Source organism: Loktanella gaetbuli (assembly GCF_020531945.1).
Taxonomy (GTDB): Bacteria; Pseudomonadota; Alphaproteobacteria; order Rhodobacterales; family Rhodobacteraceae; genus Loktanella; species Loktanella gaetbuli.
The window spans coordinates 57,672-114,225 of record NZ_JAJATZ010000006.1; the positions used below are offsets into that span (position 1 = coordinate 57,672).

The following is a 56,554-nucleotide window of genomic DNA, read 5'->3' on the forward strand; positions in this document are numbered from 1 at the left end:
GGCGCATCGTCTGGATGGGGCGGGTGCCGCACCGTGATCGGGCGGAAATCGCAGGCCAGCCCGTCACAACCATGGATCTGGATTTTTCGGGTGCCGTGGGAGAGGTACACGCCGGTCTGACCCGGCCAAGCTGCGTGCGCGTGACGACGCAGTATCCCAAGGGCACCGAAATCCGCAACGTGCGGCAGGTTTCCATCGTCAGTGCCGAAGAACTTGCGTTGATTGCGGATGATCTGGGGCTGGAACAGGTCGATCCGGCCTGGCTGGGCGCATCGCTTGTCATCGAGGGGATCGCCGATTTCAGCCATATCCCGCCTTCTGCCCGCCTTCAGTCACAAGACGGCACAACGCTGACCGTCGATATGCAGAATGCGCCGTGTACGCTGGTGGCCAAAACCATCGAAGAGGCGCGCCCCGGCCACGGCAAGGGGTTCAAGGCCGCCGCAAAAGGACGGCGCGGTGTAACCGCATGGGTCGAACGCCCCGGCCGTCTGGCCATGGGCGATGTCATCACGCTCCATGTCCCGAACCAGCGGGCATGGCGACCCTGAACCGACGCTTTTTCAGGCGGATCTGTCGGAAAACAGACGCTTTTGCTGTGCACCCTGCTTAGGCTGCAAGGAACGCAGTTCAGTGAAAGGCCCGCCATGACCGATATGTCCGACATTGCCATCGCCCGCGCCGCTCGGAAATTGCCGATCCAGCAGATTGGCGCAAAGCTTGGGATCGGCCCGGACGATCTGGTGCCCTACGGCCATGACAAGGCAAAGGTCGGCCAAACCTTTATCGACAGCGTGCAGGACAGACCCGATGGCAAACTGATCCTTGTCACCGCGATCAACCCGACCCCCGCAGGCGAAGGCAAGACGACGACGACCGTGGGGCTGGGTGACGGCCTGTGCGCCATCGGCAAACGGGCTGCGATCTGCATCCGCGAGGCGTCATTGGGCCCCTGTTTCGGAATGAAGGGTGGTGCCGCAGGTGGCGGCTATGCGCAGGTCATCCCGATGGAGGACATGAACCTGCATTTCACGGGGGATTTCCACGCCATCACCAGCGCCCACAACCTGTTGGCGGCAATGATCGACAACCACATCTACTGGGGCAATGCGCTGGATATCGACATCCGCCGTATCGTCTGGCGCAGGGTGATGGACATGAACGACCGGGCGCTGCGGCAGGTCAACGTATCGCTGGGCGGTGTGTCGAATGGGTTTCCGCGCGAAACCGGGTTCGACATCACCGTGGCGTCCGAGGTCATGGCGATCCTCTGTCTGGCGCGCAATCTGGACGATCTGCAACGACGTCTGGGCGACATCATCGTGGCCTATACCCGCGACCGGACCCCCATCACCTGCCGCCAGATCAAGGCGGATGGTGCAATGACGGTGCTGCTGAGAGACGCGATGCAGCCAAACCTGGTGCAGACCCTCGAAAATAACCCGGCCTTTGTTCACGGTGGTCCCTTTGCCAACATCGCACATGGCTGCAATTCTGTGACCGCGACCACGACCGCGCTCAAGCTTGCGGATTATGTCGTGACAGAGGCCGGTTTCGGGGCCGATCTGGGGGCGGAAAAGTTTCTGAACATCAAATGCCGCAAAGCTGGGTTGTCGCCCGCAGTCGTCGTGCTGGTCGCCACGGTGCGTGCCATGAAAATGAACGGCGGTGTCGCCAAGGGTGAACTGGGTCTTGAAAACGTCGCCGCCGTGCAGGCGGGCTGCGCGAACCTTGGCCAGCATATCGCCAATGTGCAGGGTTTCGGGGTGCCGGTCGTGGTGGCGATCAACCATTTCAGCGGCGACACGCAGGCCGAAATCGACGCGGTCACGGCCTATGTTGCGGGTCAGGGATCAGAGGCGATCCTGTGTCGCCACTGGGCCGAGGGATCAGATGGAACCCGCGATCTGGCCACCCGCGTGGCCGCCATCGCGGATGCCGGGACGGCGCGTTTCCAGACGCTCTATCCTGACGATATGCCCTTGCTGGACAAGATCGAGACAATTGCGACCCGCATCTACCGCGCCGATGGCGTCGCAGCGGACGCCAAAATCCGCGCGCAGCTGACACAATGGGAGGCGCAGGGATTCGGCCACCTGCCGATCTGCATGGCGAAAACACAATATTCGTTCAGCACGGACCCCGACCTGCGCGGCGCGCCACGCGGACACACCGTCCCCATCCGCGAGGTGCGCCTGTCCGCCGGGGCCGGTTTCATCGTTGCGATCTGCGGTGATATCATGACAATGCCCGGCCTGCCGCGCGTTCCCGCGGCTGAATCCATCGGATTGAACGCCAGAGGCGAAATCGAGGGTTTGTTCTGACGCCGTCCGGCGCTATTGCCCCCGTAAAGGGGACAAGGCGCCCCGCCCACCGTCCCAAGCAGAGGTGATGACATGACGGCGACCGTGATTGATGGAAAGGCATTTGCCGCAAAGGTGCGCGCAAAGGTCGGCACCCATGTGGCGCGACTGAAGGACGAACACGGGATCACCCCCGGCCTCGCGGTGGTGCTGGTCGGTGAAGACCCTGCCAGTCAGGTCTACGTCAAGATGAAGGGCAAGATGACCAAGGAGGTCGGCATGCTGTCGCTGGAATACCGCCTGAATGCGGATGCAGCCGAGGATGACGTGTTGCGTCTGGTCGCGGACCTGAACGCCAATCCAGAGGTGCACGGCATCCTCGTGCAACTGCCACTGCCAAAACACATGGAAGAGGCCAAGGTTCTGGCAGCGATCGACCCCGCCAAGGATGTCGACGGCTTTCACATCTCGAATGTCGGTCTGCTGGCCACCGGGCAAAAGGCGATGATCCCATGCACGCCGCTGGGGTGTCTCATGATGCTGCGTGACCATCACGGTGATCTGTCGGGCATGAATGCTGTGGTTATTGGCCGGTCCAACATCGTGGGCAAGCCGATGGCGCAACTGCTGCTGGGCGACAGCTGCACCGTGACCATCGCCCATTCGCGGACCCGTGATCTGGCCGAGGTGGTGCGCCGTGCCGATATCGTCGTGGCCGCCGTCGGACGGCCCAGGATGGTTGGGGCCGGTTGGATCAAACCGGGGGCCACGGTCATCGACGTGGGCATCAACCGCACGGACGATGGTCTGGTTGGGGACGTGGATTATGCGCCCGTGGCAGAGGTCGCAGGGGCGATCACGCCCGTGCCCGGTGGTGTCGGCCCGATGACCATCGCCTGCCTGCTTGCCAACACGGTTACGGCCTGCTGCCGCGCAAACGACCTGGCGGAACCGGACGGGTTGACGGCGTAACCGGGACGGCAATCGCGCGCTTGCCGGTCAGCACCGCGCAGGGCCGATCGAACAACGCTGCCAACACGGGATCGGTCGCACGCAGACCGCCCGTGTAGGCCCCAAACGCCGGCAAGATCAGCCGGTTGCGGTCGAACAGGAAACAGGGTCGCGCGGACCCCGCGCCGGGGATTGCGTATTTCGGGTGGTAGTGGCCTGATACCTCGCCCGGCTGTGCCGTGGCGATGTGCCGAAAGACCAGTGGGCCGCAGTGATAGGCGGCCAGATGTGTGCCACCGAATTCCACCGGGCCGGGGTCGTGGTTGCCTTCGATCCAGATCCACTGGCGACCCGCCTGCATCGCTGTCAGGCTGCCCGCATCCTCGGCTGACAGGGTTTCTGCCGCCAGCAAGTCATCGAAACTGTCGCCCAGGCAGATGACCGTCGTCGGATCACAGGCGGTGATATCAGCGGCCAGACGCGCAAGCGTCTCGCGCGTCTCGTAGGGGGGCAGCATCTGGCCAGAGCGTCGCGCCACCCGGTCGGATTTGCACAGATGCAGGTCCGACACGCACAACAGACGCTGATCCGGCCACCACAGCGCACCCGATGGCAGGGCGCGCAGCGTGGTGTCGCAAAAGGTCAAGGTGTAGGCGTTCATGGTCCGTTCCTGCCGCGCTTTGTCGGGCGATGCAAGCGCTAGAGATCGGCCAGACCGGCGTCCCGCATCAGTTGTGCCGCGGTGTCTTCCATCAGGCGTTCGGCACCCGCGCCCTTGATCGGGATGCGGCCCATTTCCAGCAACATCGGCGCTGCCAGCGGGGTCGGGCGGTTCAGCGTGACGTGATCGACACGGCCTGCGGTACGCGTCAGCATTTCCTCGATCCGGCCAAAATCCACGAGGCCGCGCAGCGCCTCTTCGCGGGTGATCTGCAACATCAGGTGGTCGGGATCGTATTTTGCCAGCGTGTCATATAGGATGTCGGACGAAAATGTCGCCTGCCGCCCTGATTTGCGGGCCTGCGGCAGATTGCGCTGGATCAGCCCCGCAATGGTGGCCGAGGCGCGAAAGGTGCGTTTCATCACCGCATTGCCGCCCAGCCAGTCATTGAACCCGTCCAGCATCGCATCGCGGTCGAACAGCGGCGCAGGATCGGTCACGGGATTCAGGCCCCAAACCAGCGTTGCGTAGTCGGTCGCGACAAACCCGAGAGGATCGAGACCTTCTTCTTCCATGCGTTTGGTCAGCAGCAGACCCAGCGTTTGTTGCGCGTTGCGTCCGGCAAAGCCGTAGAAACAGGTATGTGCGCGATCGTTGTGTGGAAAGGATTCGACCAGAATGCGATCGGCCTCGGGCAGTTTGGACACCCGACGCTGCATGTGCAGCCAATCGGACGTGTGGCCGGGCAGTTGCGGCCAGTCGTCCTGCTGGAACATGCGCAGCACGCGCTGTGACAATTGCGTGGATGTGGCGAATTTGGTGCCCATGAATGTCGCGATCTTGGGCGGCTTGTCGGCGCGGCGCGTCACCTCGACACTGACCTCGCGGAGGCCTTCGTAACGGACGATTTCGCCGCCGATCAGGAATGTGTCGCCCTTGGTCAGCTGCGCGGCAAAGGCCTCTTCGACCTCGCCCAATGGCTTGAACCCGCCCTTCAGCCGCACCTTGAGCCGGTCGGCGTCCTGAATGGTGCCGATGTTCATGCGGATATCGCGGGCGGCACGCGGGTCGCGCAGATACCATAACCCATCGCGCAGCAGCAGCCGTTTCCAGCGGTCGTAGGCGCGCAGGGCGTAACCGCCAGTTGCGCAGAAATCGAGGCAATCATCGAATTCCGCTCGTGTCAGACTGGCGAATGCGCCGACCGTCCGCACCTCGGCAAACAGGTCGTCGGCGTCAAAGGGGCCGGCGCAGGCGCGGATCAGAATGTGCTGACACAGAACGTCGCGCGGACCCGCCCCTTTGGGGTCGCCGTCCAGATCATGCGCCCGCGCGGCCTCGAGTGCGGCCACACATTCCACGACCTCGAACCGGTTCGCGGGCACCAGCAGCGCCTTTGATGGGGCGTTGTAGCGATGGTTTGCACGTCCGATCCGCTGGATCAGGCGTTTGACGTTTTTCGGCGCGCCAATCTGGATCACCAGATCCACGTCGCCCCAGTCGATGCCCAGATCCAGACTGCCCGTGCAGACAATCGCTCGCAAATCGCCGCGCTCCATCGCAGATTCGACCTTTTCCCGCTGGGCACGGTCCAGACTGCCGTGGTGGATGCCGATGGGCAGATCGGTGTCGTTGGCCAGCCAGAGGTTGTGAAAAAACAGCTCTGCCTGCGCGCGGGTATTGTGAAAAATCAGTGTCGTCTTGTGCTGTTTGACCTGTTCCAGCACCGCCGGGATCGCATGGCGGGCGTTGCCGCCGGACCAGGGCGGACGTTCCTGGGTCACCAGCATCGCGATATCGGGGTCGGGGCCGGGATCAGCATAAAGGATTTCGCAAGGATCAGGATGACAGGCGAGGCCATGAGCGATGGCGGCGGGGTCCTCGACCGTGGCGGACAGTCCGACGCGTCGCAGGTTCGGGCACATTGCCTGCAAGCGCGACAGCGCCAGCATCAGCTGATCGCCGCGTTTGGATTCCGCCAGTGCGTGAATTTCGTCCACCACGATACGTTGCAGCCCCGCGAACATACGCGGCGCGTCCTCGTAGGATGTCAGCAAGGCCAGGCTTTCCGGTGTGGTCAGCAGGATGTGCGGAGGGTCGGCACGCTGGCGTTTCTTGGCGGTGGCGGTCGTGTCGCCCGTGCGGTCCTCCACCCGGATCGGCAGGCCCATCTCATCGATCGGGGTGCGCAGGTTGCGCTTGATATTCGCGGCCAGCGCCTTCAACGGCGAGACATAGAGCGTATGCAATCCATCGTGTCCGCCGTCCGCCAGTTCCGCCAATGTGGGCAGAAACCCCGCGAGGGTCTTGCCGCCACCGGTCGGCGCGATCAGCAGCAGCGACGGGGCATCGGCGCGGTCCAGCATATCCTGCTGGTGCGGATGCACGGACCAGCCGCGCGCTGCAAACCAATCATGAAAGACAGGGGGGAGGTTCATCCACCCTAGGTGTAGCGCAGGCGGCCCGTCGTCAAGTCAGCGGACGATATCCTCGTCCTTGACGAACATATTGGCCCAGGCGCGGTCCATCAGTTCAGGCGTCATCTGATAGGGGATGCCCTCGAATTCGCAGATCGCGATCATCTGGTCGATCAGGAATACGGGCTGATAGTTCGCATAGACGTTGTCGATCGTCGGGTAGAGGTTGTTCAGCAGATGCAGCAGCGTGCCCTCATCCAGCGGCATCTTTTTCTTGCGCGCGACAAGCGAGAAGATCTTTAGGAAATCAGACTGGCTGGGGCCGTCGATCTTGATCTTGTAGAAAATCCGGCGCAACGCGGCTTGGTCGAAAATCGCGTTGGGGTGAAAGTTGGTGGAAAAGATCACCAGCGTATCGAACGGCACCTCGAATTTTTCGCCCGATTGCAGTGCCAGGATATCCTTGTTTTCCTCCAGCGGGACGATCCAGCGGTTGACCAGCGCCTGCGGCGGTTCGGCCTGACGGCCAAGGTCGTCGACGATGAAGATGCCGCCCGTCGATTTCATCTGCAGCGGTGCCTGATACGTTCGCGCGACGGGGTTGTAGACCAGATCCAGCATGTCCAGCGACAATTCACCCCCCGTGATGACCGTGGGACGTTCGCACCGCACATAGCGCGTGTCGAACATGCCCGTCGTGCGGCGCAAGGAATTAGGATCCTGTTCATCGGCCTCGGCCTGCGAATGCACGATGGGGTCATAGACCGAAATGATCTGGCCCGAATATTCCACGGCACGCGGGACATAGATCTTGTCCCCCATGGCGTCGCGAATCCCGTTCGAGATGGATGATTTCCCGTTGCCCGGCGGGCCATACATCAGGATCGACCGGCCGGAACTGACGGCAGGACCCAGGTTCCCGATCAGCGCGGGCGGCAGGATCAGGTGGCCCATCGCGCCGGTCAACTGGTCGCGGGTGACCTGGATATTGCGGATCGACTGGCGTTTGATCTGTTCGTGATAGACCGACAGCGGCACCGGCATCGCACCGTAGTATTCTGACTGGGACAGCGCCTCGTTCGCGCGGTTGCGGCCTGCGTCGGTCAGTTGGTAGCCCATCTCAGACCCCGATGACGCCGACAGCGTGCCGGTCGCCTCGAGAAGCAGCTGGCTGCGGGCGATGTCGATCAGTTCCTGTGTGACGTTGATCGGCAGGCAGATGACCTTGGCGATGGCGGCCGCCTCGGTCAGGTTGGTGCGGAACATCGACTTGATCAGGATGTCGCGCATCATCGGCAGCGCCAGCTTCATCTCGCTCAGCGTTTTGGGGCGGGGTGGCGCGACGACGCCGGAAACTTGCATGTTCATTGGATGACCCTGGCTGCTGGCAGGGTCGCATCCCCGCCTATGGGTCAATGCATGGCGAGGCTTTATGGCCGAATGATGGACAAATTCGTGTCAGGCTGGGGCAGATCAGCCGCCAAAGGCCGCCAGTCCCAGATACAGCGTCAGCGCCATCGCCAACGGCAAGCCCATCGGGAAACGATTGCCAGATGTCCAGCTTTCCCAATGGGGATAGCGGGCGCGCAAGGGGGTCAGACGCAGCAGACGGTGCAGGATGATCCCGATGATCATGCAGGCCGACAGCATCAGCATCATCGCGCTGATATCGCCGGCCGCGACCATCGGCGCAACGGCGGCCATGAATTTCGCGTCACCCGCCCCCAGCCAGCCTGTCATGTTCAGCAAGATGCCGATCACCAGCATCACGACCAGATGCAGGTAGTTCCACAGATAGACGTCCAGTGGCAATGCGACCAATCCCAGCACGGCATAGGCCGCGAACAGGGCCAGCACGGCCTTGTTCGGGATTTTCATGGTCGAGACGTCCCTGAACGCGACCCAGATCGAAATCGGGATGGCGGGTATCAGGAACAGCAGCGCGGCGGTCGTAGGCAGGGCCAACATGATCACGCCTCAAGCGCGCGCAGCGAACGGGCGGCTTCCTCAAAGTGCTGGGGATGTGTGTCGATCGCTTCGGTCAACAGACCCTTGCCGATGGTCAGATCGTTCTGTTTGATCGCCGTCAGGGCCATCGTGTACAGCAATTGCGCGCGTTCCACCTGCGTCATCGGAATGACGGGCAGGTCATAGCGGCGCTGCGCCCCGCGGGCCAGCACCAGATTGTTTTTCGCGGTGAACATCGTGCTGTCCTGACGCAACGCGTCGGTGAACAGGCGTTCGGCACCCGCGTAATCGCCGCGCGTCAGCTTGGAAAAGCCCCAGTTGTTGATCACGCCGGCGGGTGTCGTCGTCAGACCGGCAGCGGTCTGATAGAATGAATCGGCCTTGTCCCACTGTTTCTTGCTGTCGGCGACCATGGCCTCCAGCTTGTAGCGGTCGAATGTTTCGTGGGTGGGCGGGATCGCATTCAGCGTGGCAGCGGCGGCGTCCCACTGGTTGGCGCGGATCTGCGCATCTGCGAGGTTCACGCGGTCATCGCTGTTGGATTGGGGATGGGCAATCACGTTGTTCCATGCGGTGATCGCCTCGGTGGCGCGACCGGCCCGGACCAGCGATTTCGCCAGTCCCCGCATCAGGTCGACCCGGCCCGGATCATTGGCATTGGCCCCGGCAAAATAACGGACGGCCTCTTCGGGATCACCGACGGTCAGCATCACGTCATTCAGATTGGTTTCGTCGACGACGTTCAGATCCTGGAGGGCGCGTTGCACTTCGGCATCGCCGTTCTTGGCGCAAGCCGACAGGACAAGTGTCCCGGCCAGGGCGATCAGAATAGGGTGGCGCATTTTTTGCGTCCTTTGCTGCTACTGCCTCAGAGCGGTTCGACGGTCACACCATCGTCCCTGACGACCAGTTGAAACTGGTTCTGTTGGCTGTCAGCGTAAATCGCGCCATCGCGTTTGGCGAGCGCCAAGGCCAAGTTCTGGCGAATAGCGTCCGAATTCCCGTTATCCGTGGCAAAAGCGCGACGGAAAACCTCGGCGGCTTCGGCGAATTTGCCCTGTTCCATCAGCAGAACGCCCAGATTGTTCCAGGCCGGTGGGAAATCTGGGGCATCTTCTGCGGCGCGGCGCAACAGGTCTTCGGCCTGACCCAGGCGGCCCAATCGCAGGTTGGCGGACCCCAGTGCCGACAATGTATCGACGTTCAGGCCATCGCGTGCGGCGGCGCGGGTATAGGCGCGCAGGGCCAATTCGTATTCCCCGGCGGCCATCAGGCGGTGGCCGACCACCAGCCCGTCGGTTTCCGCCTCACCGGCAATACCGGGCGCGAAAACCGGCTGTTCGGGTTCATCGAAAAATCCGCAACCGGTCATCAGGAAACACAGACCCGCCAGTGCCAAACTGCGCCAACCGATCATGTGTCCTGTTCCTCTTAGCCGCCAGCAGATCCCAGAATGTCACCCATGGCGTAAACCGAGGGTCCGATCAAGATGAGCAGTAGCGGCGGCACCGTCAACATCATCGTGGCCAGCGTCATCTTGGTCGGCAGCTTGTTTGCCTTTTCCTCGGCCCGCATCACACGTTTGTCGCGCATTTCACCGGCATAGACGCGCAAGGCGTCGGCGATGGATGTACCGAATTGCTGGCTCTGGATCAGGACGGTCACGAAACTGGTGATGTCCGGCGTGCCGCAGCGTTCGGCCATGTCGCGCATGACCGCTTCCTTGTCCTTACCGGCCTTCAGTTCCTGCGACACCATTTCGTATTCGCCAGCCAGATCGGGAAAACCCGATTTCATTTCGCGGGCGACGCGCATGATCGACTGATCCAGCGATTGACCGGCCTCGACGCAGACCAGCATCAGGTCGAGACTATCGGGAAACCCGTCTTCGATGTTCTGCTGTCGCGTCGCCTGACGGCGGGTGATCCAGTACATCGGGAACATGTAGCCGGCAAAACCGGGGATCACGATCATGAATGCCACGGCCTGACCAGTCAGCTCTTCGTTGGTGAGCGAGTCGAGATAGGCATAGATACAGCCCAAGATCAGACCGATAATCCCCAGGGCAAACTTTGCAAAATGAAAATTGCGCACCGCGTTGCGGCTCTTGTAGCCCGCCTGAAGCAGCTTCAACTTCATCGCGGAATAGGCTTCCTCGTCTTGGGGTTCGAGGAAGGTCGCGTATTTCTCCAGCTGATCCTTTTTCTTTTCCTCGCGCAGACGCTGTCTTTTGTTGTCTGACTTGTCGGGCTTGGGTGGCTGGTTCGCTGCCTTGAGTCGATCCAGCGGGTCCTCTTCCTTTTTCAACAGGACCGGCAACGTTGCGACGATCATGGTAAAACCAATGGCCCCGACCAGCATCACCAGACCAAAGGGGCCCAGCATTTCGGTGATCATGGTATTCGCGTATTCCAGAAAACTCATGTCAGGCCTCAGACTTTAATGTTCACAAGGGCTTTCATCACGAACAGGTTCACGATGAGAAACGCGGCAACGACCAGACAGGCCGGGATAAAGATCGGTTTATCCATGACCTCGTCATAATAGCCCGGTTGCACAAGGTTGATGCCCACCAGTGCCAGGATCGGGAAACCCGACAGCAGTTTGCCGGACCATTTGGCTTCTGCCGTAATCGCCTTGACCCGGCGAAACAGGCGGAACCGCGCACGGATCACCTTGCCCAGACCGTCCAGCACCTCGGCCAGGTTGCCGCCCGATGTGGCCTGAATGGTCACGGCCACGGCCAAAAACCGCATGTCCTGCATGTCCAGCCGTTCGGCGAGCGTTTTCAGACATTCGCCCATGTCCCGGCCATAGGCGGCCTCGTCCGACACGATCCCCATTTCAGTGCCCAGCGGGTCGGGCACCTCGCGCGCGACGATCGCCACGGCAGACGCAAAGGGGTGGCCGACGCGCAGCGACCGCACCATCAGTTCGACTGCCTCGGGCAGCTGTTCTTCCAGCATGGCCGTGCGCTTGGTCGCCTTGCCGTTGATCCAGGTATAGACCGCGCCGATCCCCATCGCGACCGCGACGACCGCGCGGGTGGGGGCCTCGACACTGGTGGCCACCGACAGACCGATGAAGGCCATGACGCTGACGCCAGCCATCAGCATGATGATCTGCGACGGGGTGAATGCGATATTGGCCTTTTGCGCCTTGGTCGCGAGGATCGAATACAGCGGAATGCGCTGCGATCGCATGTGCTGGGTCATCTCCTTGCGGAGTTGTTCCAGCACCTTTTCGCGGTTGCCACCTTTTTCCAGCATGTCCAGACGGCGGTTGACCTTGCCGTCCATCGAAATGGATTTGCCGAAAATGACCAGATACACGCCCTGAACCGTCGCCAGAACGGCGGCAAAGATCACGGCATAGATGACGGGTTCCATTGAAATCATGATGATTACTCCGCGGCCATGGGTTCAAAGATCTGCGGTGGCAGGTCGTAGCCCCACAGCTTGAAACGATCGGAAAAGTGACTGCGCACGCCAGTCGCCGTGAAATGACCGATGATCTTGTTTTCCGGTGTCAGGCCGACGCGCTGATACTTGAAAATTTCCTGCATCGAGATGACGTCGCCCTCCATTCCGGTGATTTCGGTGATGGATGTCATGCGACGCGAACCGTCCTGCAGACGGGATGCCTGCACGATCAAGTTCACAGCCGATGAAATCTGGCTGCGCATCGCCTTGATCGGCATCTCGATACCCGCCATCGCGATCATGTTTTCCAGACGGCTGACACCGTCGCGGGCGCTGTTGGCGTGGATCGTGGTCATCGACCCGTCGTGGCCGGTGTTCATGGCCTGCAACATGTCGATGACTTCCTCGCCGCGGGTTTCACCCACGATGATCCGGTCGGGGCGCATCCGCAGCGCGTTTTTCAGACAGTCCCTCTGGCTGACGCCACCCTTGCCCTCGACGTTGGGCGGGCGGCTTTCCATACGGCCCACATGGGTCTGTTGCAGCTGAAGTTCGGCCGTATCCTCGATCGTCAGAATACGTTCGCTGTTGTCGATAAAGGACGACAGCGCGTTCAGCGTCGTGGTCTTACCCGAACCCGTACCGCCCGACACGATGACGTTCAGACGGGTCGCGACAGCGGCCTGCAGGTAGGCGGCCATTTCCTCGGAGAATGCGCCAAAGGCGACCAGATCGTCGATCCCCAGCTTGTCCTTCTTGAATTTACGGATGGACACGAGGCTGCCATCCACGGCCACGGGCGGCACCATCGCGTTGAAACGCGACCCATCGGCCAGGCGCGCGTCGACATAGGGGTTGGATTCGTCAACACGCCGGCCCACGGCGGACACGATCTTGTCGATGATCCGCAGCAGGTGCTTTTCGTCCTTGAACGTGATGTCGGTCAGTTCCAGCTTGCCCGCGCGTTCCACGAAAATCTGTTGCGGACCGTTGACCAGAATATCGTTGACGGTGTCGTCCTTGAGCAGGGTTTCCAGCGGCCCCAGACCCGTCACCTCGAAAAACAGATCCTGTGACAGGGTCACCCGTTCGTCGCGGGTCAGTACGATTCCCATTTCTTCGAGGGATTCGGTCGCGATCGCGTTGATCTCGTTGCGCAGATCGGTTTCGGATGCATTTTCCAGCGCGGCCAGGTTCAGGTTGTCCAGCAGCGCCTTGTGCAGTTCCAGCTTGATCTCGCCCAGACGCTCCTTGCGCTTTTTCTCGCGGTCGGCGGCGGGCACCTCTGCCGGACGCGCCGCGCGCGGTTTCATCAGGCTGACCTTTTCGACCGCAGCCGGTGTTGCGACGGGGACAGGCGCGGGTGCGGGCTTGGGGGCCGCTTTGCCAAGGACCGGCTTTTCGGTCCGTGCACCTGCGTCGCCTGGTTTCTTGTATTTGGAAAACATCAGTTCACCTTTCAGGCAGCGTCTGCTGCTTCGGATTTATTGACCGCATGGACGGATGCCGCGAGTTTCGCGAGTTCCTTGCGCAGGGCGTTCTTGGGGGCCGCGACGGCCAGCGGTGTGCCGTGATCGCAGCTTTGTGCGACCTGGCGGCCGCCGTCGGGCATCATGACCTCGATGGGGATGCCCAGTGAATCGGCCATGCGCTTGACCCGTGCCTTGCCTGACAGATCGGTAAATCCGGGGGCGCGGTTCATGACGAACCGCAGCTTTTCGAATGGCAGATCCTCGGATTGCAGCGTCCGTTTCAGGCGCAGCGTGTTTTGCGCCGACCGCATGTCCAGTTCCAGCATCGCGAAATAGACATGCGATGCCTCCAGCACAGTCTGCGACCATTCCACCATCGCCGTCGGCATGTCGATGATGACGTAGTCGAAATTCGTTCGGGCCATTTCCAGCAGGCGGCCCACGTCGTCCGTGTCGATCAGTTCCAGCGGGACCATGTCGCTGGGCGCTGTCAGCACGTGCAGTTTTTCGTCAAAGGACACCAGCGCCTGCATGAACGCTGTGCTGTCCATCATGTCCGTGGCAGACAACAGTTCCAGCACGGCCTCACGGCGCGGCAGGTCCAGATAGGTGGACATGCTGCCGTATTGCAGATCCAGGTCCAGCACGCAGACACGCGGCTGTTCGCCTTTTTTGTTCACGTTGGCCAGTTCCCACGCCAGGTTCAGACCGAATGTGGTCGCACCCGTTCCGCCGGCCATGCCGTGCACGGCGATCAACACAGCCTCGTGGGTGCCGGTCGGTTTCAGGGCCTTGGGCTCATCCACCAGCGCGGGGGGTGCGGCAGGCGTTTCGGGCGGCGGGGCCAGAACCCGGTCGATGGCCTGTGACAATTCGTTTTCGGGCAGAGGGTAGGGGACGAATTCATCGCCACCGTCGCGCAACAGCCGGTGCAACGTGGTCGGAGACACATCCTCGGTAATCAGGATCACCTTGATCCCCTGATCGCGGGCGGCGCGCACGACGTCGGAAATCTGGTCCAGATCCTCTTCGTCCTCGGCGTCCATCGCAACGGCGAGGAATTGCAGCTCCGCCGCTTCCGGTTGGCTCAGAAAGGCCAGCGCCTCGTCAAAACGCAGGTCGCCCCAACGTTCGCCCAGCGCAGTTTCCATGTCCTCGATCAGCAGGTCAAAGACCTGCACATCCCGGCTTACGGTGCATGCGATCAATTCGGTGCTGTCAATCAGTGCCGCTGCTGCTGCGTTATTCATTGCCTGCCGTCCTCATTACTGCGACGCGGTCCGGGCAGGCATGAAGCGGTGTTGATCCCGCACATCCGACCCGGATCGCATGTCCCCGCCCAACGGGGGGAACGATCCTAATGATCAGGATATGACGGGCAATCTGGGCAAGATTGGGTCAAATTCATCGTCATTGTGCGGTATTTGGCGACGATGGCAGACGGGGCGGAACACTGTTCCGCCCGGTAGTGGGTTTATTCGCCCCCGGCACCACCTTCGGTGGCCGATATTTCGGTCGTTGGCACGGCGCTCAGCACGTATTCACGGAACACGACCTGCGCGTATTTGCCGTTCAGCAGCATCGGTGACCCGGCAACAAAGCCGGACACCTCGGTCACGGTGCGCCGGTTGCGCATCTCTGGCTGCTGGGTGGCGACGACGGGTCGTGTTTCGCCGAATGACATCAGGGCCTCCAGCCGGTTACGGCTGATCCCCTGGGTCGCCAGATAGGCCACCACGGCATTGGCGCGGTCGCGTCCCAGACGTTCGTTATAGGCGGCCGAGCCGACCAGATCGGTGTGGCCATAGACACGGAACCGGATTTCGGGGAATTGCCGGATCCAGTTGGCCTGCTGTTGCAGTACGGCCTGCGCCTGCGCTGTCAACACACTGGAATTGAACGGAAAGGTGACGGTGCTTTCGACTTCGGTCGCGAAACGAACGGCCAGTGCATCAGTCGCCTGCTGCGGATTCGTCATGGCCTGAATATTCGCCGCCGTTGCGGCACCGAATTGCGCGTCGACCGCTTGGGCCGCTGCAATTTCATCGGGGAACATGCCGGCGGGTCTGTTGGAACAGCCCGCGACGGTCAAAACCGCCAGGCCCAGGATCAACGTCGTTTTCATGGCCACGGCTCCCATCAATCCATCACGTATCCGTAGGACCCGGAAAAGTCCTGACGGGCGACCTCGCCTGCACCGCCGCTCCGCGGGGCATTCGCGGCAGAAACACGGCCGAACAGGAACAAGTCCTTTTCCGACGGCGGCTGAATGCGATCCGTGGGCAGCGCCAGCGCCTCGCCGCGGGTCGGTGTGACCAGATGCGGTGTGACGATGATGACCAGCTCCGTTTGCTGGCGGGAATATTCGGCAGACCGGAACAATGCGCCCAGAACCGGGATGTCACCCAGCCACGGCACCTGACCGTTCAGATCCGTGAAATCGTCCGACAACAGACCCGCAATGGCAAAGCTCTCGCCGTCACGCATTTCCACCGTGGTGGATGTTTCACGCCGGCGGAATGCGTCGACGGTGAAACCGTTGGACGTAAACCCATTGGATGGATCGATCGAGGAGACGGCCGCGATCAGCTCCAGATTGATGATGTCGCCATCAACCACTCGTGGGGTAAAGTTCAGTTCCACACCAAAGGGTTTGAATTCGACGGCGATCTGGCCGCCTTCCTGCGCTACGGGAACGGGGTATTCGCCACCAGCGAGGAACTTTGCCTCTTGGCCGGACAATGCGGTCAGGTTGGGTTCGGCCAGCGTGCGCACGACGCCGCGACTCTCGAGTGCTTCGAGCAGGATGCCGACTTCGACTCCGCCAGCGTTGAACCCGAACAGAAACGCACCGTTGTTGGCATTGCTGGCGGGAGTGGACCCGGTGAACGTGTTCTGGACCGCTGCATTGCCGACCAGTGAACCGGTTCCGCCGGACAGACCCAGATCACCGCCCAGCGATGTGCCCTGTGCTGCGATAGAGGACGACAGCGACTTGGAAACCGACCGCTGCATCTCGGCGAAACGGACCTTCAGCATGACTTGCTGGGTGCCGCCGACGCTCATCAGGTTGGACACCCGCTCTGGCGCGTATCGCTCGGCCAGTTCCAGTGCGCGATCCAGACGCGCGATCGAGCTGACCGTGCCGGACAGCACGATGCCGTTGTTGGCGGTGCGCACTTCGATTGGCTCGCCCGGCAGGATCTGTTCCAGCCGTTCCTTGAATTCTGCAATATCCGGGGTGACCTGCACCTCGACGTTGCTGATCAGGCGTCCATCGACACCCAGGATCGTCATCGTCGTGCGGCCGGGCTCTTTGCCCAGCAAATAGATCGTGCGGTCCGACAGCGACAGGATGTCGGCGATGCCTGGGTTTGCAATAGAGAGTTCGGTAAAGGGCTCGTCGCTTTCGACCACGATGGCGCGGTTCATGGGGACGGCCAGCGCGCTGGACGGCGCACCACGCAAGACACGCAGGTTTTGCGCATCAGCCACGTCCGGAACGTGTACCAAAGATAGGGAAAGGCACGCAAAAACGGCCTTGATCGTCGTTTTGTAGCTCATTGTGACCTGCCTCTCGGATCACGACCAGCGGAAATTATTTTCCGTCATTACGACCATCTATGACGGACGGTCGCTAATATTGCAAGAATCAATGACTTGCCTTGCGAACCTGATGTGGGCTGTGGGCAACAGCGGGACAAACTGTCCTGCGGAAAAAGGCGTCTGGCCGCCCCGTGAGGGACGGCCAGACGACAAGGATCAGTTCGAGCAGGCGATTTCGGTCTGGACGGCTTCGGTGCCGCGGCGCACGGTCGTGAAACACCGTTCCGGGGCTGCAACGGGTGCCGGGGCTGCGACAGGTGCCTCGACGACCTGGACCTCTTCCTCTGGCGGTTCAGGCAGGAAAATGGCCTGATCGCCGATGGGGACTGACGATTCCTCGTTGCCCTTGCCAACCAATGCCAGGCTCAACCGGCCTTCGGATTGTGCCTGTGCCAGGCGGGCCACGTCCGAGGGGATGACTTCGACTGTCACCGTGCTTGGGATTGATGTCCGGGACCGGTTTCTGTCAGTGCTTTGGTCCACGGCGATCAGACGGATCGAGCTGCCGATCAGGTGGGTTTCCTCGGCACTGTTGCGGCCTGCCACGCGTCCTGTCCAATAGACATCAACGCGGTCGTTGGGGCGCAGGAAACCGGACACTGCGGTCGATGCGTCAACGCGGATCGTGAATGCACGCATCAGCGGGTTCAATTCCTGCGTGATGCTGGCAATCTGACCGGGCTCGGTGGTGTCGGTCATCAAAATGACCTCGTTGGCCTCGATCGGGCGGATCAGACTGCGGACGACCTCCGGGCCTTCGGGGAACAGGTCCGTGATTTCGGTGAATGTGCCTTCTGGTAGATACTCGGTCGCATATTTCACATAGACCACGTCATCCGCAGTCAGGGGATCACCGAACGAAAGCGACTTGTTTGCGGCCAGCACATTGACGGTCTCGATGACCTGTGCGGCGCGCGCTCGCTCTTCTTGCAGTGCGACCTGCTGGTCGCTCATGTATCCGCGGACCATAAAGACGGCAAAGCCTGCCAGTCCCATGCCCAGGATCAGAACCAATCCGAAAACTACACGCATTGCCTTGCCTCTCGTTTATTGGTGATCGAAAACAGTTCGATCGTTCTTGCCGTTATTCGGCGACCGTCAGGGAACTTGAGATTTCCGTCGTCAGGTCACCTGCGCCGCCTGCCACTGCCAACGCGGCAGCGATGGGCAGAAATACAATTGCGGCGGTCAATACGACCCAGTCGACTGTCACCGCACCGTCTTCGTCATTCAAAAAATTCATGTTGCCTACTCTCGCTTATATTGGACCTGCATGATGCGACAAAGTGGCATGAGCATGTCCTCGCGGGGGTATTGTTGTTTCAAACCGATGGGAGTGTGGTGAAACGCAGACCGCCAAGTAGACAAAGGGCCGCGCCGGAATGGCACGGCCCCGAATTATTCAGGCAGTAAATCTACCTTCAGGCTTGACTTAGCCACCTGTCGGCGCGGTTGCGCCAGAGCCGAACGTGATGTCGGGAACGGTGGTGGTGGACAGCTCGGTTGCGATGTTGTCGGCCATTGCGTTTGCACCGCCAGCGACCTTTGCGCCGACTGCCACACCCAGAACAACGATACCTGCGGTCAGAACGACCCAGTCAACCGTCACTGCACCGTCTTCGTCGTTGTAGAAAGCTTTGATAAAGTTCATCATTTTGTAGTCCCTCCTCAGGGGTTTAGCTGGTTTGCATCCCTTGCCGGATCTTAGCGCGCCGGCCTCTTCTTGGCCCGCTCCCCGTCTTGGATGAACACTTATAGCCGTCGGAATGCGTCATCATTTGGACCTGTCTGGTGCTTTTTCAGGCCGCCTAAAAAAACCGCACGAAAATTATCTAAGCTACTGATAATGTTGAAAATAAAAATGTATAATACCTTTATAAACTCTGACTTTACGTGGCATATTGCGACCAATTTGCCGCGCTCGTGGCGGACTGTTTCGCCACCGGTATCAATCAGCCGCAAAAAATGGTTCAGTTCGACAAAACAGATGCACCAAACGCATCGGCGGGCAGGACAATGTTATGATGAACGTGACGCGACTTTGCGGGGCGGCGGCCTTTGCGGCAGTTCTGTCGGCACCCGTGTGCGCGCAGGATCGACTGCAACCGGACTTTACCTTCAAACGTGTGGGCCTGCCCGAGGCAGGTGCACGGCGTCTGACCATTCAGATCGATCCCAGCGCACCCTCTGCGACAACATTCCCAAAATCGCAGGCCCAGCCAGAGGATATCGTAGCCGGGGTCGCGCTGCCGCGGCCGTCGGGGCTTGACTGGTTCTGGTCAACGGTGTCGCCTGATCGTGCGGATACGGGACCCGGCCGTCTGCAAGAAGCCCTGCGCGTGATGGCGGATCCACCCCAGGGTGCCGCAGTGCCCGAACCGCGGCTGGAAACGCTTAACGATATTGCCCGCGTGCACGGGATCGACATCATCCGTGCCACGGTCGGCACAAAGGTGTCGCCCGCCCTGGTGCTGGCCCTCATCTCGGTCGAGAGTGGTGGCCGCCCGGATGCCGTCAGCCGGGCAGGGGCCCAAGGTCTGATGCAGCTCATGCCGGACACTGCAGCCCGGTTCAACGTCTCCAACAGCCTGTCACCGGCGGACAATATCCGCGGCGGTGTGGCCTATCTGGATTGGTTGATGGGCCATTTCGACAGTGACCCCATTCTGGTACTCGCAGGCTACAACGCCGGCGAGGGGTCGGTCCGGGACGCCAATGGCGTCCCGCCCTTTCCTGAAACCCGTGGCTACGTGCCAAAGGTGCTGGCCGCGTTCAACGTTGCCCGCAACCTGTGCCTGACCCCGCCAGAGCTGGTCAGCGACGGTTGCGTGTTCGCGGTGAACACCTCTAGCTGATCAGTTGATGATCGTGGCCTCGGTTGCGGCGCGCAGCTCTTGCTCGGTCACGCCATCGGCACATTCGATGATCTTCAGGCCGCCCTCGACCACGTCGAACACGCCCAGGTTGGTGATCACCCGGTCCACGACACCCGCACCCGTCAGGGGCAGGGTGCAGGCCTTCAGCAATTTGGACTCACCCTTCTTGTTCTGGTGATCCATGACGACGACGACGCGTTTGACGCCCGCAACCAGGTCCATCGCGCCGCCCATGCCCTTGACCAGCTTGCCCGGGATCATCCAGTTCGCCAGATCGCCGTTTTCGGCCACTTCCATGGCACCCAGGATCGCACAGGCGATCTTGCCGCCCCGGATCATGCCGAAACTGGTAGCGCTGTCGAAATAGGACGTGCGGTCCAGTTCGGTGATCGTCTGCTTGCCCGCGTTGATGACGTCTGCGTCCTCTTCACCCTCGAACGGAAACGCCCCCATCCCCAGCATGCCGTTTTCGGATTGCAGGGTGATATCCTTGTCGCCGGTATAGTTTGCCACCAGCGTCGGAATCCCGATGCCAAGGTTCACATACATCCCGTCTTCCAGTTCCTCTGCCGCACGCGCGGCCATCTGATTGCGATCCCAGGGCATTATGCGGACTCCTTTTTGCGCGTGGTGCGCTGTTCGATACGCTTTTCGTGCGTGCCTTGCACAATACGGTGCACATAGACGCCGGGCAGATGGATGTGATCAGGGTCCAGCGATCCGCGCGGCACGATTTCCTCGACCTCTGCGACGCAGACCTTGCCGCACATCGCGGCGGGGACGTTGAAATTGCGCGCCGTCTTGCGGAAAATCAGGTTGCCCGTGTCATCGGCCTTCCATGCCTTGACGATGGCCAGATCGGCGACGATGCCGCGTTCCATAATATAGGTTTCGCCGTCGAAATCCTTGTGGTCCTTGCCTTCGGCAATCTGGGTGCCGACACCGGTTTTCGTATAGAAACCGGGGATACCCGCGCCACCGGCGCGCATCCGTTCGGCCAGCGTGCCTTGCGGATTGAATTCGACCTCCAGTTCCCCCTCGAGGTATTGGCGCATGAATTCGGCATTTTCACCGACATAGGAGGACATCATTTTGCGCACCTGTTTGGTCTGCAACAGGATGCCGATCCCGAAATCATCGACGCCCGCGTTGTTGGACGCAAATGTCAGACCCTTTGTGCCGGCGTCGCGGATCGCGGCCAGCAGCAGTTCGGGAATCCCGCACAGGCCAAATCCACCAGCGGCGATGAGCATGTCATCGAACAAGAGCCCATCAAGGGCCTCGCGCGCAGAGCTATAGACTTTCTTCATGGATCCCTCCGGCAAACCAGTTTGCAAGAAACTGGCGCGGGGGCGCCCAAGTGTCAACGTGATGCTGTTGACGCGTGGTCTCCGCGCAAACAAATAATGCCCGCATCCCCGCCCCGGCATCGCAGGGCGGGTGCGCTATGATCCAGCTTAGTCGGCGGATTTCTTGGCAGGTGTTTTCTTTTTCGCGGCAGGCTTCTTGGCGGCGGCCTTCTTGGCAGGTGCCTTTTTCGGCGCGGCCTTTTTCTTGGTGACCTTCTTGCCGGATTTGGCCGCGCGTTCGTCGATCAGATCGACCGCCTGCGCCATGGTCAGATCGGCCGGTTCAACCGTATCGGGGATCGTGGCGTTGATCTTTTCCCATTTGACATAGGGGCCATATTTGCCATCGTAGATATTGACCGCGCCGCCTGCCTCCGGGTGTTCGCCCAGCTCGCGGATCGGCACGGCAGCCTTGCCGCGCCCGCCACGGCTGGCGACCTTTTCGGCCAACAGCTGCACTGCACGGTTCATGCCGACGGTCCAGACGTCCTCCAGGTCCTCGAGGTTGGCATTCGTGCCGCCCTTGTGCGACGTCGTGTCGGCATGTTTGATGTAGGGGCCATAACGCCCGATATTTGCCCAGACGTTCACACCATCCTCGGGGTGCGTGCCGATCAGGCGCGGCAGGGCAAGCAGGCGCACGCCTTCTTCCAGCGTCAGCGCCTCTGGTTCCCATGCGGCAGGCACGGACTGGCGCGGTGGTTTCGGCGTCTCCTCGGTTGCGGCACCGCGCTGGACATATGGGCCGAAACGCCCCTTGAAGATGCGGATCTCGTCGCCCTGATCCTCGCCCAGCAGCTTGCCGTCGGGGGGAATGGCGCTGGCCTCTGCCTCGGGGTCAGGCGGACCAAAGGGGCGCGTGTATCGGCATTCGGGATATTGCGAACAGCCGATGAATGCGCCGCCAGACCGCGCGGTACGCATGGACAGCCGCCCTTCGCCGCAGTTGGGGCACAGACGCGGATCGCTGCCGTCCTCGGTTGGGGGGAACAGATGCGGTTCCAGCACCTCGTTGATCTTGTCCAGCACCTCGCCGATGCGCAGATCGGCGGTTTCCGCGATGGCGGCCGAAAAATCGCGCCAGAACCGTTCCAGCACCTTTTTATAGTCGGCATCGCCCGCACTGACCGCATCCAGCTGGTTTTCCAGATCGGCGGTAAAGTCGTATTCGACATAGCGGTGAAAGTAGTTCGACAGGAACGCCGTCACCAGTCGCCCCTTGTCCTGCGGGATCAGACGATTGCGGTCCTTTTCGACATAGCCGCGGTCCTGAATGGTCGTCACGATGCTGGCATAGGTTGACGGACGGCCAATGCCCAACTCTTCCATGCGCTTGACCAGCGTCGCCTCGGTATAGCGAGGCGGCGGCTGGGTGAAATGCTGCTCGCTGTCGACCGACTGCTTGGCGGTTTTCTCGCCCTGATCGATCTGCGGCAGACGTTTGTCGTCTTCGTCCGGGGTGTCGTCGCGGCCTTCTTCGTAGACGCGCAGAAAACCGTCAAACATCATGACCTGACCGTTGGCGCGCAACCCGACCTGACCGTCCGCGCTGCCGATTTCCACGACCGTGCGTTCCAGACGTGCGGCCGCCATCTGGCTGGCCAGCGTCCGTTTCCAGATCAGATCGTACAGCTTGCGCTGGTCGGCATCCGCGATCTTGGCGTCCTCGACACTGACCATCATGTCGGTCGGGCGTACACATTCATGCGCTTCTTGCGCGTTCTTGGCCTTGTTCTTGTAGATGCGGGCCTCGGCGGGCACGTATTCCTTGCCGAATTTCGCGCTGATGGCCTCACGCGCGCCGGTCACGGCCTCGGGGGCCATGTCGATGCCATCGGTCCGCATGTAGGTGATCAGACCGGCCTCATACAACCGCTGCGCCACGCTCATGCAATGTTTAGCGCCCATGCCGAACTTGCGGCTGGCCTCTTGTTGCAGGGTCGAGGTCATGAAAGGCGGGCTGGGATTGCGGGTCGCGGGTTTTGCCTCGACCGATTGCACAGTCAGGTCGCGGCTGTTGACCGCCTGGACGGCCATTTCGGCCTGCGTTGCATCGGCCAGATCGAACTTGTCCAGCTTCTTGCCGGCCAGGGTCGTCAATCGCGCCTCAAAGGATTGGCCGCGCGCGTTTGTCAGCACGGCCTTGACCGTCCAGAACTCGCGGTTCTTGAACGCCTCGATCTCCATCTCGCGCTCGACGATCAGGCGCAGCGTCACCGACTGCACACGACCCGCTGATTTCGCACCGGGCAGCTTGCGCCACAGCACGGGCGACAGGTTGAACCCCACCAGATAGTCCAGCGCACGCCGCGCCAGATAGGCCTCGACCAGTGGCGCATCCACACGGCGCGGATTCTTCATCGCCTCGGTGACGGCCGTTTTTGTGATCGCGTTGAAAACCACGCGTGACGCGCTCTGGATTTTCAGGCCGCGTTTGTTGTTCAATTCCTGTTCAAGGTGCCAGCTGATCGCCTCGCCCTCGCGGTCGGGGTCGGTGGCAAGGATCAGGTTGGGGTCATTTTTCAGCGCGTCGACAATCGCCTTGATGTGTTTTTTCGAGTCGCTCGCGACTTCCCAGATCATGTCGAAATCGTTGTCGGGGTCGACTGAACCGTTCTTGGGCGGCAAGTCGCGGATATGTCCGTAGGACGCCAGCACAGTGTAGTCACTGCCCAGATACTTGTTGATTGTCTTGGCTTTGGCGGGGGATTCGACAACGACGACGGGCATGGGAATCCTTAATATTCGGACGATATGGCTATGACCGCGCAACATGTGGCGGTTGATCAAAGGATGTCAATGCAGCTTGTCGATATCGCACGGGGCGCGTGATCACGATGTTTTTGACGTTTGATCCATGATCGGTGGTGCACGCCGTGCCGCGATTCGTAATCGCGCACCCCGGCGGTTGGTCATGGCGAACGGGCTGCGGCAGGTGGTCGGTCAGGCGATACGCGACAGCAGACCGCCGGGCTGACGCATGATCTTGCCGTCCAGTTCCAGATCGACCAGCGCGGGTGCAACCTGCATCGGTTTGGCTGACAGATCGCGGATCAGTTGATCCTCGGCCATGGGCGACGGGCCCAGCCGCGCGAGGATCTGTTCATGCAGCCGTGCAGCACTGGCCAGATCGCGGGCTGGCGGTGCGGTCGGGACATGCGTCATCACTTCGCACCGGCTGTCTGTCGGGATTGCGGCCCGTTCGTTCACGTTGTCCGCGAGGGCGCGCAATTGCGCAGGTGCTGCAACTGGACCCAGCGCCTCCAGGATATCGTGAACCGAACGCACCAGGGTCGCACCGTCGCGGATCAGCATGTTGCAGCCCGCTGCCCGCGCATCAAAGGGATGCCCTGGCACCGCCAGCACGTCGCGGTGCTGGTCCAGCGCATTGCGTGCCGTGATCAGGCTGCCCGATTTTGCCGCGGCTTCGACCACGACAACCGCGCGGGACAGCCCGGCGATGATCCGGTTACGGGCTGGAAAATGCCGTGCCTGCGGTTGCAGACCCATCGGCATTTCGGACAGTCGCAACCCACGGTCGGCAATGGCATGCGCCAGTTCCGCGTTTTCTGACGGATAGATCACATCGACACCGCCCGCCTGCACCGCAACGGTTCCGCCATCCAGCGCGGCCAGATGCGCTGCCGCATCGACCCCGCGGGCAAGGCCCGACACCACCACATAGCCTGCCTCGGTCAGGTCGGCAGCCAGTTTGCGGGCCATGCGCGTGCCCAGTGACGACGCATTCCGGGCACCCACCATGGCGATCATGGGGCGCGTCAGCAGGGCCGGATTTCCCAGCGTCCACAGCAGCGGCGGTGCATCCGCCATATCGGCAAGCGCCGCCGGATAGTCGGGATCGTCCGTCGCAATCAACCGCGCACCTGCCGCCCGGGCCGCGCGCAATTCTGCGCTGATGACGGCAGCAGGGCAGATCCGGTAATCAGACACGCCTGCGGCCTGCGCCAGATCAGGCAGCGCCAGCAGCGCGTCAGCGGCGGTGCCGTGTTCCGCCATCAGTCGGTGATAGGTCGCGGGTCCCACCCTGCGGGATCGCAACAGACGAAGCCGGTCAAACAGGTCGCCATCCGACGGGGGGATGCAAGGTGTCTGCGGGGTGTCGGCCAAAGTCATGCGTGCCTCGTCTGCTGCAAGACACAGGCTAGAATCGAACTCTTAACCGCAGATGAACGCTTGGCGAATTTTACGCGGACCCGCCGACGGTCAAGCCGCCGATCATCAGGCTGGGCTGGCCCACGCCCACGGGGACCCACTGTCCGGCCTTGCCGCAATTCCCGATTCCGGGGTCCAGTGCCAGATCATTGCCGATCGCGCGGATCTGTTTCAGCGCCGTCGCGCCATCACCGATCAGCGTGGCACCCTTGACCGGCGCGCCGATCCGCCCGTCCCTGACCCGATATGCCTCGGTGCAGGAAAACACGAACTTGCCGTTGGTGATATCGACCTGCCCGCCACCGAAACCCACGGCATAGATCCCGTCCCTGAGGTCGCGCACCATGTCCTGCGGGTCGGCATCACCGGCAAGCATATAGGTATTCGTCATGCGCGGCATTGGCGCGTGGGCATAGCTTTCGCGGCGACCGTTGCCGGTCGGTTCCACACCCATCAGGCGCGCGTTCTGGCGGTCCTGCATGTAGCCGACCAGCACACCGTCCTCGATCAGCACATTCTTGGCGCTGGGCGTGCCTTCGTCATCGACGGTGATCGACCCGCGGCGGTCGGGTATCGTGCCGTCGTCCAGCACGGTCACGCCCTTGGCCGCGATCTGCTGGCCCATCAATCCGGCAAAGGCACTAGACCCCTTGCGGTTGAAGTCACCCTCCAGCCCGTGACCGATCGCCTCGTGCAGCAGGATGCCGGGCCAACCCGGTCCCAGCACCACGTCCAACACACCAGCGGGGGCCGGTTCCGCCTGAAGGTTGATCAATGCGATGCGCAGCGCCTCGCGGGCGATGCCCTGCCAATGGTCCCGGTCGATCAGGCCCAGCAGCGATGCGCGGCCGCCGCCGCCCATGCCACCCGATTCCCGTCGTCCATCCTGTTCGACGATGACGCCGATGTTGATCCGGCTCATCGGGCGGGTGTCGGTGACCAGCACGCCGTCGGGGCGCAGGATCGCGACCTCTTGCAACGACGCCCCGAGAGAGACGGTCGCCTGAACGACGCGCGGGTCCAGATCGCGACAAAAGGCGTCGATTTCGCGCAGCAGGTCGATTTTCGCGGGGAACGTCGCCTCGCTGACCGGATCGACATCACTGTACAACCGTTCGTTCGTACCCTTTGGTCCGGCGGCAAGCGTGCCGCCACCGTCACCCACGGCCAGCCGTGCAGTCGACACGGCACGCCCCAGCGCCTGTTCGTCGATGGTCGTGGAATGCGCGTAACCTGCGGTTTCGCCGCGCACGGCGCGCAGTCCGAACCCTTCGGCAGCATCAAAGCTGGCGGTTTTCACATGACCATCGTCCAGCACCAGACTCTCGGACCGGCGGCGTTCGATGAACAGTTCTCCGTCGTCGGCCCCCCGGACCGCCTCTTGCAGATGAGAAAGCGCCGTGTCCCGGTCCAGATGTGTCTCGAACGGGCGGAATGGGGCGTCTGACATCGGGCTCTCCGGTAGGGGCGCGGTCGGATGGGCGTCCGATTGCCGCAAGCTGGGTTCTTGAGTTGTCCGTCAAGATATGGGACACGGTGCCAAAGTTACAACGGGATTCCGTCTCGCCACGGATCGGATCGCGCAGGGCGCGGACAACGAAGGGAAGCGAAAATGGGTTTGAGCAACGTCGCCAAAACCGGATGGGCCACACTGGGTCTGATGATGGCCGGCAGCATGGCTACGGCACAGGATGTCAGCCAGGATCTGCCGGTGATCGGCGCACCCGAACAAGGGGGCATGGGCTTTCAGGCGGCTGCGACATCCATCGCGCGTGACGTGCACTGGCTGGACAACCTGCTGTTGGTCATCATTACCGTCATCACCCTGTTCGTCACGGGTCTGCTTGCCTGGGTCGCGATCAAGTACAATCACAAGTCCAACCCGACACCCGCACGGTTCACCCACAACAGCCCGCTGGAAATCGCATGGACTGTCGTGCCGATCGTGATTCTGGTCTTTATCGGTGCATTCAGCCTGCCGGTCCTGTTCAACCAGCAGGAAATCCCCGAGGGCGACATCACGATCAAGGTGACGGGCTACCAGTGGTACTGGGGCTACGAATACGTCGATGACGGCGTGTCCTTTGAATCCTTTATGCTGGCCGAGGACGAACTGGCCGACTACGGCTATGACGAAAGCCTGTATCGCCTCGCCACCGACCAGCCGGTCGTGATTCCCGTGGGTGCAACCATCGTGATGCAGCTGACGGGTGCTGACGTGATCCACTCGTGGACCATCCCCGCATTCGGGGTCAAGCAGGACACCGTGCCGGGTCGCCTCGCGCAACTGTGGTTCGCCGCCGAAGAAGAAGGTGTGTATTTCGGCCAGTGTTCCGAGCTTTGCGGCAAGGACCACGCCTTCATGCCCATTACCGTCAAGGTCGTGAGTGAAGAGGCCTACGCCGACTGGCTGGAAGAGGCCAAGGTTCAGAACCCCGCCTGATCCGGCGCGCGGGGCCGCCCCGCGACGGCACATACCGCAAGATCTGAACGGCCTTGCCCCCGCTGGCAGGGCCGCTCTTTGATGAATGATTGGAAGGCACGACCATGTCCGACATGAGCCTGCACGAAACAGTCGCAGAAACCGAGTACGAGGCGCAGATGGGCGATTATTTCGCCCTGCTCAAACCGCGTGTCATGTCGCTGGTGGTCTTTACCGCGCTGGTCGGTCTGATCGTGGCACCCGTCGGCGTGCATCCGTTCATCGGTTTCGTCGCGATCCTGTGCATCGCTGTCGGGGCAGGGGCGTCCGGCGCGCTGAACATGTGGTGGGATGCCGATATCGACGCACGCATGCGCCGCACCGCGAAACGCCCCATCCCCGATGGCCGGGTAAAGCCGGGCGAGGCGCTGGGCATCGGCATGGCGCTGTCGGGATTCTCAATCGTGCTTCTGGCACTCGCGACCAATTTCGTAGCGGCAGGGCTGCTTGCGTTCACGATCTTTTTCTACGCGGTCGTCTATTCGATGTGGCTGAAACGCGCGACGCCGCAGAACATCGTGATCGGCGGGGCCGCGGGGTCCTTTCCTCCGATGATCGGCTGGGCTGTGGCGACAGGCGGTGTCGGGATCGAGTCGATTCTGATGTTCGCGCTGATCTTTATGTGGACGCCGCCGCATTTCTGGGCGCTCGCGCTGTTCGTGAAAACCGACTATGGCGATGCGGGCGTGCCCATGCTGACCGAAACCCACGGTCGCCGCAGCACACGCAACCATGTGCTGGCCTATTGCCTGCCGCTGGTCGCCGTGGCGATCGGGCTTGGTTTCACGTCCATCGGCGGTTGGGTCTACCTGACGGTCGCCGTCTTCTTCAACGCCTGGTTCCTCAAAGGCTGCTACGACATCTGGCGCCGTGACGAGGCGCAGGCCGAGGCCGACAAGTACAAGGTCGAGATTCAGACCTTCAAGGTCTCGCTCTACTACCTGTTTGCGCATTTTGGTGCGCTTTTGATTGAGGCCGCGCTGCGGTCAGGAGGGCTGTAATGGCTTTACGTGTCGAACATGAACTGCATAACCGCCGTCGCGGTCGCAACACTGGCGTGGGCCTGCTGTTGATCGGGTTTCTGGCCATTGTCTTTGGTCTGACCATCACCAAGGTCCTGCAACTGGGCGACGCCCGCAAGTTTGAGACATTTGACCACGTGGCGCGTCCCCAGATTATCCCTCAAGATGAGGTCGAAACAGGAGGGACCAACTGATGCTATTTCCGAAACTTCAAGGACCGAACCGGACCGTTGCACAACTGGTCAGCGTCGTGGTGCTGATGGGCGGTCTGGCATGGGCATCGGTGCCGTTCTACGACTGGTTCTGTCGGGTCACGGGCTTTGGCGGGGCCACCAACGTCGCCGAGGCCGGGTCCGACATGATTCTCGACCAGACGATCACGGTGCGGTTCGATTCCAGCCTTGACCGCGACATGCCCTGGACGTTCAAACCTGTCGAACGCGAAATGACCTTGCGCATCGGCGAAACCGGTCTTGCCTTTTACGAGGCGCACAACCCGACCGACCGTCCCGTGGCCGGGCAGGCCGCCTATAACGTCACCCCCTACGAGGCAGGCGGCTTTTTCGACAAGATCGAATGCTTTTGTTTCACCGAACAAGTGCTGCAACCGGGTGAAACGGTCCTGATGCCTGTCAGCTTCTTTGTTGATCCGGCCATCGTGAACGATCGCGACGCAAAATTCGTGCACACCATCACGCTGGGCTATACCTTTTATGAAATCGAGGATTTCGAGCCGGTCGAACAGGCCGCGATTGATCCTCAAAGCTTGACCACACCGTCGGTCACCGCCATAGACAACGACTAACGACAGCCGCAGGGAACGCTCAAATGGCCCACGAAAAAGACCACGACTATCACATTCTTCCGCCCTCCGTCTGGCCGTTCCTCGGTTCGGTCGGCGCGTTCATCATGCTGTTCGGCGCCGTCCTGTGGATGCCGAAACAAGGCGGCGGCCCCTGGATGTTCCTCGTCGGTCTGGCGATTGTGCTCTACGTGATGTGGGGCTGGTGGGGCGACATCATCAAGGAAAGCCTTGTTGGCGATCACACCCCTGTTGTCCGCATCGGTCTGCGCTACGGCTTTATCATGTTCATCATGTCCGAAGTCATGTTCTTTGCCGCGTGGTTCTGGTCGTTCTTCAAGAACGCGATGTACCCGATGGGCCCTGACAGCCCCGCCGTTGACGGTGTCTGGCCGCCGGTGGGAATTGAAACATTCGATCCCTGGCATCTGCCGCTGATCAACACGCTGATCCTGCTGTGTTCGGGCGCTGCCGCGACATGGGCGCACCACGCGCTGGTCCACGAAGACAACCGCGAGGACGTGAAATACGGTCTGATCCTCGCCGTCGTGCTGGGTGTGATCTTTACCTTCTTCCAAGCCTACGAGTACAGCCACGCCGCATTCGGCCTCGCCGGCAACGTCTATGGCGCGAACTTCTTCATGGCGACGGGTTTTCACGGTGCGCATGTCATCATCGGCACGATATTTCTCGCTGTCTGCCTGATCCGCGTCTACAAGGGCCACTTTACCGCCGAAAAGCACGTAGGCTTCGAGGCTGCTGCCTGGTACTGGCACTTTGTCGACGTGGTCTGGCTGTTCCTCTTTGCCGCCGTCTACGTCTGGGGCGGCTGACACCCTGTATCATGACGACGCAAGGGCGGCCCTCGGGTCGCCCTTTTGCGTCAGACCCTTCACCCCTCCGGTCAAACAGGCTAAGGCTGCGCGACCGCAACAACTGGTGATCCGCGTGCGCAAACTGATCTTTCCGATCCTGCTGGCCCTGTCCGGGACGGCCATCCTGATCAGCCTTGGCGTCTGGCAGATCCAGCGTCTGCAATGGAAAACCGCAATCCTCGCGCAGATCGAAACGGAAATCGCGGCGCCGCCCGTGGCTGTTCCTGCCACCCCTGACGCGGCCACCGACCGCTATCTGCCCGTGACAGCGACCGGCACCCTGACCGGCGACGTTCTGCACGTCCTCGTCAGCACCGAGGAAAACGGCGCAGGCTACCGCACCGTCAGCGCCTTTGAAACGGACGGACGGCGCGTGCTGCTGGACCTTGGTTTCGTCGGTTTCGACGACCGGGACATCGCGCTGCCCGCGGGCGAAATCACCGTCACCGGCAACCTGTTGTGGCCGGACGAGGTTGACGGTTTCACCCCCGATCCCGAACCCACTGGCCTGTGGTTTGCCCGCGATGCGGACGCCATGTCCGCCACCCTGGGGGCAGAACCGTTTTTCATCGTGGCCCGCGACATCCAGCCCGCCAGCCCGACCGTGCCCATGCCCGTTGGCACCAGTGGCATCCCGAACGACCACCTGTCCTATGCGGTGACGTGGTTTTTGCTGGCCCTCGGCTGGCTGGCCATGTCGGGCCTTTTCATTTTCCGCACGCTGCGACCCAAGGAACTCTGACATGCGCTATATTTCCACCCGTGGGCAGGCCCCTGTCCTGACGTTTGAACAGGCGATGCTGACCGGGTTGGCCCGCGACGGCGGTCTGTATGTGCCCGAATCCATCCCGACGCTGTCGACCGATCAGATCGCCGCCATGGCGGGGCAGAGCTACGAAGAAATCGCCTATACCGTGATGCGCCCGTTCATCGGTGATACCTTCAGCGACGACCAGTTCCGCGACTTGATCGCGCAGGCCTACGCCGGTTTCGGTCACGCGGCCCGCGCGCCACTGGTGCAACTGGCCCCCAATCATTTCCTGCTGGAACTGTTCCACGGCCCGACTCTGGCGTTCAAGGATTTCGCCATGAAGCTGATCGGCCAGATGTTCGAGGCCGCCCTGACCCGGTCCGGCGACCGCGTGACCATCGTGGGGGCGACGTCAGGCGACACCGGGTCCGCTGCGATCGAGGCGTTTCGCGGTCTCGACGCCGTGGATGTCTTTATCCTGTATCCGCATGGCCGCGTGTCAGAGGTGCAGCGCCGCCAGATGACGACGCCCACCGAATCCAACGTCCATGCCATCGCGGTGGACGGCGATTTCGATGACTGTCAGGCCATGGTCAAGGACATGTTCAACGACTTTCAGTTCCGCGAGGACGTACGCCTTGCCGGTGTGAACAGCATCAACTGGGGCCGTGTTCTGGCGCAGGTGGTCTATTACTTCTCCTCTGCTGTCTCACTGGGCGCACCCCTGCGCGAGGTCAGCTTTACCGTACCGACGGGCAATTTCGGCGATGTCTTTGCGGGCTTTATCGCCAAACAGATGGGCCTGCCGATCCGTGATCTGGTCGTCGCCACCAACACCAACGACATCCTGCACCGCACGCTGGAAACCGGTGCCTATACCAAGGGGACGGTCACCCCGACGATCAGCCCTTCGATGGACATTCAGGTCTCGTCCAACTTTGAACGCGCGCTGTTCTACGCCTACGGGCAGGATGGCGCAGCCGTCGCAGGCCAGATGGATGACCTGAAACGGGGCGGGTTTACCGTGTCCCAGGGGGCCATCGACGCGCTGCGCGAAACCTACAAATCCGGCCGGGCCTCCGAACAGGAAACATCGGACGCCATCACCGCCTACGTGCGCGACCACGGTGAATTGCTTTGCCCGCATACCGCAGTGGGCACCCATGTGGCCGAGGCGCATCTGGGCACCACGCCCATGGTGACGCTGGCGACGGCGCACCCGGCGAAATTCCCGGCAGCGGTGGAACGCGCCACAGGCATCCACCCCCCCTTGCCCCCGCGCATGGCCGACCTGTATGACCGCGACGAACGGATCACACGGGCCGCACACGACCTGCCCGCCATCCAGAAAATCATCAAGGATCGGATCGCCACTTGACCATCGAGCTGCACACGCTGTCCAACGGCCTTCGCGTCGTCACCGAACACATGCCCGGACTGGCCTCGGCCTCGGTCGGGATCTGGGTGAACGCGGGCGGACGGCACGAAACGGCATCCCAGAACGGCATCGCGCATTTTCTGGAACACATGGCGTTCAAGGGCACGAAACGGCGCAGCAGCCTGCAAATCGCCGAGGCGATCGAGGACGTGGGCGGCTATATCAACGCCTACACCAGTCGCGAGACGACGGCCTATTACGCCCGCGTGCTCGAGGCTGACGTGGGGCTCGGCATTGATGTGATTTCCGACATCCTGCTGAACCCCCTGTTCGAGGACCGCGAGATCGAGGTCGAGCGCGGTGTGATCCTGCAAGAGATCGGGCAGGCGCTGGACACGCCGGACGACATCATTTTCGACTGGTTGCAGGAAACCGCATACCCCGGCCAGGCCCTTGGTCGCACCATTCTGGGACCAGAGGAACGTGTCGCGCAGTTTACCCGCGACGATCTGACGGGCTTTGTCGGTCAGCACTACGGCCCGAACCAGATGATCCTCGCGGCCGCCGGTGCCGTCGATCATGACGCCATCGTGGCCGAGGCGGAACGCCTGTTCGGTCACCTGCCGCCCGCACCCCGCGCCGGTCTGATCGAACCCGCCCGCTTTGCCGGGGGCGAACGCCGCGAAACCAAATCGCTGGAACAGGTTCATTTCGCACTGGGATTCGAGGGGCCGGACTACCGCGACCCGGAAATCTACACCGCGCAGATCTACGCCAGCGCGATGGGTGGCGGCATGTCCTCGCGCCTGTTTCAGGAAATCCGCGAAAACCGCGGGCTGTGCTACACCATCTTTGCCCAAGCCGGTGCCTATGAGGATACCGGCATGACCACGATCTACGCGGGCACCAGCGCCGCCGAGATCGCCCAACTGGCCACCGTGACGATTGACGAGATGAAACGCGCCGTCGATGATCTGTCCGCCGCCGAGGTCGCCCGCGCCCGTGCCCAGATGAAGGCAGGGCTGTTGATGGGGCTTGAAAGCCCGTCGAACCGTGTCGAACGTCTGGCCCGTGTGCTGGCAATCTGGGACCGTATCCCGCCACTGTCGGAAACCATCGAACGCATCGACGCCGTGACCACGGGTGACGTGCGCAAATTCGCCGAACGCACGCTGCAGTCCGGGGCCGCGCTGACCCTTTATGGTCCGTCCAACGACGCCCCCACGCTGGATGCGCTGCGGGCGCAGATTGCGGCCTGACGGTGCTGCGCGCGCGCAAGGTGCGTCTGGAAACGGAACGGCTGACGCTGCGCGCGCCCGTCCACGCCGATTTTCGCGCCTGGGCTGCCCTGCGGCGTGACAGTGCAGATTTCCTGCAGAAATGGGAGCCGACGTGGGCGGCTGACCATTTCAGCCGCAAGAGTTTTACCAACCGCGTCTATTGGTCCCAGCGGTCGATCACGCAGGGCACCGCTGTTCCGCTGTTCCTGATCCGCCGTGACGACAACACACTGCTGGGTGCGATCACGCTGGACAACATCCGGCGCGGCCCTGCGCAGGCAGGGACCACAGGCTACTGGATCGGCGCGCCCTTCGCGCGTCAGGGCTACATGCGCGAGGCGATCGAGGCCGTGGTGCACTACGCCTTTACGAAACTCGACCTCAGCCGGATCGAGGCAGGCTGCCTGCCCGAAAACACCGCGTCGCGTCGCCTTCTGGAACAAACGGGCTACAAATACGAAGGGGTGGCGCAAAGCTATCTGCAGATCGACGGGCGTTGGCGCAACCATGTGCTCTACGCCAACCTGCGACACGACCGACGGGGCAAGACGGACGCCGGTTAGGCCGTCCGGCCCGATAAATGGGGCAAGACATGTTTACACCAGCCACTGACGCCAACCTCGCGGACCTGCGCGCGGCCCTGCCGGACGGCACGTTCAAGGATGCGACAGACAGCTACCTGACCGAACCGCGCGGCCGCTGGCAGGGGGCCGGCACCGTCGTTGCCCCCGCCACCACCGACGCGGTGTCCCGCATCCTTGCCTATTGCAACGACCACCGCATCGCGGTCGTGCCCTACGGTGGCGGGACGGGTCTGGTCGGCGGACAGTTGATGGGCGAGGGGGCCGTGCCGCTGGTGCTGTCGCTGGAACGCATGACCGCCATCCGTGACCGGTTCCCGTCCGAGAACGTGCTGGTGGTCGAGGCGGGCGCCATCCTTGCCGACGTGCAGGCCGAGGCGGAACGCCTAGGCCGCCATTTCCCGCTGTCGCTGGCCTCCGAAGGATCGGCGCGCATCGGCGGTTTGCTGTCCACGAACGCAGGCGGCGTGAATGTCCTGCGCTATGGCAACGCCCGCGCACAATGTCTGGGGCTCGAGGTGGTACGCCCCGACGGCACGATCTGGCACGGGCTGACGCGCCTGCGCAAGGACAACACCGGTTATGACCTGCGTGACCTGTTCATCGGTGCCGAAGGCACGCTGGGCATCATCACGGCTGCCGCCCTCCGGATGGTGCCGCAGCCCGTGCGCATCGGTGCGGCAATGATGGCCGTGCCTTCGCCGCAAGCCGCCCTCGATCTGCTTGGCATCGCGCAGGGGCGGTTGGGCGACGGTATCTCTGCGTTTGAAATCATCCACCGTCAGGGCCTCGATTTCCTGGCCGAGGTCGGGCCGGATGTGAAACCGCCCTTTGCCGAAACGCCCGACTGGATGGTGCTGATCGACGTGGGCTTGCCCGCGGGCCTGTCGCCGGACACGGCGCTGGAGGATCTGTTCACCGAGGCCGTCGCCGCCGATCTGGTCATCGACGGCGTCATCGCGCAATCCATGGCCGACCGCGCCGCGTTCTGGAAAATCCGCGAAAGCATCCCCGAGGCGAACCGCCGCATCGGGTCGATCAGTTCGCATGACATCTCTGTCCCGCTCAGCGCGGTGCCTGAATTCATCGCGCGGGGCGCACCGGTGCTTGCCGAAATCGGGCATTTCCGGATCAATTGTTTTGGGCACCTTGGCGATGGCAACCTGCACTACAACGTTTTTCCAATGCCCGGCCGCAACCGCGCCGATTACGAGGCCGAACGCCCCGCCGTGAAAAAGGCGGTGCACGATCTGGCCCATGCCTTTGGCGGGTCAGTCAGCGCCGAACACGGTGTCGGCAGGCTCAAGGTAGGTGATCTGGAAACCTACAGCGATCCTGCCAAGCTGGCGATGATGCGCGCGATCAAGGATGCGCTGGACCCGCACGGCATCATGAACCCCGGAGCCGTGCTGCGGCAGGCCTAGCCTGTCGGCTTAACCATTCGTTCACCCGAATCGTTCAAACAGGTCGCAGCGGTAAATCCGCTGCACGTGTGGGTGCAATGACCCCGCTGCGGGCCTCGAACGGGCCAAACTGGCAAAGTCAGCGCAGCGGGGGCGTCTTGCTTTTGGCCTATTCGCCTGCGTAGGCACACAGCGCATGGACATCCATGTTCATGCCTTCCAGCTTGGCCCGTCCGCCCAGGTCGGGCAGGTCGATGATGAACGCACAGCCAACGACCTCTGCACCCAGCTTTTCGCACAGCTTGATCCCGGCCTCGGCGGTGCCGCCTGTCGCAAGCAGATCGTCCACGATCAACACGCGTTCACCCGGCTGCAACGCGTCATCGTGAATTTCGACGACCGCCTCGCCGTATTCCAGCGTATAGGCCTGTTCGATGGTCCGCGCGGGCAGCTTGCCCTTTTTGCGGATCGGCACGAACCCCTTGGACAGCTGGTGCGCGATGGCCCCGCCCAGAATGAAACCGCGCGCCTCCAGTCCCACGACCTTGTCGATCTGCATGCCCGCATAGGGGTGCAGCAACTGGTCGATCGCAATGCGGAACCCGCGCGGGTCCGCAAACAGGGTCGTCACGTCGCGGAACATGATCCCCTCATGCGGGAAATCGGGGATCGTGCGGATATAGTCTTCGACGGTTTTCATGTCTTGTCCTTTGGGGTCAGCACACGGCCAGCGACCGCATCCAGTTTTGCAATCAGATCGGGGTCGCGCCGGTCGGGCGCGGTCATGATGGCATGGGTCAACGCAGTATCACAGCCCACGGCGCAGCCTGTTGGCAGATCCGCGGCCAGCGCCACCACCAGATCACGGGCCTTGGTGCCGTTGCCCTGCAGGGTTGCGATCACATCCGATACGTCCACCGCCCCGTGGTCGGGGTGCCAGCTGTCGAAATCGGTGATCATCGCAACCGAGGCATAATGCAGCTCTGCCTCGCGGGCGAGCTTGGCCTCTGGCATGTTGGTCATGCCGATCACGTCGGCCCCCCAGACGTCACGGTACATCACGCTTTCCGCACGGGTGGAAAACTGCGGACCTTCCATCGCAAGGTATGTGCCACCCGCGTGGACATTGATGCCCACACTGCGGGCCGCCGTCACACAGGCCGCCGACAGTGCGTCGCAGACCGGGTGTGCCACGCTGACATGACCCACACAGCCGGGGCCAAAGAATGATTTGTCCCGCGCAAACGTCCGGTCGATGAACTGATCGACCACCACGAAATCACCCGGCGGCATGTCCGCCCGGAACGATCCGCAGGCCGACAGGCTGACCACGTGGGTGCAGCCCAGCCGTTTCAGCGCGTCGATGTTCGCGCGGTAAGGGACGGACGTCGGCGTATGCACATGCCCACGCCCATGACGTGGCAGAAACGCCAGCGGCTGATCGCCCAGCGTGCCGGTCAGGATTGCGTCCGAGGGCACACCAAAGGGGCTATCGACGTCCTGCCACGCGGCGTCCGCAAGGCCGGGGATGTCATACAACCCCGATCCGCCGATAATACCTAACCTGCCGCGCATGTCGTCCCCTGCGTTGTGCCCGTCCCGTTGTGACCACTGCGCCCGTGCCGCGCAACCACTAAGCCCGTCGGGGGTGACAATCGCGGCCCCGTGTCGTAGGGGCGGCACAACAGATTTCAAAGACAGGTTTTCCTATGGCCCGCCGCGCGCTCTTGGCGAATTTCGCCGATTCCATCGCCCTGACCGATCCCAGCGCCCCGCTGACTGCCGGTCGGCTGCGGATCGAGGTTCTGTCAGGCCTCACGGTGGCCCTTGCCCTCGTCCCAGAGGCGGTCGCTTTTGCCTTTGTCGCGGGCGTGCCGCCGCTGGTGGGCCTTTATGCCGCGTTCATCGTCGGCCTCGTGACCGCACTGATCGGTGGGCGTCCGGGGATGATTTCCGGGGCGACGGGTGCGCTGGCCGTGGTCATGGTCAGCCTCGTTGCCGTCCACGGCATCGAATACCTCTTTGCCACTGTGGTTTTGATGGGTCTGATCCAGCTGGTCGTCGGTATCATGCGCTGGGGGAAATTCATCCGGCTTGTGCCACACCCGGTCATGCTGGGCTTTGTGAACGGGCTGGCCATCGTGATTTTCATGGCGCAGCTGTCGCAATTTCAGGTGCCCGGCACCGCCGTCGCGACCGGACATGGCATGTCGGGTGGCGAATGGCTGTCTGGCCTGCCGCTGATCATCATGCTGGTCCTGACATTCCTGACCATGGCGATCATCTGGCTGATGCCCAAGATCACCAGTTTTGTCCCCGCCCCGCTGGCCGGGATCGGGATCGTCGCGGCCATCGTGATCCTGTTCGGTGTGGATACACCCGTGGTCGGCGACCTTGCATCCATCGAGGGCGGCCTGCCGCCATTCCACATTCCGCAGGTGCCGCTGACACTCGAGACGCTTCAGATCATCCTGCCCTACGCGCTGATCCTCGCCGCCATCGGCCTGATCGAGAGCCTGCTGACACTGAACCTGGTCGGTGAAATGACCAACCAGCGTGGCGGTGCGTCACAGGAATGCATCGCACAGGGTGCGGCCAACACGATCACCGGGTTCTTTGGTGGCATGGGCGGCTGCGCGATGATCGGTCAGTCGATGATCAACGTGAAATCGGGCGGTCGGACCCGCGTCGCCGGGATCGCCGCAGCCCTGTTTTTGCTGGCGTTCATCCTGTTCGCATCCGGTCTGATCGCGCAGATCCCGCTGGCGGCACTCGTGGGCGTGATGTTCATGGTGGTGATCGGAACCTTTGCCTGGAACAGCTTTACCATCATGCGCAAGGTGCCCAAATCCGACGCCTTCGTCATCGTGCTGGTGACCGTCGTGACGGTCATGACCGACCTCGCCACCGCCGTTCTGGTCGGTGTGGTCGTGTCGGCCTTGGTCTATGCCTGGGGCAACGCCAGCCGCATCTACGCCAGCACCTACACCACACCGGAAGGTGCCAAGGTCTACCAGATCCAGGGGCCGCTGTTCTTTGGCTCTGCCGAAGGTTTCTCCGAACTCTTCAAACCAGAAGAGGACCCCGGCTTGGTGATTGTCGATTTCGAAAACAGCCGCGTGGTGGACCAGTCGGCCTTGCAAGCAATCGAGGCTGTCGCCGCGAAATACAACGCGGCAGGCAAGCATATCCAGCTGCGCCACCTCAGCCGCGACTGCCATCGCCTGCTGTCAAAGGCGGGTCACCTGATGGTCGACAGCGACGATGACCCCGATTATGCGCTGGCCGTCGATTACTCGGTGCGCACGGGCATTTTCGGCGCGGGCCACTGACCCGCGCCCGCCGTCCCGGTCATTCGCCGGGGCGGCCCATCTCGAACACGTTTTCCACCACCGAAAAATCGCGATACCCCAACCGGCTGACCGGCTTCACGGCGGTAACGTCGAACATCCCGTCCTTGATGAACCGATCATCGATGTGGATGCCCACCACCTCGCCGAACACGGCATAGTTGGCGGCACCTTCCAGCTTGATGATCTGGCGCAGTTCGCATTCCAGCACGGCGGGGGCTGCGGCGACAAAGGGACAGTCGATTGTGGTGCACTGGCCTTTTTCCAGACCCGTCAGTTCGAATTCGTCGACATCCGCGCGCCAGCCGCCGGAACTGTGGTTCATCTGCTCCTTGAGGTCGAACGACACCACGTTGCAGGCAAACACGCCGGTGTCATTGATATTGGCCAGCGAATCCTTGGTCCCCGGACGGTCGGGTTTTGCGCCCAGTGACGCGAACATCACCTGCGGCGGCGTATAGGCGACGGCGTTGAAAAACGAATAGGGGGCCAGATTGTCCCGCCCGTCCGCGCCGCGTGTCGAAATCCATCCGATGGGGCGCGGTGTCACCAGCGCGTTGAACGGGTTGTGCGGCAGGTCGTGGCCGTCTTTGGGGCGATAGAACATGGCGGTCTCTTTCCTATGGGTCGATACAAGTTTAGCCTACCCACAAGGCACGACCAGAGCAGAAGACGAACAGCATGGATATCACCACCGCACAAGAGCGGCCCGACGACCACTGGGAGGTCGAGGCCCTCTATGACCTCTGTTTTGCGCCCGGTCGGACCGCCCTGTCGTCCTATCGCCTGCGGGATGGCGTCGATCCCGTGCCGCAACTGTGCCTTGTCGCCCGCGATGGCTATGGTCAGGTCGCGGGCGCGATCCGTCACTGGCCCGTCTGCGTGGGCGGCAAGCCTGCGGTTCTGCTTGGCCCCGTGGCCGTGCACCCCACTCACCAAGGCGAAGGCATCGCGGCCCTGCTGATCTGGCGCTGTCTCGAAATCGCGGCCAAGGCGGGTCATCCGCGCATGATGCTGGTCGGCGACGAACCCTACTACGGCCGTTTTGGATTTTGCCGCCTGACCGATGTGACCATGCCGCCCCCCACCAACCCTGACCGGGTCTTGGGGATTGCATTGCGGCGCGGTGGCTGGGACGGCGTGACAGGGTCCGTGACATCGGCCACAGATTGCAAATGAACGCGGCACGCATATCTTTGTGACAGCGCTGCGGAGGCTGACATGACCAACCCCGATTCCACGACAGACGATCACCTGCCCCTCACCGCCGAGGTCGAGGACCGTATTCGCGCCTTGGCGCACCGCCAGCGCCGGGCCAATGGCCTGATGATGCGGGCGATCAATTTCGTGGGCGGGCAGGTGGATGATACGCTCAAACTGTTGCCTGCCGGCGCGCGCGGCCAGATCGACACCGCCGTGCGCGCGGCATTGGAACGCAGTTTCGACATTGCCGCCAGATCACGCGAAGGGGCCGCCGGTCAGGCCGTCCAATCCGATGCCGCCCACAAGGCGATGGCGACCCTGTCCGGGGCCATCGGCGGCTTTGGCGGGTTGCCCACGGCGCTGGCGGAACTGCCCGTGGCCACCACGATGATCTTTCGTGCGGTGCAGGGTGTCGCGGCGCAGTACGGCGAGGACCCGACCAGCATGCAGACCCGCATGGATTGTCTGGCTGTCTTTGGTGCCGGCAGCGCCCAGGGCGAAAGCATCGACACCGCCTTTATCGGGGCGCGGCTGGGGCTGACGGGGGCCGCGGTGCATGGCCTGATCGGGCGCGTCGCCCCGCGTTTCGCGACCCTGCTGACGCAGAAACTGGCGACACAGGCCGTCCCGATCCTGGGGGCTGCCGCCGGGGCCGGGACCAATTACGCCTTTACCCAGTATTTCGTCGAAATGGCCCATGTGCATTTCGGCCTGCGTCAACTGTCGCGCCGCCACGGCGAAGACGCGGTGCTGACCCTGTTTCACGCCACGCTCAGCGACGTGCGCCCACCCGCCAAAACCGCCTAAAGCCGGCTTTTCAGATAGCCGCTGACGGCGTCGCGCGCGGACAGATCACCCTTGGCCCAGGCGTCGTCCATGACGGCCCGCACCTCGTTCAGATCGACACGGCGCAGCAGGTGTTTCACGGGGCCGACCGATGCAGGCCGCATCGACAGGGACCGGAATCCGCAAGCCGCAAGGCAGATCGCCTCCAGCGGGCGGCCCGCATCCTCGCCGCAGAACGACAGGTGGGTGCCCGCATCGGCGCAGCGTTTGACGACCATTTGCAGGAACGTCAGGAAACTGTGGTTCAGCGTATCATAGCGACGCCGCACCCGTTCGTTTTCGCGGTCAGCGGCATAGAAAAACTGTTTCAGGTCGTTGCCACCGACCGAGATGAAATCGACCTCCTGGAAAAACGCATCCGGGGCGAACCCCAGCGACGGCGTTTCCAGCATGGCGCCCACGTTCAGCGGCGCGGGCAGGGGGTTGCCCAGGATTTTTTCGCGGGCCAGAACCTTGTCCAGTTCGGCGCGTGCGGCGCGGTATTCCGACAGCAGCGTGATGAACGGGAACATGACCGTCAGCGGCCCGCCGTTTGCGGCCCGCACCAGCGCCTGTAGCTGCATCCGCAGGATGCCCGGCTTGTCCAGACCGACCCGGATCGCACGCCAGCCCATCGCTGGGTTGGGCTCGTCGTTGGGTTTCATGTAGGGCAGGACCTTGTCCGACCCGATATCCAGCGTCCGGAATGCAATCGGTTTGCCACCCGAGGCCTTCATCACCCGCGCATACAGCGCCGACAGCTCTGACCGCTTGGGCATGTGGCTGCGGATCAGGAATTGCAGCTCCGTGCGAAACAGACCCACACCCAAGGCACCCGACCCTTCGAGTGACGGCAGGTCCGCGAGCAGGCCCGCGTTCATGTAGAGCCCCAGTTTCGTGCCGCATTGCGTCAGCGCCGGTTCGTCCCGGATCGACGCATAGCGTTCCTGCGCGCGCGTCTGCATCGCCAGCTTGTCGCGGAACGCGGCGTGCACGGCTTCGTCAGGGCGCAGGTGCACGACGCCCTGATCGCCGTCCACCAGAATTGGGTCGCCGTTCAGCGCCTCGGTGGTGATGCCCTTGGCGTTGATGACCAGCGGGATCGCCCAGGCGCGCGCCACGACGGTTGCATGGCTGCCGACAGAGCCTTCTTCCAGCACGATGCCGCGCAGTTTCTTGCCGTAGTCCAGCAGCTCTCCGGGGCCGATATTGCGCGCCACAAGGATCGGATTGTCCGGCATGTCGGCACCCGTGTCCTTGCCCTGTCCCGTCAGGATGCGCAGCAGGCGGTTCGACAGGTCGTCCAGATCGTTCAGCCGTTCGCGCATATAGGCGTCGCCGGCCTGGTTCAGCCGCGTGCGGGCCAGCGATTGTTCCTTTTCCACCGCGGCCTCGGCGGTCAGACCGTTGCTGATGTCGGCTTCCATCCGTCGCATCCAGCTGCGCGAATTGGCGAACATGCGGTAGGCCTCGAAAATCTCCAACTGGTCAGTGGTCATTTGCCGACTGCCCGACAACAGCGCATCGACCGAGGACCGCAGTTCCTCGACCGCGTCGCGCAGACGCTGCAATTCCAGATCGGGATCGTCCGAGATCGGGTTGGTGACCACGACCCGTGCCTCGTGCAGGAACACATTGCCCGACGACGCGCCCTCTTGTGCGATCGACCCGCGGAACAGCACCGGGTTCTGGTGCCGTGCGGACAGGGCCGCACCTTCACCGATGAATGCGCCCAGTTCGGTCATCTCGGCCAGCACCATGGCCACGACTTCCAGCGCGTAAACCTCGTCGGCACTGAATTCGCGGGCGTCCTTGGATTGCACGACCAGCACGCCCAGCGCATCGCCCAGCCGCTGAATGGGCACGCCGCAGAACGACGAATACCGTTCTTCGCCGGTTTCGGGCATATAGCGGAAACCGCGCGCGCTGGGGGCGTCGGCGGCATTGATGACCCGCCGGGTCCGCGCCACGCGACCGACCAGACCCTCGCCCAGCCGCAGCCGGGTCTTGTGCACGGATTCCTCGGCCAGACCCTGTGTGGCGCACAGTTCCAGTGTCTCGTTGTCCCGGAACAGATAGATCGAACAGACCTCGGTCTGCATCGAACTGGCGATCAGACCAACGATCTTGTCCAGCCGTTCCTGTCCCTCGCCACCCTCGGCCAGCGCATGACGCAACCGTTCCAGCAGCTTGCGGCTCTCTGATTCAACGCGCTCCGGCATGCAGCCCCCAAACAAATTCGGACCACCTATAGGCGATTGCGTGGGGGCGGGGGAAGGTCAAAGGTCCGGTGCATCCAGTCTGTGCCAGCGCTTTGGGCGAATCCGTCCGTCGGGGAACGGTGAACGGGCATTTGTATCATCGTGGATTGCGCGACTGCATCCACAGCCAGGGCGTCGGGCCAATGCGCCATTCCCAAAGGCACAACAGACGATCAAGGTCGGACAGCTGTTCCATCCAGTCGGGCAGGGCGGCCGTGTCAGCGCTGCGCCCGATCCGCTGCACGCTGTGGGTCCGGGCAAAACGCTGCGTCATCTCGTCCGACAGGCCGGGGGTGAAACAATCGTGCACCTCGACCAGGATATCGGCATGGGTCAGCGCCGGGGCCCGTGCGGGGTCCAGCAGCACCGCCTCGGCCCCTTCTATATCGCACAGGATCAGCGTGCGCTGGTCTGCACAGACCGCAAGATCGGCATGGTCCAGCGTGCCATGAACCGTGACCCGCCCGTCGACCCCGTTGCGACGGGCCAGCGCCGCGCAGGCGGCCCGTGCACCTGGATTGCTGTCGCAGGCCATGACCCGCGTATCCGGCATCTGCCGCGCAAGGCCTATGGCGTAATAACCCTCTGCACAGCCCACATCGACGACCAGCGGATAGGACTGTGCGATGATCTGCTCGAAAACCGGTGCAAGCGATGCCTCGTAGCACCCGATCAACCGCGCCACGCCTGCGCCTTCGGTTGCTTGGGTGTCATAGATCAGACCCTCGAACGGACCGGACAGCACGTTGCATCCCTCACGGGCAGTCAGCGTGTTCTGGATCAACCTTGCGCGCCATTTCGCCAGATGCCGCAGTGCCTGCTCCAGCCGTCCTGCGTCAGGCACCCCCTCCAGCAACGCCAGCACGTCACGGGTGACCGCCTGCGTCAGCGCGCTGGGTTTTTCCGATCGGCCGTTCGGCATGCCGCCCCCCGCCTGCTACTGATCCGTTTTGCGGCAGCGTCGCTGATCACACGGCGCGAAGCAAAGAAAAACGCGCCGCGATCTCCCGATCGCGACGCGTCATCTGCAAATCCGGCGCTGATGGATCAGGCTGCTTTTTCCAGCTCGAACGCATCGTGCAGCGCCTGCACGGCCAGTTCCATGTATTTGCGGTCGATCAGCACGCTGACCTTGATTTCCGAGGTCGTGATGACCTTGATGTTGATGCCTTCGTCACGCAGCGTTGCGAACATCTTGGCGGCGACACCGGCGTGGGACCGCATGCCGATGCCCACGATACTGACCTTGGCGACGCCTTCGTCGGCGACCAGATCATGGAAATTGATCGACCCTGACGCCTTGGCGTCTTCCATCGCCTTTTGCGCACGTTTCACCTGGTCAAAGGGACAAGAGAACGTCATGTCCGTGCGCCCTTCCTCCGAGATGTTCTGCACGATCATGTCGACGTTCACACCGGCATCAGCCAGCGGGCCAAAGATGGCGGCGGCGATGCCGGGGCGGTCAGCGACCGAAATCAGGGTCATCTTTGCCTCGTCACGGGAATAGGCCACACCGGCCACGACGTTGTTTTCCATGATGTCCTCCTCGGCGCACACCAGCGTGCCCGCTTGATCTGATGGTTCCTCGAAACTGGACAGCACCCGCAGTTTCACGCGGTAGCGCATCGCTAGTTCGACCGAACGGGTCTGCAACACCTTGGCCCCCAGGGATGCCAGTTCCAGCATCTCCTCGAACGCGATGCGGTCCAGTTTGCGCGCCTTGCTCGTGATGCGCGGGTCGGTGGTATAGACGCCGTCTACGTCCGTGTAGATATCGCAGCGTTCCGCACCAAATGCGGCGGCAAATGCGACAGCAGTGGTGTCCGACCCGCCACGCCCCAGTGTGGTGATCCGGCCCTCGGGGCTGATCCCCTGAAACCCTGCGACGACCGCGACCTTCATGCCGTCGGCGAATTTCGCCTCGATGTTGTCGGTCGGGATTGCCTCGATCCGGGCGTTGGCGTGCGCGGATGTGGTCTGCACCGGCACCTGCCAGCCCTGCCACGACCGTGCGGGAATATCCATTTCCTGCAACCGCAGCGCCATCAGACCGGCGGTGACGTTTTCGCCCGACGACACGACCGCATCGTATTCACGTGCGTCATACAGTGGCGAGGTTTCGTTGACCCAGCCCACCAGTTCGTTCGTCTTGCCCGACATGGCCGATACAACGACGATCACGTTATAGCCATTGGCCACCTCGAGTGCCACGCGTTTGGACGCCCGCGCGATGCGGTCGAGGTTCGCGACCGAAGTGCCGCCGAATTTCATCACGAGGGTGGGCATGATTGGTCCCCATTCTGTTCCGACAGGCGCTTTAAGCCAGCACCGGCCCAAGGGCAATGCGTATCGCCGTCAAAGCGGGTGGGTTTGGCCGTCCCAGGTCAGAAATTCGCCCGTTGTGTCCAGCGACAGCGCGGCAAATCGTCTGATCAACCCGGTAGCGGATTCCTCTGGTGTGATTGCCGCCGTGGCCCCGCCCATGTCTGTCTGCACCCAACCGGGGTGATAGATGCCGACGGCGATCCCCTCGGGGGCCAGGTCATGCGCCAGATTGCGCCCCAGGTTCAGCGCCGCCGCCTTGGACGCGCGGTAGGCATAGCGGTCCCCGGTGGCCAGCGTGTTTGAACCCAGTTGCGACGAAATGATCGCGATTTTGCCGCCCGCCCGGCGCAGATGCGGCAGCACGGCCTGCACCGTCAGAAAGACACCCATGACATTCACCGCAAAGGACTGCGCCCAGATGTCAGGCCTATATCCGTGATCCAGCGCCTCGTCGCCGTCCAGCAGCACGCCCGCGTTGCACACCAGCAGATCCAGCCCACGGTCACCCAGCGTGCCCGCCAGATCGCACTGGCTGTCCGGTTCGGTCACGTCCAGCTGCAGGAACGGTCCGTTTGCTGCGTCGCGATGCGTGCCCAGAACATCCCGCCCGTCTGCCAGCATGGCATCCAGCAAGGCACGTCCGATGCCGCGATTGGCCCCCGTGATCAATGTGGTCATGGCTGTCTCCCTAGTTCGTGGTTTTGCGCGACCGGAACGGCAGCGGCAGGACCGGCACCTCGTCTGCGATCAATGCGCGGACCTCTTCACCCGTCGCCTCGCCGTAGATAGGGCGTTCGGGGGCGCTGCCGTCGTGTTGCGCACGGGCTTCCTTGGCGAATGATCCACCGACATAGGTCGCCGTGCTCTCGACATGTTTGCGCAGCTTTTCCAGCGGGGCAGGGTCACTGATCTTGGCTTGCACCTTGGGCGCCATCAGCGCCTTTTTGACGCGGGTCGATCCACAGGTCGCACAGGACAGATGCCCGGAACTGGACAGGCTGTCATAGGCCTGCGCATTGGCAAACCAACTGTCAAAGCTGTGGTCATTGTCGCATATCAGACTGTAACGGATCACCGGCGCGGTCCCTTGTGTGATGACATTCATCTAAGCCGTCCGGCGTCGCATGCAAATGCCTGTCGTGCGATGGTGGCGATCCGGTCTGTCGCCACTAGGTAACAGGCCATGCACCAACCAGTCTTCATCGGGTCCGAGATCTACCGCCATTCGTCCTACGGACCGTTCCACCCGCTGCGGGTGCCGCGCGTGTCCACGGTGATGGACATGTGCCGCGCAATGGGGTGGTTGCCCGCCGATCAATACCTGAACTCTCCGCGCGCCAAACCCGCCGCCTTGCTGTCCTTTCATACGCCCGAATACATCGCAGCCCTGCAACGGGCCGAGGCCGACCAATCCGTCACCGATGCTGTCCGCGCCCGTCATGCGCTGGGCACATCCAACAACCCGGTATTCCCCGAAATGTGGCGCAGGCCCGCCACCTCTGCCGGGGCCGCCATGCTGGCCGGAGAGCTGTTGCGCGACGGCGGCACCGTGTTCACGCCCGCAGGCGGCACGCACCACGGGTTTCCCGACCGGGCGGGCGGGTTCTGCTATCTCAACGATCCGGTGCTGGGCATCCAATCGGTCCGGCGCAGCGGCGCGCGCCGGGTCGCCTATATCGACATCGACGCACATCACTGCGACGGGGTCGACCATGCATTCCGCGATGACCCCGACACGCTGCTGATTTCCACGCACGAGGATGGTCGCTGGCCGCGCACCGGCGCGCTGGACGATACGGGCGCGGGCAATCTGTTCAACGTCCCCCTGCCGCGCGGCGCGCGCGACGACGACATGGCATTGGTGCGCGACGCCGTCATTCTGCCCGCGCTGACCGCATTCCGCCCCGACGCCATCGTCCTGCAATGCGGGGCCGACGCGGTGGACGAGGACCCGCAATCGCGCCTGTCGCTGTCGAACAACGCGCATTGGGACGTGTTGCGGGCGATCAAACCACTTGCGCCGCGTCTTATGGTGCTGGGCGGCGGTGGCTACAACCCGTGGTCGGTTGGCCGGCTATGGACAGGGAATTGGGCGATCCTGAATGGTCACGCCATCCCCGACACCCTGCCAATCGCGGCGCAAAACGTCCTGTCCGCCTTGCGGTGGGAAGGGCAGCGCAGGGTCAAGGTGCCGCCGGACCACTGGATCACCACGCTGCGCGACGCACCGCGTCATGCGCCGGTTCACACCCAAACCCGCGATGCCGTAGCGCTGCTGACCGGGCGGCTACGGGCTTGGGCGTGATGCCACCTTGCCCCCGCGCCGGACAGACAGGATAGTCGCCGCATGAAATACATCTTTGCCTTGCTCCTGTCGCTTCTGCCCGGCCTGACCGCGGCGCAGGGTGTCACAGTCTTTGCCGCCGCCAGCCTCAAGGAGCCGCTGGACCAGATCGCCCTGACCCAGCCGGATGTGACAGTGACCTACGCAGGCAGCGGCACGCTGGCGCGGCAGGTCATGGCGGGCGCGCCAGCCGATCTGGTGGTCCTTGCCCATCCCGACTGGATGGACGCGCTGGAACAGGACGACGCGCTGTTGCCCGGCAGCCGCGTGGACCTGCTGTCGAACGAAATCGTCCTTGTCGCGCCACAAGAAACGCCTGCACTGGACCTGACCCCCGGCGCGTTGACCGATGCCCTCGGCCCCGATGGACGCCTTGCCATTGGCCTCACGGCATCGGTTCCGGCAGGGATCTACGGACGTCAGGCACTCATATCGCTCGACCTCTGGGACGCCGTTTCAAACCGCCTTGCCGAAACCGATTCCGTGCGCAGCGCGCTGGCCCTCGTCGCACGCGGAGAGGCACCACTCGGCCTCGTCTATGCCACGGATGCGCGGGTTGAACCGACGCTCAAGGTGGTCGCCCGTTTCCCGCAAGGTAGCCACGCACCGATCCTGTATCAGGCCGCGGTTGTCCGGGGTGAAAACGAGGATGCAGCACAGGCTCTCTTGCTTGCGTTGCAGTCACCCCAGGGTCTGACCGCCTTTGTCGGGGCCGGGTTCCTGCCCGCGGGCCAGCCGTGACGCTGGGCCTTGATCCAGCCACCTGGGGGGCTGTCCTGCTGTCACTGCGCATCGCCGCAGTTGCCACACTATGCAGCCTGCCGCTGGCCATCGCCGTCGCATGGTTGCTGGCGCGCAAACAATTCTGGGGGCGGGGCCTGCTGAACGGGCTGGTGCATCTGCCGCTGGTGCTGCCGCCCGTCGTCACGGGCTATCTGCTGCTGATCCTGTTCGGCACCCAGGGCCCCATCGGCGGCTGGTTGCGCGACACGCTGGGCGTCACGCTGGCATTCCGCTGGACGGGGGCCGCACTCGCCGCTGCAATCATGGCGTTTCCCTTGGTGGTCCGCGCGATCCGTTTAGGGTTCGACGCCGTCGATCCCGGGCTCGAGGATGCCGCCGCGACCCTCGGCGCCAGCCGCACCCGCATTTTCGCAACCGTAACCCTGCCGCTGATCGGTCCGGCCGTGCTGGCAGGGGCGGTGCTGGGCTTTGCCAAGGCGCTGGGCGAATTCGGTGCCACCATCACATTCGTCGCCGCGATCCCCGGCCAGACGCAAACAATCCCGACGGCGATCTACGGGCTGTTGCAGGTGCCGGGCAGCGATGGGGCTGTGGCGGTTCTGGTGACCATCTCCATCGTTCTGGCGCTGGGCACATTGGCGCTGGCCGAGGCGCTGTCGCGCCGGATGCAGCGGCGGATCAGAGGATGATCGACGTCGCGGTCCAAAAACGGCTGGGTGATTTCACGCTGGACGCGCAATTTGCGGCACCCGGCGGAATTACGGCAATCTTTGGCCGGTCGGGGTCGGGAAAAACCAGTCTGATCAACGTGGTTGCCGGATTGCTGCGACCCGACGCGGGCCATGTGCGCATCGACGGGACGGACCTGACACAGGTGCCGGTCAGGCGGCGGCGGATCGGCTATGTCTTTCAGGATGCGCGGCTTTTCCCGCATCTGAGTGTGGCCCAGAACCTCGCCTACGGCGGCACCCATGACCGGGACGCCGTGATCGACATGCTGGGGCTGGGTGCGTTGCTGGACCGCCGCCCTGCGAAACTTTCGGGTGGTGAAACATCCCGCGTGGCCCTCGGCCGTGCGCTGATGAGCAACCCGCAACTGCTGTTGATGGATGAACCGCTCGCAGCCCTCGACACCCCGCGCAAGGCAGAGGTGATGGGCTATCTCGAACGTCTGCGGGATCGGTCGCAGGTTCCGATCCTATATGTCAGTCACGACATGTCAGAGGTCGCCCGCCTGTCCCGCACCCTTGTCATCATGGACGCAGGCCGCGTGGTCCGCGCGGGTCCTGTGGCAGAGGTGCTGTCGGATCCACAGGCCGTTCCAATTGTTGGCGTGCGCGACGCGGGTGCGGTGCTGACCGGGCGCGTGCAGGCCTTTGACGCGGACGATGACCTGACGCAGGTCGCGCTGTCGTCTGCCACGCTGACCTTGCCGGGACGGTTGGGGGCCTTGGGCGCGCAGGTCCGTCTGCGGGTTCCGGCGCAGGATGTGATCCTGTCGACGCAGGCCCCCATCGGCATCAGTGCGCTGAACGTGCTGACCTGTCGGATCGCCACGCTGATCGAGGGGCAGGGACCGGGCGTTGCCGTGTCGCTGACCTGTGGCACCGACCGCCTGCTCGCGCGGATCACCCGCCGGTCCGCCCGCGCAATGGGACTGCGCGTCGGACAAGAGGTGCATGCCATCCTCAAGGCGACAGCCATCGCGGCGGCAGACGTGGGAACAGGGGACGCGCCATGAAGATTATCGTCATGGGGGTATCTGGCTGCGGCAAGAGCCTGATCGGCGAGATGCTGGCCGATGAAATCGGTCTGCCGTTTCTGGACGGCGATGACCTGCATCCCCCCGCGAACATTGCCAAGATGTCGGATGGCAAGCCATTGAACGATGCCGACCGTGCACCTTGGCTGGATGCCGTGGGAGAGGCCCTTGCCGCCTGCGATCGGGTCATCGCCTGTTCGGCGCTGAAACGCATCTACCGCGACCGGATCAGGGCTGCCGCAGGTACGGTTTGTTTTGTCCATCTGGCAGGCGACAGGGCGGTGCTGCTGGACCGTGTGTCATCGCGGCCCGATCATTTCATGCCAGCGGATTTGTTGGACAGCCAGTGCGAGGCGCTGGAACCACCCGGCAGCGACGAACACGCCGTGACGGTCGATATCGACGCAACACCCGATCAGGTTTTGGCCGCGATCATGGTAACGGGTCTGTGCGATGCAGCGTGATGCGCAGGCCGCCATGCGGCACGGTAATCCGCGTCGGGGTGAACGGCAGGCCGGTCGCGCTGGCCAGTGATGCCTCGCTGGTGACGATACCGACGCGCCAGCCGCTGAACCGGTCCAGCAGCGTTTTGCCCAAGGCCCCGTAAAGCGGGTAGAGCAGCTTCTTGTTCCCGATCCGCGCACCGTAAGGTGGGTTCACCATGACCAGCCCCGGCGGCCCGTCGGGGCGTTGCAGGTCGCTGACGGCGTGGTGGGTGAATGTCGCGTGATCCGCGACACCAGCGCGGGCAGCGTTTTTCGCAGCCATGCCGACAGCACCGGTGTCGCGGTCAGAGCCATGGAAATGCAGATCCTGCGACGCAGCCGAATTGCGTTTCAGCGCGGCGAACGCAGCGGGGTCGTAGGTTGCAAGATGCTGAAACGCGAATGCCCGGCTGCGACCCGGTTGCAGGCCTGCGGCAATCTCTGCCGCCTCGATCACGAATGTCCCTGATCCACACATCGGATCGATGACGGATTCCGTTCCCTGATAGCCGCATTCGGCTAGAAAGAGTGCGGCGAGCGTTTCGCGCATCGGGGCCTTGCCGACCCATTCCTTGTGCCCGCGTTTGTGCAGGCTCTCGCCGCTGGTATCGATGCTGAAGGTGACGGTGTTGTCCGCAATCCGCACCTTGAGCGTGACCGGGGCATCGGCGGAAATGGTGGTGCCAAGCTCTTCTTTCAGGGCGGTTTCGATGCGTTGGGTCGCGGCGCGGCCGTGGTAGATCTTGGACCGTTTGTCGGTTGCGACCTCGACCCGGACGGGAACGTCGGGGCGCAGATAGTCAGACCAGGGAAATTTGCGGGCGCGTTTGTCCAACTGTGCGAGGTGAAACGCCAGAAATGACCCGATCCGCACCAGCACGCGACCCGTGCCGCGCAAGTCAAGGTTCGCGCGCCAGACGTCGGTCCAATCGCCCTGAAACGTCACGCCACCCGGCACGGTGACGGCATCGGCAAAGCCTGCGGCGCGGGCCTCGGCCCGGACGGCGTGTTCAAGCCCGGGCGGGGCAGAGAGGAATATTTCGAAGCGGTGATCTGTCATGCACAGGCCCTAACCCGCCCGCGCCGCCCCGCATAGGGCAAAGCGGCGGGCGGGATATATGTCGATTCCGTGATGTTTCGCATGCGAAACATATTATGTAACGAAAACATAGATTTATGTGGCGCGCGCCGGGTTAACACCGCAGATGTTGTGTCTGGACGCTAGAGCGCGTTCAGCAAATCCAGCGTGGGCCAGGCGTCGGCAGGCAGGCCGCGACGCGCCTGTTCCTGCTGAACCGCCTCTCGGGTCTTTTCGCCCAGGATGCCATCGGCACCGCCCACGTCGTAGCCCAGCGCCTGAAGCCGCTCTTGCAACTGCACCATCTGGTCGCCTGACAGGCCGGGGTCCGCGTTGCCGGCGTCATAGACCGGCGCGCCATTGATTCGGGTCGCGAAATAGGCGGCCGTCAGCACGTAGGTCAGCGACTGGTTCCATTCGAAATAGACGCGGAAGTTCGGATAGGCAAAGAACGCAGGCCCGTTGCGCCCCATCGGCAACAGGACCGAGGCAGGCAGGCTGCCAGCGGGGGCGGCACCGTTGCGGATGTCGACGCCCAAGGCACGCCATTGATCGACGGTCATTTCCTTGTCCAGACCTGTCAGGGTCCAGTCCAGCCCGGCGGGCACGGTGATTTCCTGCAAGGCGGGCTGGTTCGGCACCCAGCCCAGATCGGCCAGAAGGGTTGCCGCCGACATCAGCGCGTCAGGGGCGGATGTCTTTAGCGTGACGTGACCGTCGCCGTCACCGTCGACACCGTTTTCGATGATGTCGCGCGGCAGCATCTGGACCTGACCGATTTCACCGGCCCAGGCGCCCGTGGTGTTCAGCGGAAAGTCACCACGCTGATAGAGTTCGATCGCGGCGATCAGTTCTGGGCGGAAAAGCTCTGGCCGGCGGCAGTCGTGGGCGAGGGTGAACAGCGCGTCGCGGGTGTTGAAATCACCCTGAATCTGGCCAAAGTCAGTCTCGAACGCCCAGAACGCCAGCAGCACACCGCGCGGGATGCCGAAACGCGCCTCGATATCGTCAAAGATTCCGTCATAGCGGTCACCGTAAACCTGCGCGTTTTGCAGGCGGCTGGCGCTGATTAGGCGGCGCGAGAATGTGACGAAATCAAGCTGGAACACGCCCTGTGCGCGGTCGGCGTTCAGCACCGACTGGTCGATGCTGGCGGTGTTCAGGAAATCACGCGCCGCCTGCGGGTCGAGGCCGGCGGCTGTAGCCTCTGCCAGAACGCCCTGACGGAAACTGTCGATGGACCCGCCGCATTCCTGGGCTGTGAGCGGGGTGGCAAGGCAAGTCAGGGCAAGCAGGGCGTGGCGCATGGGTTCGGTCCTTTGGTTGTTGGACCCTGATTAGCAAAGCGCGGGGCCGCTTAAAACAGCGCCACGATCACAGTGGCGAAAACCGCCAATCCCCATGTCAGCCACAGCGTCCGGCAGGCCCGGTCGATATCGGGCGGACCGATCAGGTGCCGGCCGTCAGGGTTCACGAAGGGGTAGTCGCGCAGCGCACCGTCATAGCTGCGCGGACCTGACAGCGCGATGCCCAGCACGTGGGCCATCGCGGCCTCTGGCCAGCCTGCGTTGGGGGACCGGTGCAGCGGGGCCTCGGCGATGATGGGTGCGATGCTGCGGCGGCTGGGGGTCGTGGCCCAGATGAGGGCCGCGGTCAGGCGGGCGGGCACCCAGTTCAGCACATCGTCAAAACGGGCGGCGGCCCAGCCGAAATCTGCGTATTTGGGCGTGCGGTAGCCGATCATGGAATCGGCGGTGTTGGTGATCTTGTAGACCAGCAAGCCGGGCAGGCCTGCCACGGCGAACCAGAATGCGGGGGCTACGACGCCATCGGACAGGTTTTCGGCGGCGGATTCGATGGCGGCGCGGGCGGTGGCGGATTCGGACAGGGTCGCCGTTTCACGGCCCACGATCATGGCGACGGCCGCGCGGCCCTGCGCCAGTCCCGCGCGCAGGCCGGTTGCGACGGCGCGCACGTGATCAACGAGGCTGCGCTGTGCGAGCAGGATCGCCAGCACGATGACATCGACCCAAGAACCGGGGACGGCCATCAGGGCGAGACCGAGCAGGGCCGCGCCAAGGCATAGCGCGGCAAGGCCAAGCGTGCCGTTTCGTTTGCGCCTGTCGCCTGTGTTGAACCGGGTGTCGATCCAGCCCACGGCGCGGCCCATCAGGACGGCGGGATGTGGCAGTCGGGACCACAGCCAGCGCGGTTCGCCCAGCAGCGCATCCAGCAACATCCCCAAAAGAAGGGTCAAAAGGCGCCCTCGATCTGGTCCCAGCGGTCGGGTGCCGGCAGTCCGAGGCGCAGCCAGTCGTCGGCGTAGGGAAAGACGCGCGACCAGATCTTGTGCTGTGCCAGATGGTCCTGGGCTGCCTGCGCGTCAGCCACGCGGTAGAGGCGAAACAGGCTGGTGCCGCCGATCACCTCGGTCCCTTGTTTGGTCATCAATGCGTCCAGGCGGGCGGCGTCGGCGGTCAGGCGGGCATTGGTTTCATCTGCCCACTGCGGGTCGGACAGCGCCTCTGCGCCGATGCGCAGGGCCGGTCCAGAGACAGGCCAGGGACCGATGGCGTCGCGCAAGTCCGCGATGATCGCAGGATCACCGATGGCAAAGCCCAGTCGCAAACCGGCGAGGCCCCAGAATTTGCCAAAGCTCTTGAGCACGATGGTGCCGGGCCGGGTGGTCAGTGCGACCAGCGATTCATCCGGCATGGTGTCGCAAAAGCTTTCGTCGATGATGCAAAAGGGGGCGTTGGCCTCGACGGGTGTCCAGGTCAGCCCGTCGGGGTTGTTGGGGTGCACGGCGACCAGCGCGTCGGCTGCGTCATCGGCCAGCGTCCAGCCCGCCGCGCGAAAGGCGGCACCGTGTTCATTGTAGGTGGGGCCGGGGATCGCGACCTGACCGGGGGGCCGCAGACGCGGCAGTTGCGCGATCGGGGCGGATGCACCCGGCGTCGCCAGAACGGCGGCCGCATCGGGGATGCGCCAGAACGCGCGTGCGCTGTCCTCGAGCCGTTGCCGGGCGGCACTGTCGGGCAGGTCGGCCCAGTCGGCGGCGGGCAGGACCGGCACCGGATAGGGCACGGGATTGATGCCTGTGGACAGGTCCAGCCAGTCGGCGCGTCTGCCGCCAAAGCGGGCGATGGCCGCATCCAGCCCACCGCCGTGATCGCGCGGTGTCGTCATTGGTCGTCCGGCAGTGGCGGGTGGCGGGTGACAAAGTGACCTTTGATCGCTGTGGGCCATTCGCGGTAGGGCACCTGGCCGTTGCTGCTGTCCGCGTGTTTGGCGGCATAGGCGACGATGCCTTCGGCAGCCTCGGGTGTGGCCTCGAACCGGCCGAGGGTGTAATTCAGCTTGCCCCGTGCCTGCACCGCGACATTGCAGCCATGCGCGCAGCCCATCAGGCAGGACACGCGGCGGGTACGCACCGCGGTGTCCGCGGCGGCGGCCTCGACCAGTGCGGCCAGTGTCTCGCCGTCGGTTGGTGCGCCGCTGGCGGCGTTCCAGTCGTCGCGCTTGCAGGTGTCGCAGACGGTAATCCAGGTTGTCATGGTCGCGTGCCTCGTTGGGTTGGCGTCTATCAACCGAATTTCAGGCACGGATACAAGGGTCGCAACCGGGCACATCTGGTCATTGACGGCCATCCCGTTGCGCGAAAGCGGCAGGGCTGCATCGATGGCCGGGAATCACCTCAGGGTTGCGGGCCGGCGGGTTTCCCCGGTTCCAAGGCGGGAAATAGCGCAAGTTTGATGCATCGCCTCGTCGGGCACAGGCAAAAGCTCTAGCTTTGTCGCATGGGACATGCGGGACGGAACACGCGGGCGTTGATTGTCGAACCGGATGCCGATCTGGGGCAGCTGTGGGCGCGTCATCTGGAACATCTGGACATCGATGTCGTGCTGACAGCCACGGCCCCTGCTGCGGTCACCGCACTGGAGGCGGGCGGTTTCGATGTCATCGTGATCAACCTCGAACAGGACAACGGGTCGGCACTGGCGGTCGCGGATGTCGCGTCGTTGCGCCATCCGCGTGCCAATGTCGTGTTCGTCACCAGTGGCCGGTTCTTTTCGGATGGGTCGATCTTTGCCTTTAGCGGCAATGCCCGGATGATGGTCCAGTCAACAACCCCGCCGGACGACCTGGCCCAGATCGTCCGGCATTACGGAAGCGGTGTCAGCCCCGCTGATGCGGTGTCGCAAAGTCCGGCCAAGGGTTGATCGGCACGATCCGGTGCGGATTGATCGTGTCGTGACTGTAGTAGTAATGCTGCGTGATGTGATCCATGTTGACCGTGTCGGACACGGGTCCGTCCGGTGTATCCCACTGGTATAATTCGCGGGTATAGGCCCAGAGGTTCGGGTAATCGACGATCCTGCGCCTGTTGCATTTGAAATGTGTC

At 62.9% G+C, this 56,554-nt stretch carries 57 protein-coding genes (2 of these 57 only partly in view); 23 read left to right on the forward strand and 34 right to left on the reverse strand.

Annotation, left to right across the window (positions count from 1 at the left end; translation table 11 throughout):
* From LGQ03_RS12705 to folD, 3 genes are all read left to right on the forward strand, one after another.
* Positions 1-551 carry the 3' portion of an MOSC domain-containing protein gene (locus LGQ03_RS12705; protein ID WP_226748710.1) on the forward strand. The gene continues 31 nt to the left of window position 1, outside the view, so only the last 551 of its 582 coding nucleotides appear in the window; its start codon lies beyond the left edge, outside the window; the stop codon is at positions 549-551.
* A 96-nt stretch (positions 552-647) separates the two neighbouring features.
* The gene (locus LGQ03_RS12710; RefSeq protein WP_226748711.1) at positions 648-2,324 is read left to right on the forward strand and encodes a formate--tetrahydrofolate ligase; all 1,677 of its coding nucleotides are present in this window, start codon (positions 648-650) and stop codon (positions 2,322-2,324) included.
* 72 nt (positions 2,325-2,396) lie between these two features.
* Positions 2,397-3,275, forward strand: a complete 879-nt coding sequence (folD, locus tag LGQ03_RS12715) for a bifunctional methylenetetrahydrofolate dehydrogenase/methenyltetrahydrofolate cyclohydrolase FolD (protein WP_226748712.1) — start codon at positions 2,397-2,399, stop codon at positions 3,273-3,275.
* On the opposite strand, the gene pdeM is transcribed toward folD, so the two are convergent.
* From pdeM to LGQ03_RS12790, 15 genes are all read right to left on the reverse strand, one after another.
* Complete coding sequence (gene pdeM, locus LGQ03_RS12720; protein WP_226748713.1) at positions 3,220-3,915, reverse strand: ligase-associated DNA damage response endonuclease PdeM; 696 nt, start codon at positions 3,913-3,915, stop codon at positions 3,220-3,222. The genes folD and pdeM overlap by 56 nt on opposite strands.
* Before the next feature lie 38 nt (positions 3,916-3,953).
* Complete coding sequence (locus LGQ03_RS12725; RefSeq protein ID WP_226748714.1) at positions 3,954-6,353, reverse strand: ligase-associated DNA damage response DEXH box helicase; 2,400 nt, start codon at positions 6,351-6,353, stop codon at positions 3,954-3,956.
* 36 nt (positions 6,354-6,389) lie between these two features.
* Positions 6,390-7,700, reverse strand: a complete 1,311-nt coding sequence (locus LGQ03_RS12730) for an ATPase (RefSeq protein ID WP_090158552.1) — start codon at positions 7,698-7,700, stop codon at positions 6,390-6,392.
* Between the two features lie 105 nt (positions 7,701-7,805).
* Entirely contained in the window at positions 7,806-8,300 is a 495-nt protein-coding gene (locus LGQ03_RS12735; protein WP_226748715.1) for a prepilin peptidase, read from the reverse strand.
* A gap of 2 nt (positions 8,301-8,302) precedes the next feature.
* Positions 8,303-9,142, reverse strand: coding sequence for a tetratricopeptide repeat protein (locus LGQ03_RS12740; protein WP_226748716.1), 840 nt, complete (start codon positions 9,140-9,142; stop codon positions 8,303-8,305).
* 26 nt (positions 9,143-9,168) lie between these two features.
* Positions 9,169-9,717, reverse strand: coding sequence for a tetratricopeptide repeat protein (locus LGQ03_RS12745; RefSeq protein ID WP_090158555.1), 549 nt, complete (start codon positions 9,715-9,717; stop codon positions 9,169-9,171).
* 14 nt (positions 9,718-9,731) lie between these two features.
* Positions 9,732-10,724, reverse strand: coding sequence for a type II secretion system F family protein (locus LGQ03_RS12750; protein ID WP_226748717.1), 993 nt, complete (start codon positions 10,722-10,724; stop codon positions 9,732-9,734).
* 8 nt (positions 10,725-10,732) lie between these two features.
* Positions 10,733-11,698, reverse strand: a complete 966-nt coding sequence (locus tag LGQ03_RS12755) for a type II secretion system F family protein (protein ID WP_264195016.1) — start codon at positions 11,696-11,698, stop codon at positions 10,733-10,735.
* Between the two features lie 5 nt (positions 11,699-11,703).
* Positions 11,704-13,170 (reverse strand): CpaF family protein, encoded by a 1,467-nt coding sequence (locus LGQ03_RS12760; protein ID WP_090158558.1) that lies wholly within the window; start codon positions 13,168-13,170, stop codon positions 11,704-11,706.
* Positions 13,171-13,181: 11 nt separating this feature from the next.
* Positions 13,182-14,444, reverse strand: a complete 1,263-nt coding sequence (locus tag LGQ03_RS12765) for an AAA family ATPase (RefSeq protein ID WP_090158559.1) — start codon at positions 14,442-14,444, stop codon at positions 13,182-13,184.
* 224 nt (positions 14,445-14,668) lie between these two features.
* Positions 14,669-15,319 carry an OmpA family protein gene (locus LGQ03_RS12770; RefSeq protein WP_226748718.1) on the reverse strand — a complete coding sequence of 217 codons (651 nt, stop codon included), beginning with the start codon at positions 15,317-15,319 and terminating at the stop codon, positions 14,669-14,671.
* Positions 15,320-15,333: 14 nt separating this feature from the next.
* Positions 15,334-16,758 carry a type II and III secretion system protein family protein gene (locus LGQ03_RS12775; RefSeq protein WP_090158561.1) on the reverse strand — a complete coding sequence of 475 codons (1,425 nt, stop codon included), beginning with the start codon at positions 16,756-16,758 and terminating at the stop codon, positions 15,334-15,336.
* A 198-nt stretch (positions 16,759-16,956) separates the two neighbouring features.
* Entirely contained in the window at positions 16,957-17,832 is an 876-nt protein-coding gene (gene cpaB, locus LGQ03_RS12780) for a Flp pilus assembly protein CpaB (protein WP_090158562.1), read from the reverse strand.
* A gap of 52 nt (positions 17,833-17,884) precedes the next feature.
* Positions 17,885-18,043 (reverse strand): hypothetical protein, encoded by a 159-nt coding sequence (locus LGQ03_RS12785; RefSeq protein ID WP_226748719.1) that lies wholly within the window; start codon positions 18,041-18,043, stop codon positions 17,885-17,887.
* A 189-nt stretch (positions 18,044-18,232) separates the two neighbouring features.
* Positions 18,233-18,454: a Flp family type IVb pilin gene (locus LGQ03_RS12790; RefSeq protein ID WP_226748720.1), complete on the reverse strand. Its 222-nt coding sequence runs from the start codon at positions 18,452-18,454 to the stop codon at positions 18,233-18,235.
* A gap of 370 nt (positions 18,455-18,824) precedes the next feature.
* On the opposite strand from LGQ03_RS12790, the gene LGQ03_RS12795 reads away from it, so the two are divergent.
* Positions 18,825-19,655 (forward strand): lytic transglycosylase domain-containing protein, encoded by an 831-nt coding sequence (locus tag LGQ03_RS12795; protein ID WP_226748826.1) that lies wholly within the window; start codon positions 18,825-18,827, stop codon positions 19,653-19,655.
* On the opposite strand, the gene LGQ03_RS12800 is transcribed toward LGQ03_RS12795, so the two are convergent.
* From LGQ03_RS12800 to tldD, 5 genes are all read right to left on the reverse strand, one after another.
* Complete coding sequence (locus tag LGQ03_RS12800) at positions 19,656-20,282, reverse strand: 3-oxoacid CoA-transferase subunit B (RefSeq protein WP_226748721.1); 627 nt, start codon at positions 20,280-20,282, stop codon at positions 19,656-19,658.
* The gene (locus LGQ03_RS12805; RefSeq protein WP_090158564.1) at positions 20,282-20,986 is read right to left on the reverse strand and encodes a CoA transferase subunit A; all 705 of its coding nucleotides are present in this window, start codon (positions 20,984-20,986) and stop codon (positions 20,282-20,284) included. The genes LGQ03_RS12800 and LGQ03_RS12805 overlap by 1 nt, the downstream gene beginning before the upstream one ends.
* Before the next feature lie 147 nt (positions 20,987-21,133).
* Complete coding sequence (gene topA, locus LGQ03_RS12810) at positions 21,134-23,755, reverse strand: type I DNA topoisomerase (RefSeq protein ID WP_226748722.1); 2,622 nt, start codon at positions 23,753-23,755, stop codon at positions 21,134-21,136.
* Between the two features lie 213 nt (positions 23,756-23,968).
* Entirely contained in the window at positions 23,969-25,159 is a 1,191-nt protein-coding gene (dprA, locus tag LGQ03_RS12815; RefSeq protein WP_226748723.1) for a DNA-processing protein DprA, read from the reverse strand.
* 70 nt (positions 25,160-25,229) lie between these two features.
* Positions 25,230-26,648, reverse strand: a complete 1,419-nt coding sequence (tldD, locus tag LGQ03_RS12820; protein ID WP_226748724.1) for a metalloprotease TldD — start codon at positions 26,646-26,648, stop codon at positions 25,230-25,232.
* Between the two features lie 162 nt (positions 26,649-26,810).
* Here tldD and coxB point away from each other — a divergent pair, with 162 nt between their 5' ends.
* The 10 genes from coxB (at position 26,811) to LGQ03_RS12870 (ending at position 35,793) form a co-directional block, all read left to right on the forward strand.
* The gene (coxB, locus tag LGQ03_RS12825; protein ID WP_090158567.1) at positions 26,811-27,641 is read left to right on the forward strand and encodes a cytochrome c oxidase subunit II; all 831 of its coding nucleotides are present in this window, start codon (positions 26,811-26,813) and stop codon (positions 27,639-27,641) included.
* 104 nt (positions 27,642-27,745) lie between these two features.
* On the forward strand, positions 27,746-28,681 hold the full coding sequence (cyoE, locus tag LGQ03_RS12830) for a heme o synthase (RefSeq protein ID WP_226748725.1): 936 nt from the start codon (positions 27,746-27,748) through the stop codon (positions 28,679-28,681).
* Complete coding sequence (locus tag LGQ03_RS12835) at positions 28,681-28,896, forward strand: hypothetical protein (protein WP_090158569.1); 216 nt, start codon at positions 28,681-28,683, stop codon at positions 28,894-28,896. Before cyoE ends, LGQ03_RS12835 begins: the two co-directional genes overlap by 1 nt.
* Positions 28,896-29,507, forward strand: a complete 612-nt coding sequence (locus LGQ03_RS12840) for a cytochrome c oxidase assembly protein (protein WP_226748726.1) — start codon at positions 28,896-28,898, stop codon at positions 29,505-29,507. The genes LGQ03_RS12835 and LGQ03_RS12840 overlap by 1 nt, the downstream gene beginning before the upstream one ends.
* A gap of 23 nt (positions 29,508-29,530) precedes the next feature.
* A complete protein-coding gene (locus LGQ03_RS12845; protein WP_226748727.1) occupies positions 29,531-30,337 on the forward strand; it encodes a cytochrome c oxidase subunit 3 in 807 nt (268 codons plus the stop codon).
* A gap of 115 nt (positions 30,338-30,452) precedes the next feature.
* Positions 30,453-31,121, forward strand: coding sequence for an SURF1 family protein (locus LGQ03_RS12850; RefSeq protein WP_226748728.1), 669 nt, complete (start codon positions 30,453-30,455; stop codon positions 31,119-31,121).
* A gap of 1 nt (position 31,122) precedes the next feature.
* Positions 31,123-32,508 (forward strand): threonine synthase, encoded by a 1,386-nt coding sequence (thrC, locus tag LGQ03_RS12855; RefSeq protein ID WP_226748729.1) that lies wholly within the window; start codon positions 31,123-31,125, stop codon positions 32,506-32,508.
* Positions 32,505-33,767 (forward strand): M16 family metallopeptidase, encoded by a 1,263-nt coding sequence (locus LGQ03_RS12860; RefSeq protein ID WP_226748730.1) that lies wholly within the window; start codon positions 32,505-32,507, stop codon positions 33,765-33,767. The genes thrC and LGQ03_RS12860 overlap by 4 nt, the downstream gene beginning before the upstream one ends.
* A 2-nt stretch (positions 33,768-33,769) precedes the next feature.
* Positions 33,770-34,351: a GNAT family N-acetyltransferase gene (locus tag LGQ03_RS12865; RefSeq protein ID WP_090158574.1), complete on the forward strand. Its 582-nt coding sequence runs from the start codon at positions 33,770-33,772 to the stop codon at positions 34,349-34,351.
* A gap of 29 nt (positions 34,352-34,380) precedes the next feature.
* The gene (locus tag LGQ03_RS12870; RefSeq protein ID WP_226748731.1) at positions 34,381-35,793 is read left to right on the forward strand and encodes an FAD-binding oxidoreductase; all 1,413 of its coding nucleotides are present in this window, start codon (positions 34,381-34,383) and stop codon (positions 35,791-35,793) included.
* A gap of 148 nt (positions 35,794-35,941) precedes the next feature.
* Here LGQ03_RS12870 and LGQ03_RS12875 read toward each other — a convergent pair whose 3' ends face one another.
* Entirely contained in the window at positions 35,942-36,472 is a 531-nt protein-coding gene (locus tag LGQ03_RS12875; protein WP_090158576.1) for an adenine phosphoribosyltransferase, read from the reverse strand.
* Positions 36,469-37,347 (reverse strand): S-methyl-5'-thioadenosine phosphorylase, encoded by an 879-nt coding sequence (locus LGQ03_RS12880; RefSeq protein WP_226748732.1) that lies wholly within the window; start codon positions 37,345-37,347, stop codon positions 36,469-36,471. Before LGQ03_RS12880 ends, LGQ03_RS12875 begins: the two co-directional genes overlap by 4 nt.
* 134 nt (positions 37,348-37,481) lie before the next feature.
* On the opposite strand from LGQ03_RS12880, the gene LGQ03_RS12885 reads away from it, so the two are divergent.
* Positions 37,482-39,104, forward strand: coding sequence for a SulP family inorganic anion transporter (locus LGQ03_RS12885; protein WP_090158578.1), 1,623 nt, complete (start codon positions 37,482-37,484; stop codon positions 39,102-39,104).
* 19 nt (positions 39,105-39,123) lie between these two features.
* On the opposite strand, the gene LGQ03_RS12890 is transcribed toward LGQ03_RS12885, so the two are convergent.
* Entirely contained in the window at positions 39,124-39,729 is a 606-nt protein-coding gene (locus LGQ03_RS12890; RefSeq protein ID WP_090158579.1) for a flavin reductase family protein, read from the reverse strand.
* 74 nt (positions 39,730-39,803) lie between these two features.
* On the opposite strand from LGQ03_RS12890, the gene LGQ03_RS12895 reads away from it, so the two are divergent.
* Both LGQ03_RS12895 and LGQ03_RS12900 read left to right on the forward strand, forming a co-directional pair.
* Positions 39,804-40,301 (forward strand): GNAT family N-acetyltransferase, encoded by a 498-nt coding sequence (locus LGQ03_RS12895; protein ID WP_226748733.1) that lies wholly within the window; start codon positions 39,804-39,806, stop codon positions 40,299-40,301.
* 42 nt (positions 40,302-40,343) lie between these two features.
* Positions 40,344-41,132 carry an EcsC family protein gene (locus tag LGQ03_RS12900; protein WP_226748734.1) on the forward strand — a complete coding sequence of 263 codons (789 nt, stop codon included), beginning with the start codon at positions 40,344-40,346 and terminating at the stop codon, positions 41,130-41,132.
* Here LGQ03_RS12900 and ptsP read toward each other — a convergent pair.
* From ptsP to LGQ03_RS12925, 5 genes are all read right to left on the reverse strand, one after another.
* A complete protein-coding gene (ptsP, locus tag LGQ03_RS12905) occupies positions 41,129-43,372 on the reverse strand; it encodes a phosphoenolpyruvate--protein phosphotransferase (protein ID WP_090158582.1) in 2,244 nt (747 codons plus the stop codon). The two genes, LGQ03_RS12900 and ptsP, sit on opposite strands and share 4 nt — an antisense overlap.
* Before the next feature lie 136 nt (positions 43,373-43,508).
* Entirely contained in the window at positions 43,509-44,333 is an 825-nt protein-coding gene (locus tag LGQ03_RS12910) for a class I SAM-dependent methyltransferase (RefSeq protein WP_226748735.1), read from the reverse strand.
* A 125-nt stretch (positions 44,334-44,458) separates the two neighbouring features.
* A complete protein-coding gene (locus LGQ03_RS12915; protein WP_226748736.1) occupies positions 44,459-45,697 on the reverse strand; it encodes an aspartate kinase in 1,239 nt (412 codons plus the stop codon).
* A 69-nt stretch (positions 45,698-45,766) separates the two neighbouring features.
* Positions 45,767-46,414 (reverse strand): SDR family oxidoreductase, encoded by a 648-nt coding sequence (locus LGQ03_RS12920; RefSeq protein ID WP_226748737.1) that lies wholly within the window; start codon positions 46,412-46,414, stop codon positions 45,767-45,769.
* A gap of 10 nt (positions 46,415-46,424) precedes the next feature.
* Positions 46,425-46,811, reverse strand: a complete 387-nt coding sequence (locus LGQ03_RS12925) for a DUF1178 family protein (protein WP_226748738.1) — start codon at positions 46,809-46,811, stop codon at positions 46,425-46,427.
* Positions 46,812-46,919: 108 nt separating this feature from the next.
* Between LGQ03_RS12925 and LGQ03_RS12930 the strand changes: the two genes are divergently transcribed.
* From LGQ03_RS12930 to LGQ03_RS12950, 5 genes are read left to right on the forward strand one after another with little or no spacing between them, the layout of a single operon-like run.
* Positions 46,920-48,041, forward strand: a complete 1,122-nt coding sequence (locus LGQ03_RS12930) for an acetoin utilization protein AcuC (RefSeq protein WP_226748739.1) — start codon at positions 46,920-46,922, stop codon at positions 48,039-48,041.
* Between the two features lie 42 nt (positions 48,042-48,083).
* Positions 48,084-48,821, forward strand: a complete 738-nt coding sequence (modA, locus tag LGQ03_RS12935; RefSeq protein ID WP_226748740.1) for a molybdate ABC transporter substrate-binding protein — start codon at positions 48,084-48,086, stop codon at positions 48,819-48,821.
* Positions 48,818-49,513, forward strand: a complete 696-nt coding sequence (modB, locus tag LGQ03_RS12940) for a molybdate ABC transporter permease subunit (RefSeq protein WP_226748741.1) — start codon at positions 48,818-48,820, stop codon at positions 49,511-49,513. Before modA ends, modB begins: the two co-directional genes overlap by 4 nt.
* Entirely contained in the window at positions 49,510-50,565 is a 1,056-nt protein-coding gene (gene modC, locus LGQ03_RS12945; protein ID WP_226748742.1) for a molybdenum ABC transporter ATP-binding protein, read from the forward strand. Before modB ends, modC begins: the two co-directional genes overlap by 4 nt.
* The gene (locus LGQ03_RS12950) at positions 50,562-51,050 is read left to right on the forward strand and encodes a gluconokinase (RefSeq protein WP_226748743.1); all 489 of its coding nucleotides are present in this window, start codon (positions 50,562-50,564) and stop codon (positions 51,048-51,050) included. Before modC ends, LGQ03_RS12950 begins: the two co-directional genes overlap by 4 nt.
* Here LGQ03_RS12950 and LGQ03_RS12955 read toward each other — a convergent pair.
* From LGQ03_RS12955 to LGQ03_RS12975, 5 genes are all read right to left on the reverse strand, one after another.
* Positions 51,019-52,131 carry a THUMP domain-containing class I SAM-dependent RNA methyltransferase gene (locus LGQ03_RS12955; RefSeq protein ID WP_226748744.1) on the reverse strand — a complete coding sequence of 371 codons (1,113 nt, stop codon included), beginning with the start codon at positions 52,129-52,131 and terminating at the stop codon, positions 51,019-51,021. The two genes, LGQ03_RS12950 and LGQ03_RS12955, sit on opposite strands and share 32 nt — an antisense overlap.
* Positions 52,132-52,292: 161 nt before the next feature.
* Positions 52,293-53,456: a lytic murein transglycosylase gene (locus tag LGQ03_RS12960; RefSeq protein WP_226748745.1), complete on the reverse strand. Its 1,164-nt coding sequence runs from the start codon at positions 53,454-53,456 to the stop codon at positions 52,293-52,295.
* A gap of 50 nt (positions 53,457-53,506) precedes the next feature.
* Positions 53,507-54,406, reverse strand: coding sequence for an adenosylcobinamide-phosphate synthase CbiB (gene cbiB, locus LGQ03_RS12965; RefSeq protein ID WP_226748746.1), 900 nt, complete (start codon positions 54,404-54,406; stop codon positions 53,507-53,509).
* Positions 54,403-55,338 (reverse strand): threonine-phosphate decarboxylase, encoded by a 936-nt coding sequence (locus LGQ03_RS12970; RefSeq protein WP_226748747.1) that lies wholly within the window; start codon positions 55,336-55,338, stop codon positions 54,403-54,405. Before LGQ03_RS12970 ends, cbiB begins: the two co-directional genes overlap by 4 nt.
* A complete protein-coding gene (locus tag LGQ03_RS12975; protein ID WP_090158595.1) occupies positions 55,335-55,706 on the reverse strand; it encodes a DUF1636 family protein in 372 nt (123 codons plus the stop codon). The genes LGQ03_RS12970 and LGQ03_RS12975 overlap by 4 nt, the downstream gene beginning before the upstream one ends.
* 243 nt (positions 55,707-55,949) lie before the next feature.
* On the opposite strand from LGQ03_RS12975, the gene LGQ03_RS12980 reads away from it, so the two are divergent.
* Positions 55,950-56,372: a response regulator gene (locus LGQ03_RS12980; protein WP_090158596.1), complete on the forward strand. Its 423-nt coding sequence runs from the start codon at positions 55,950-55,952 to the stop codon at positions 56,370-56,372.
* On the opposite strand, the gene LGQ03_RS12985 is transcribed toward LGQ03_RS12980, so the two are convergent.
* Positions 56,329-56,554 carry the final stretch of a glutathione S-transferase family protein gene (locus LGQ03_RS12985; RefSeq protein ID WP_226748748.1) on the reverse strand. The gene runs 761 nt beyond the window's last position, so the window shows 226 of its 987 coding nt (coding positions 762-987); the start codon falls outside the window, past its right edge — the gene reads right to left on this strand; it ends in the stop codon at positions 56,329-56,331. The genes LGQ03_RS12980 and LGQ03_RS12985 overlap by 44 nt on opposite strands.

Coding starts and splice junctions, on each gene's coding strand:
- ptsP (WP_090158582.1), bottom strand. CDS start 43,372: ATGCCGGAGCGCGTTGAATCAGAGAGCCGCAAGCTGCTGGAACGGTTG.
- modA (WP_226748740.1), top strand. CDS start 48,084: ATGAAATACATCTTTGCCTTGCTCCTGTCGCTTCTGCCCGGCCTGACC.
- LGQ03_RS12920 (WP_226748737.1), bottom strand. CDS start 46,414: ATGACCACATTGATCACGGGGGCCAATCGCGGCATCGGACGTGCCTTG.
- LGQ03_RS12895 (WP_226748733.1), top strand. CDS start 39,804: ATGGATATCACCACCGCACAAGAGCGGCCCGACGACCACTGGGAGGTC.
- pdeM (WP_226748713.1), bottom strand. CDS start 3,915: ATGAACGCCTACACCTTGACCTTTTGCGACACCACGCTGCGCGCCCTG.
- coxB (WP_090158567.1), top strand. CDS start 26,811: ATGGGTTTGAGCAACGTCGCCAAAACCGGATGGGCCACACTGGGTCTG.
- LGQ03_RS12805 (WP_090158564.1), bottom strand. CDS start 20,986: ATGAAGAAAGTCTATAGCTCTGCGCGCGAGGCCCTTGATGGGCTCTTG.
- LGQ03_RS12730 (WP_090158552.1), bottom strand. CDS start 7,700: ATGAACATGCAAGTTTCCGGCGTCGTCGCGCCACCCCGCCCCAAAACG.
- tldD (WP_226748724.1), bottom strand. CDS start 26,648: ATGTCAGACGCCCCATTCCGCCCGTTCGAGACACATCTGGACCGGGAC.
- LGQ03_RS12980 (WP_090158596.1), top strand. CDS start 55,950: ATGGGACATGCGGGACGGAACACGCGGGCGTTGATTGTCGAACCGGAT.
- LGQ03_RS12880 (WP_226748732.1), bottom strand. CDS start 37,347: ATGCGCGGCAGGTTAGGTATTATCGGCGGATCGGGGTTGTATGACATC.
- LGQ03_RS12770 (WP_226748718.1), bottom strand. CDS start 15,319: ATGAAAACGACGTTGATCCTGGGCCTGGCGGTTTTGACCGTCGCGGGC.
- topA (WP_226748722.1), bottom strand. CDS start 23,755: ATGCCCGTCGTCGTTGTCGAATCCCCCGCCAAAGCCAAGACAATCAAC.
- dprA (WP_226748723.1), bottom strand. CDS start 25,159: ATGACTTTGGCCGACACCCCGCAGACACCTTGCATCCCCCCGTCGGAT.
- LGQ03_RS12870 (WP_226748731.1), top strand. CDS start 34,381: ATGTTTACACCAGCCACTGACGCCAACCTCGCGGACCTGCGCGCGGCC.
- LGQ03_RS12840 (WP_226748726.1), top strand. CDS start 28,896: ATGCTATTTCCGAAACTTCAAGGACCGAACCGGACCGTTGCACAACTG.
- LGQ03_RS12710 (WP_226748711.1), top strand. CDS start 648: ATGACCGATATGTCCGACATTGCCATCGCCCGCGCCGCTCGGAAATTG.
- LGQ03_RS12765 (WP_090158559.1), bottom strand. CDS start 14,444: ATGAATAACGCAGCAGCAGCGGCACTGATTGACAGCACCGAATTGATC.
- LGQ03_RS12755 (WP_264195016.1), bottom strand. CDS start 11,698: ATGATTTCAATGGAACCCGTCATCTATGCCGTGATCTTTGCCGCCGTT.
- LGQ03_RS12775 (WP_090158561.1), bottom strand. CDS start 16,758: ATGAGCTACAAAACGACGATCAAGGCCGTTTTTGCGTGCCTTTCCCTA.
- LGQ03_RS12875 (WP_090158576.1), bottom strand. CDS start 36,472: ATGAAAACCGTCGAAGACTATATCCGCACGATCCCCGATTTCCCGCAT.
- LGQ03_RS12735 (WP_226748715.1), bottom strand. CDS start 8,300: ATGTTGGCCCTGCCTACGACCGCCGCGCTGCTGTTCCTGATACCCGCC.
- cyoE (WP_226748725.1), top strand. CDS start 27,746: ATGTCCGACATGAGCCTGCACGAAACAGTCGCAGAAACCGAGTACGAG.
- LGQ03_RS12975 (WP_090158595.1), bottom strand. CDS start 55,706: ATGACAACCTGGATTACCGTCTGCGACACCTGCAAGCGCGACGACTGG.
- modC (WP_226748742.1), top strand. CDS start 49,510: ATGATCGACGTCGCGGTCCAAAAACGGCTGGGTGATTTCACGCTGGAC.
- LGQ03_RS12960 (WP_226748745.1), bottom strand. CDS start 53,456: ATGCGCCACGCCCTGCTTGCCCTGACTTGCCTTGCCACCCCGCTCACA.
- thrC (WP_226748729.1), top strand. CDS start 31,123: ATGCGCTATATTTCCACCCGTGGGCAGGCCCCTGTCCTGACGTTTGAA.
- LGQ03_RS12930 (WP_226748739.1), top strand. CDS start 46,920: ATGCACCAACCAGTCTTCATCGGGTCCGAGATCTACCGCCATTCGTCC.
- LGQ03_RS12725 (WP_226748714.1), bottom strand. CDS start 6,353: ATGAACCTCCCCCCTGTCTTTCATGATTGGTTTGCAGCGCGCGGCTGG.
- LGQ03_RS12790 (WP_226748720.1), bottom strand. CDS start 18,454: ATGATGAACTTTATCAAAGCTTTCTACAACGACGAAGACGGTGCAGTG.
- LGQ03_RS12950 (WP_226748743.1), top strand. CDS start 50,562: ATGAAGATTATCGTCATGGGGGTATCTGGCTGCGGCAAGAGCCTGATC.
- folD (WP_226748712.1), top strand. CDS start 2,397: ATGACGGCGACCGTGATTGATGGAAAGGCATTTGCCGCAAAGGTGCGC.
- LGQ03_RS12970 (WP_226748747.1), bottom strand. CDS start 55,338: ATGACGACACCGCGCGATCACGGCGGTGGGCTGGATGCGGCCATCGCC.
- LGQ03_RS12955 (WP_226748744.1), bottom strand. CDS start 52,131: ATGACAGATCACCGCTTCGAAATATTCCTCTCTGCCCCGCCCGGGCTT.
- LGQ03_RS12910 (WP_226748735.1), bottom strand. CDS start 44,333: ATGCCGAACGGCCGATCGGAAAAACCCAGCGCGCTGACGCAGGCGGTC.
- LGQ03_RS12760 (WP_090158558.1), bottom strand. CDS start 13,170: ATGTTTTCCAAATACAAGAAACCAGGCGACGCAGGTGCACGGACCGAA.
- LGQ03_RS12740 (WP_226748716.1), bottom strand. CDS start 9,142: ATGCGCCACCCTATTCTGATCGCCCTGGCCGGGACACTTGTCCTGTCG.
- LGQ03_RS12745 (WP_090158555.1), bottom strand. CDS start 9,717: ATGATCGGTTGGCGCAGTTTGGCACTGGCGGGTCTGTGTTTCCTGATG.
- LGQ03_RS12915 (WP_226748736.1), bottom strand. CDS start 45,697: ATGCCCACCCTCGTGATGAAATTCGGCGGCACTTCGGTCGCGAACCTC.
- LGQ03_RS12785 (WP_226748719.1), bottom strand. CDS start 18,043: ATGAATTTTTTGAATGACGAAGACGGTGCGGTGACAGTCGACTGGGTC.
- LGQ03_RS12885 (WP_090158578.1), top strand. CDS start 37,482: ATGGCCCGCCGCGCGCTCTTGGCGAATTTCGCCGATTCCATCGCCCTG.
- LGQ03_RS12890 (WP_090158579.1), bottom strand. CDS start 39,729: ATGTTCTATCGCCCCAAAGACGGCCACGACCTGCCGCACAACCCGTTC.
- LGQ03_RS12795 (WP_226748826.1), top strand. CDS start 18,825: ATGAACGTGACGCGACTTTGCGGGGCGGCGGCCTTTGCGGCAGTTCTG.
- LGQ03_RS12750 (WP_226748717.1), bottom strand. CDS start 10,724: ATGAGTTTTCTGGAATACGCGAATACCATGATCACCGAAATGCTGGGC.
- LGQ03_RS12835 (WP_090158569.1), top strand. CDS start 28,681: ATGGCTTTACGTGTCGAACATGAACTGCATAACCGCCGTCGCGGTCGC.
- LGQ03_RS12800 (WP_226748721.1), bottom strand. CDS start 20,282: ATGCCCTGGGATCGCAATCAGATGGCCGCGCGTGCGGCAGAGGAACTG.
- LGQ03_RS12845 (WP_226748727.1), top strand. CDS start 29,531: ATGGCCCACGAAAAAGACCACGACTATCACATTCTTCCGCCCTCCGTC.
- LGQ03_RS12900 (WP_226748734.1), top strand. CDS start 40,344: ATGACCAACCCCGATTCCACGACAGACGATCACCTGCCCCTCACCGCC.
- cpaB (WP_090158562.1), bottom strand. CDS start 17,832: ATGCGTGTAGTTTTCGGATTGGTTCTGATCCTGGGCATGGGACTGGCA.